The organism is Microtetraspora malaysiensis (assembly GCF_001528665.1).
Lineage (GTDB): Bacteria > Actinomycetota > Actinomycetes > Streptosporangiales > Streptosporangiaceae > Microtetraspora_A > Microtetraspora_A malaysiensis.
Window position 1 is genome coordinate 56,159 of record NZ_BBYJ01000028.1, and the last position, 56,803, is coordinate 112,961.

Annotated in this window: 50 protein-coding genes and 1 pseudogene (2 of these 51 cut by a window edge); 22 read left to right on the plus strand and 29 right to left on the minus strand. The window is 71.2% G+C overall.

Annotated elements, in window-relative coordinates; genetic code table 11:
• A protein-coding gene (locus AWQ71_RS31825) for a thiopeptide-type bacteriocin biosynthesis protein (protein WP_157570694.1) crosses the window boundary here: on the plus strand, positions 1–1,576 show its 3' portion. It extends 32 nt beyond the left edge of the window; 1,576 of the gene's 1,608 nt are visible here — the last part of the coding sequence; the start codon falls outside the window, past its left edge; the stop codon is at positions 1,574–1,576.
• Here the strand turns inward: AWQ71_RS31825 and AWQ71_RS43060 are convergent.
• The 3 genes from AWQ71_RS43060 to AWQ71_RS31840 all read right to left on the minus strand — a co-directional run bounded on the left by AWQ71_RS43060 (position 1,566) and on the right by AWQ71_RS31840 (position 5,791).
• Positions 1,566–2,075 (minus strand): helix-turn-helix domain-containing protein, encoded by a 510-nt coding sequence (locus tag AWQ71_RS43060; RefSeq protein ID WP_067140229.1) that lies wholly within the window; start codon positions 2,073–2,075, stop codon positions 1,566–1,568. The two genes, AWQ71_RS31825 and AWQ71_RS43060, sit on opposite strands and share 11 nt — an antisense overlap.
• Positions 2,076–2,155: 80 nt before the next feature.
• Positions 2,156–5,167 carry an AfsR/SARP family transcriptional regulator gene (locus tag AWQ71_RS31835; RefSeq protein WP_157570695.1) on the minus strand — a complete coding sequence of 1,004 codons (3,012 nt, stop codon included), beginning with the start codon at positions 5,165–5,167 and terminating at the stop codon, positions 2,156–2,158.
• A gap of 114 nt (positions 5,168–5,281) precedes the next feature.
• Positions 5,282–5,791, minus strand: coding sequence for a fibronectin type III domain-containing protein (locus AWQ71_RS31840; RefSeq protein ID WP_067140236.1), 510 nt, complete (start codon positions 5,789–5,791; stop codon positions 5,282–5,284).
• Positions 5,792–5,836: 45 nt separating this feature from the next.
• On the opposite strand from AWQ71_RS31840, the gene AWQ71_RS31845 reads away from it, so the two are divergent.
• A complete protein-coding gene (locus AWQ71_RS31845) occupies positions 5,837–6,457 on the plus strand; it encodes a signal protein (protein ID WP_245658674.1) in 621 nt (206 codons plus the stop codon).
• Between the two features lie 620 nt (positions 6,458–7,077).
• Here the strand turns inward: AWQ71_RS31845 and AWQ71_RS31850 are convergent.
• A complete protein-coding gene (locus AWQ71_RS31850) occupies positions 7,078–8,301 on the minus strand; it encodes a saccharopine dehydrogenase family protein (protein ID WP_067140242.1) in 1,224 nt (407 codons plus the stop codon).
• A gap of 129 nt (positions 8,302–8,430) precedes the next feature.
• Between AWQ71_RS31850 and AWQ71_RS31855 the strand changes: the two genes are divergently transcribed.
• Positions 8,431–9,144, plus strand: a complete 714-nt coding sequence (locus AWQ71_RS31855) for a TetR/AcrR family transcriptional regulator (RefSeq protein ID WP_067140245.1) — start codon at positions 8,431–8,433, stop codon at positions 9,142–9,144.
• A 26-nt stretch (positions 9,145–9,170) separates the two neighbouring features.
• On the opposite strand, the gene AWQ71_RS31860 is transcribed toward AWQ71_RS31855, so the two are convergent.
• From AWQ71_RS31860 to AWQ71_RS31890, 7 genes are read right to left on the minus strand one after another with little or no spacing between them, the layout of a single operon-like run.
• Positions 9,171–9,995 carry a glutamate ABC transporter substrate-binding protein gene (locus AWQ71_RS31860; protein ID WP_067140248.1) on the minus strand — a complete coding sequence of 275 codons (825 nt, stop codon included), beginning with the start codon at positions 9,993–9,995 and terminating at the stop codon, positions 9,171–9,173.
• A gap of 13 nt (positions 9,996–10,008) precedes the next feature.
• Entirely contained in the window at positions 10,009–11,481 is a 1,473-nt protein-coding gene (locus tag AWQ71_RS31865; protein ID WP_245658677.1) for a GlnX family signal transduction membrane protein, read from the minus strand.
• 1 nt (position 11,482) lies between these two features.
• Entirely contained in the window at positions 11,483–12,166 is a 684-nt protein-coding gene (locus tag AWQ71_RS31870) for an FHA domain-containing protein (RefSeq protein ID WP_067140252.1), read from the minus strand.
• 2 nt (positions 12,167–12,168) lie between these two features.
• Entirely contained in the window at positions 12,169–13,458 is a 1,290-nt protein-coding gene (locus AWQ71_RS31875; protein ID WP_245658679.1) for a VWA domain-containing protein, read from the minus strand.
• Complete coding sequence (locus AWQ71_RS31880) at positions 13,455–14,366, minus strand: PP2C family protein-serine/threonine phosphatase (RefSeq protein ID WP_245658680.1); 912 nt, start codon at positions 14,364–14,366, stop codon at positions 13,455–13,457. The genes AWQ71_RS31875 and AWQ71_RS31880 overlap by 4 nt, the downstream gene beginning before the upstream one ends.
• Positions 14,363–16,594 carry a serine/threonine-protein kinase gene (locus AWQ71_RS31885; RefSeq protein WP_067140258.1) on the minus strand — a complete coding sequence of 744 codons (2,232 nt, stop codon included), beginning with the start codon at positions 16,592–16,594 and terminating at the stop codon, positions 14,363–14,365. Before AWQ71_RS31885 ends, AWQ71_RS31880 begins: the two co-directional genes overlap by 4 nt.
• Positions 16,591–17,766, minus strand: a complete 1,176-nt coding sequence (locus AWQ71_RS31890; protein ID WP_084259514.1) for a hypothetical protein — start codon at positions 17,764–17,766, stop codon at positions 16,591–16,593. Before AWQ71_RS31890 ends, AWQ71_RS31885 begins: the two co-directional genes overlap by 4 nt.
• A gap of 357 nt (positions 17,767–18,123) precedes the next feature.
• Here AWQ71_RS31890 and AWQ71_RS31895 point away from each other — a divergent pair, with 357 nt between their 5' ends.
• Positions 18,124–18,627 (plus strand): RNA polymerase sigma factor, encoded by a 504-nt coding sequence (locus tag AWQ71_RS31895; RefSeq protein ID WP_067140264.1) that lies wholly within the window; start codon positions 18,124–18,126, stop codon positions 18,625–18,627.
• The gene (locus AWQ71_RS31900; RefSeq protein ID WP_067140266.1) at positions 18,624–19,268 is read left to right on the plus strand and encodes a permease-like cell division protein FtsX; all 645 of its coding nucleotides are present in this window, start codon (positions 18,624–18,626) and stop codon (positions 19,266–19,268) included. The genes AWQ71_RS31895 and AWQ71_RS31900 overlap by 4 nt, the downstream gene beginning before the upstream one ends.
• A 368-nt stretch (positions 19,269–19,636) precedes the next feature.
• Here AWQ71_RS31900 and AWQ71_RS43450 read toward each other — a convergent pair whose 3' ends face one another.
• Positions 19,637–19,846, minus strand: coding sequence for a transposase (locus AWQ71_RS43450; protein ID WP_084259515.1), 210 nt, complete (start codon positions 19,844–19,846; stop codon positions 19,637–19,639).
• Between the two features lie 72 nt (positions 19,847–19,918).
• Here AWQ71_RS43450 and AWQ71_RS31905 point away from each other — a divergent pair, with 72 nt between their 5' ends.
• The gene (locus AWQ71_RS31905; protein ID WP_067140374.1) at positions 19,919–21,070 is read left to right on the plus strand and encodes an RNA-guided endonuclease InsQ/TnpB family protein; all 1,152 of its coding nucleotides are present in this window, start codon (positions 19,919–19,921) and stop codon (positions 21,068–21,070) included.
• A 68-nt stretch (positions 21,071–21,138) separates the two neighbouring features.
• Here the strand turns inward: AWQ71_RS31905 and AWQ71_RS31910 are convergent, their stop codons facing one another.
• Complete coding sequence (locus AWQ71_RS31910) at positions 21,139–21,984, minus strand: phage baseplate protein (RefSeq protein ID WP_218002046.1); 846 nt, start codon at positions 21,982–21,984, stop codon at positions 21,139–21,141.
• Positions 21,985–22,640: 656 nt separating this feature from the next.
• Between AWQ71_RS31910 and AWQ71_RS31915 the strand changes: the two genes are divergently transcribed.
• The gene (locus AWQ71_RS31915; RefSeq protein ID WP_067140272.1) at positions 22,641–23,726 is read left to right on the plus strand and encodes a serine hydrolase domain-containing protein; all 1,086 of its coding nucleotides are present in this window, start codon (positions 22,641–22,643) and stop codon (positions 23,724–23,726) included.
• 6 nt (positions 23,727–23,732) lie between these two features.
• Here AWQ71_RS31915 and AWQ71_RS31920 read toward each other — a convergent pair whose 3' ends face one another.
• Together AWQ71_RS31920 and AWQ71_RS31925 are read right to left on the minus strand one after the other, a co-directional pair.
• Positions 23,733–24,356: a response regulator transcription factor gene (locus AWQ71_RS31920; RefSeq protein WP_067140275.1), complete on the minus strand. Its 624-nt coding sequence runs from the start codon at positions 24,354–24,356 to the stop codon at positions 23,733–23,735.
• Complete coding sequence (locus AWQ71_RS31925) at positions 24,353–25,456, minus strand: sensor histidine kinase (protein ID WP_067140278.1); 1,104 nt, start codon at positions 25,454–25,456, stop codon at positions 24,353–24,355. The genes AWQ71_RS31920 and AWQ71_RS31925 overlap by 4 nt, the downstream gene beginning before the upstream one ends.
• Before the next feature lie 88 nt (positions 25,457–25,544).
• On the opposite strand from AWQ71_RS31925, the pseudogene AWQ71_RS31930 reads away from it, so the two are divergent.
• Positions 25,545–26,183 (plus strand): annotated as a pseudogene (locus AWQ71_RS31930) (ATP-binding cassette domain-containing protein); the annotation flags it as partial.
• A gap of 62 nt (positions 26,184–26,245) precedes the next feature.
• Positions 26,246–26,989 carry an ABC transporter permease gene (locus AWQ71_RS31935; protein ID WP_067140281.1) on the plus strand — a complete coding sequence of 248 codons (744 nt, stop codon included), beginning with the start codon at positions 26,246–26,248 and terminating at the stop codon, positions 26,987–26,989.
• Positions 26,990–27,149: 160 nt separating this feature from the next.
• Here AWQ71_RS31935 and AWQ71_RS31940 read toward each other — a convergent pair whose 3' ends face one another.
• Positions 27,150–27,545: a hypothetical protein gene (locus AWQ71_RS31940; protein WP_067140285.1), complete on the minus strand. Its 396-nt coding sequence runs from the start codon at positions 27,543–27,545 to the stop codon at positions 27,150–27,152.
• Between the two features lie 247 nt (positions 27,546–27,792).
• On the opposite strand from AWQ71_RS31940, the gene AWQ71_RS31945 reads away from it, so the two are divergent.
• A complete protein-coding gene (locus AWQ71_RS31945) occupies positions 27,793–28,629 on the plus strand; it encodes an SAM-dependent methyltransferase (RefSeq protein WP_067140287.1) in 837 nt (278 codons plus the stop codon).
• Positions 28,630–28,815: 186 nt separating this feature from the next.
• On the opposite strand, the gene AWQ71_RS31950 is transcribed toward AWQ71_RS31945, so the two are convergent.
• From AWQ71_RS31950 to AWQ71_RS31960, 3 genes are all read right to left on the minus strand, one after another.
• The gene (locus tag AWQ71_RS31950; RefSeq protein WP_067140290.1) at positions 28,816–30,036 is read right to left on the minus strand and encodes an acyl-CoA dehydrogenase family protein; all 1,221 of its coding nucleotides are present in this window, start codon (positions 30,034–30,036) and stop codon (positions 28,816–28,818) included.
• Positions 30,037–30,144: 108 nt separating this feature from the next.
• Positions 30,145–31,110 (minus strand): glucosyl-3-phosphoglycerate synthase, encoded by a 966-nt coding sequence (locus AWQ71_RS31955; protein WP_067140293.1) that lies wholly within the window; start codon positions 31,108–31,110, stop codon positions 30,145–30,147.
• A gap of 93 nt (positions 31,111–31,203) precedes the next feature.
• Positions 31,204–32,421, minus strand: a complete 1,218-nt coding sequence (locus AWQ71_RS31960; protein WP_067140296.1) for an MFS transporter — start codon at positions 32,419–32,421, stop codon at positions 31,204–31,206.
• 118 nt (positions 32,422–32,539) lie between these two features.
• Here AWQ71_RS31960 and AWQ71_RS31965 point away from each other — a divergent pair, with 118 nt between their 5' ends.
• Positions 32,540–33,115: a TetR/AcrR family transcriptional regulator gene (locus tag AWQ71_RS31965; RefSeq protein ID WP_067140299.1), complete on the plus strand. Its 576-nt coding sequence runs from the start codon at positions 32,540–32,542 to the stop codon at positions 33,113–33,115.
• Between the two features lie 178 nt (positions 33,116–33,293).
• Here AWQ71_RS31965 and AWQ71_RS31970 read toward each other — a convergent pair whose 3' ends face one another.
• Entirely contained in the window at positions 33,294–34,763 is a 1,470-nt protein-coding gene (locus AWQ71_RS31970) for a helix-turn-helix domain-containing protein (RefSeq protein ID WP_067140302.1), read from the minus strand.
• Positions 34,764–35,124: 361 nt separating this feature from the next.
• On the opposite strand from AWQ71_RS31970, the gene aceA reads away from it, so the two are divergent.
• Positions 35,125–36,417 (plus strand): isocitrate lyase, encoded by a 1,293-nt coding sequence (aceA, locus tag AWQ71_RS31975; RefSeq protein WP_067140305.1) that lies wholly within the window; start codon positions 35,125–35,127, stop codon positions 36,415–36,417.
• Between the two features lie 159 nt (positions 36,418–36,576).
• Here the strand turns inward: aceA and AWQ71_RS31980 are convergent, their stop codons facing one another.
• Both AWQ71_RS31980 and AWQ71_RS31985 read right to left on the minus strand, forming a co-directional pair.
• Complete coding sequence (locus AWQ71_RS31980; protein ID WP_067140307.1) at positions 36,577–37,389, minus strand: ABC transporter ATP-binding protein; 813 nt, start codon at positions 37,387–37,389, stop codon at positions 36,577–36,579.
• A gap of 57 nt (positions 37,390–37,446) precedes the next feature.
• Positions 37,447–38,427 carry an alpha/beta hydrolase gene (locus AWQ71_RS31985; protein ID WP_157570697.1) on the minus strand — a complete coding sequence of 327 codons (981 nt, stop codon included), beginning with the start codon at positions 38,425–38,427 and terminating at the stop codon, positions 37,447–37,449.
• A gap of 314 nt (positions 38,428–38,741) precedes the next feature.
• Here AWQ71_RS31985 and AWQ71_RS31990 point away from each other — a divergent pair, with 314 nt between their 5' ends.
• The 3 genes from AWQ71_RS31990 to AWQ71_RS32000 are packed head-to-tail and all read left to right on the plus strand — an operon-like array spanning position 38,742 to position 41,164.
• Positions 38,742–39,569: an ABC transporter permease gene (locus tag AWQ71_RS31990; RefSeq protein ID WP_067140310.1), complete on the plus strand. Its 828-nt coding sequence runs from the start codon at positions 38,742–38,744 to the stop codon at positions 39,567–39,569.
• Positions 39,570–39,575: 6 nt separating this feature from the next.
• Complete coding sequence (locus AWQ71_RS31995) at positions 39,576–40,361, plus strand: ABC transporter permease (protein WP_067140380.1); 786 nt, start codon at positions 39,576–39,578, stop codon at positions 40,359–40,361.
• Between the two features lie 5 nt (positions 40,362–40,366).
• The gene (locus AWQ71_RS32000) at positions 40,367–41,164 is read left to right on the plus strand and encodes an ABC transporter ATP-binding protein (protein WP_067140313.1); all 798 of its coding nucleotides are present in this window, start codon (positions 40,367–40,369) and stop codon (positions 41,162–41,164) included.
• Here AWQ71_RS32000 and AWQ71_RS32005 read toward each other — a convergent pair.
• The 4 genes from AWQ71_RS32005 to AWQ71_RS32020 all read right to left on the minus strand — a co-directional run bounded on the left by AWQ71_RS32005 (position 41,097) and on the right by AWQ71_RS32020 (position 44,767).
• Positions 41,097–41,567 (minus strand): hypothetical protein, encoded by a 471-nt coding sequence (locus tag AWQ71_RS32005; RefSeq protein ID WP_067140318.1) that lies wholly within the window; start codon positions 41,565–41,567, stop codon positions 41,097–41,099. The two genes, AWQ71_RS32000 and AWQ71_RS32005, sit on opposite strands and share 68 nt — an antisense overlap.
• A gap of 111 nt (positions 41,568–41,678) precedes the next feature.
• On the minus strand, positions 41,679–42,545 hold the full coding sequence (locus AWQ71_RS32010; protein ID WP_067140321.1) for an ABC transporter permease: 867 nt from the start codon (positions 42,543–42,545) through the stop codon (positions 41,679–41,681).
• Entirely contained in the window at positions 42,532–43,578 is a 1,047-nt protein-coding gene (locus AWQ71_RS32015; RefSeq protein ID WP_245658681.1) for an ABC transporter ATP-binding protein, read from the minus strand. The genes AWQ71_RS32010 and AWQ71_RS32015 overlap by 14 nt, the downstream gene beginning before the upstream one ends.
• A 22-nt stretch (positions 43,579–43,600) precedes the next feature.
• The gene (locus tag AWQ71_RS32020; RefSeq protein ID WP_067140324.1) at positions 43,601–44,767 is read right to left on the minus strand and encodes a LolA family protein; all 1,167 of its coding nucleotides are present in this window, start codon (positions 44,765–44,767) and stop codon (positions 43,601–43,603) included.
• A 173-nt stretch (positions 44,768–44,940) separates the two neighbouring features.
• On the opposite strand from AWQ71_RS32020, the gene AWQ71_RS32025 reads away from it, so the two are divergent.
• From AWQ71_RS32025 to AWQ71_RS32040, 4 genes are all read left to right on the plus strand, one after another.
• A complete protein-coding gene (locus tag AWQ71_RS32025) occupies positions 44,941–45,615 on the plus strand; it encodes a response regulator transcription factor (protein ID WP_067140327.1) in 675 nt (224 codons plus the stop codon).
• A complete protein-coding gene (locus tag AWQ71_RS32030; RefSeq protein ID WP_084259516.1) occupies positions 45,605–47,080 on the plus strand; it encodes a sensor histidine kinase in 1,476 nt (491 codons plus the stop codon). Before AWQ71_RS32025 ends, AWQ71_RS32030 begins: the two co-directional genes overlap by 11 nt.
• A 127-nt stretch (positions 47,081–47,207) precedes the next feature.
• Positions 47,208–47,816: a copper chaperone PCu(A)C domain-containing protein gene (locus AWQ71_RS32035; protein WP_157570698.1), complete on the plus strand. Its 609-nt coding sequence runs from the start codon at positions 47,208–47,210 to the stop codon at positions 47,814–47,816.
• Between the two features lie 111 nt (positions 47,817–47,927).
• A complete protein-coding gene (locus AWQ71_RS32040; protein WP_067140331.1) occupies positions 47,928–49,445 on the plus strand; it encodes a pyridoxal phosphate-dependent decarboxylase family protein in 1,518 nt (505 codons plus the stop codon).
• A gap of 24 nt (positions 49,446–49,469) precedes the next feature.
• On the opposite strand, the gene folP is transcribed toward AWQ71_RS32040, so the two are convergent.
• Both folP and AWQ71_RS32050 read right to left on the minus strand, forming a co-directional pair.
• Positions 49,470–50,303, minus strand: coding sequence for a dihydropteroate synthase (gene folP / locus AWQ71_RS32045; protein ID WP_067140334.1), 834 nt, complete (start codon positions 50,301–50,303; stop codon positions 49,470–49,472).
• A gap of 132 nt (positions 50,304–50,435) precedes the next feature.
• Positions 50,436–51,305, minus strand: coding sequence for a LysR family transcriptional regulator (locus tag AWQ71_RS32050; protein WP_067140337.1), 870 nt, complete (start codon positions 51,303–51,305; stop codon positions 50,436–50,438).
• Between the two features lie 513 nt (positions 51,306–51,818).
• On the opposite strand from AWQ71_RS32050, the gene AWQ71_RS32055 reads away from it, so the two are divergent.
• A complete protein-coding gene (locus tag AWQ71_RS32055) occupies positions 51,819–53,015 on the plus strand; it encodes a neutral zinc metallopeptidase (protein ID WP_245658683.1) in 1,197 nt (398 codons plus the stop codon).
• 219 nt (positions 53,016–53,234) lie between these two features.
• On the opposite strand, the gene AWQ71_RS44725 is transcribed toward AWQ71_RS32055, so the two are convergent.
• Positions 53,235–53,387 (minus strand): LysR family transcriptional regulator, encoded by a 153-nt coding sequence (locus tag AWQ71_RS44725; protein WP_084259517.1) that lies wholly within the window; start codon positions 53,385–53,387, stop codon positions 53,235–53,237.
• Between the two features lie 362 nt (positions 53,388–53,749).
• Here AWQ71_RS44725 and AWQ71_RS32060 point away from each other — a divergent pair, with 362 nt between their 5' ends.
• Both AWQ71_RS32060 and AWQ71_RS32065 read left to right on the plus strand, forming a co-directional pair.
• On the plus strand, positions 53,750–54,976 hold the full coding sequence (locus AWQ71_RS32060) for a neutral zinc metallopeptidase (RefSeq protein WP_245658685.1): 1,227 nt from the start codon (positions 53,750–53,752) through the stop codon (positions 54,974–54,976).
• Positions 54,977–55,905: 929 nt separating this feature from the next.
• On the plus strand, positions 55,906–56,803 hold the 5' portion of the coding sequence (locus AWQ71_RS32065) for an LCP family protein (RefSeq protein WP_245658687.1). 581 nt of this gene lie beyond the right edge of the window; 898 of the gene's 1,479 nt are visible here — the first part of the coding sequence; it begins with the start codon at positions 55,906–55,908; its stop codon lies beyond the right edge, outside the window.

Genomic DNA, 56,803 nt, shown 5'->3' on the forward strand with positions numbered 1-56,803 from the left:
CCTGCACTGCTTCCTGCACTGGGACACGGAGCAGAACGACGCCTTCCTCACCGACGCGGCCGGCCCGCTGCTGGCCGGCCTGCGCGCCGACGGCCTGCTGGAGGACTGGTTCTTCATCAGGTACGGGGAGGGCGGCCCGCACGTGCGCATCCGCGCCCGCGCCGTCCGTGACCCCGAGGCGCTGCAGCTCTCGCTCGCCTCGCTCATCGGCGGCACCGACCTCCCGGGCGCCGAGGGCTGGACTCCGCACGGGACGGTGTCCGGGATCGCCTACGAGCCCGAGATCGAGAGGTACGGCGGCGCCGAGGCGATCTCCGTGGCCGAGGAGGTCTTCTGCCGCTCCAGCGAGATCGTCCTGGAGGCGCTGTCGGGCTCCTCGGCCTCGCGGATGAACACCGCGCTCCCGCTCATGTACGCGACCGCGCTCGGCCTGGGCCTGGACGAGCGGGCCGGCGCGGCGTGGCTGAGAAAGCACGCCGCGGCCTGGCGTCTGGCCGCCGACACGCCCAAGCTGCCCCCGGCCGTCCCGCTGGCCCGCAGCGAGGCCATGCTCGCCCGGCAGCGGGACAAGGTGCTGGGCGTGCTGACCGCCACACGCGCCACGGTCCGGGACGGCGAAGGGCTCGCCGCCCGCTGGGCCGCGACCGTCGCCCACGCGGACGCCGAGCTGGCGGAGCAGGGCATCGCCTCCGGGCGGCGGCTGGCCGTGTGGGCTTCACAACTGCACATGCTGTGCAACCGGCTGGGCGTGCAGCCGGACGAGGAACGGGCGCTGTGCTGGGTGCTCGCCGGCGCGCTGGCCCCCGAGGCCGGGCTGGACCAGCGCTACCTGGAGAGCTCGAAGTACCCGCCAGGGCAGCTGCCCGAACTCGGCGACGGCGAGGGCGGCGACCGGACCGCCGACCACCCGGGCTGGCTCGCCACGACGGTGCCGCTGCCCGCGGGCCCCGCCCTGGAGATGCCGCTCGGCCAGGCGATACGCGAGCGCCGTTCCTGCCGCGACTACACCGGCCCGGTCGCCGCCACCACGCTGGGCACCCTCCTGCGCGAGTCGTTCGGCGGCCGGGACCGGCCGGAAACCGGGGGCTGGGCCACGCGGAACTTCCCCAGCGCGGGCAGCAAGTACTCGGTGCGGCTCCGGCTCATCGCCTGGTCCGTCGACGGCCTCGCCCCGGGCACGTACGGCGTGGGCAGGCACGGAGACCGGCTCTACCGCTACGCCGACGCGCCCGATCCGGCGGAGGCCACCGCCACGTCCATGTGGTTCGCCACCACCCGGCCGCCGGCGCATCAGCTGCTGGTCGACCTGGCCCAGGTCCCCGCCATGCTGGCGCTCACGGTGCACACCGAGGACCTCAGGGCGAAGTACGGGCTCCGCGCCCTGCGGTTCGCCCTGCTGGAAGCCGGGCACGTCGCCCAGAACCTGGCCCTGGCCGCGACCGGACTCGGGCTGGGCACGACCCTCGTCGGCGGCTTCTACGACGATCTGGTGCACGAGCTGTTCGCCGTGGACGGGGTCAACGAGATCGCGCTCTACCTGCTCCCGCTCGGGGTGCCGGCCGATGTCAGCCGATGAGCCCGTCCTCCCTGGCCCGGCTGGCGAGATCCAGCTTGGTGTAGGCGTTCCGGCCGCAGTCGGCGTACTTCTGCTTGACCCTCTCCAGGTACTTCTTGGCCGTCGCGGGCCGGATGCCGGCCCGCCGGGCGGCGGCGGTGAGGGTCAGCCCGGAGGCGTAGCCGAGCAGGACCGCCCGTTCCTGGCCGGACAGGCGCGGCCCGGCCGCCGTCGCCGTGCGGATGGAGACGGCGAGCCGGTCCTCCGGGGGGCCGCCGGCCTCCAGGGGGACGGCCACCCGTCCCTCCGCCCGGAGCAGGCGGACGGTCTCGGCGCCGCAGGGCGGCCCGCTCACCTCGGTGTGGACGACGACGACATGGGCCGGGACGCTCTCGGCGCTGCGCAGCTCCTCCAGGGAACGGGCGCGGGCCAGCAGGCGCAGGCCGGGATCGGCCGCCAGCGAGGTCATGGCCGCGACGAGCGTGCCGGGATCGTCGATGACTAAAGACACTGAGATCATACGGAGCTCCATACGTGCCCTGACAAATTCGTGTCACACGATAGGAGCCCGGATTGGACAGGGACTGGACGGCGAATGGATCAGCGTTCCCCCGCCACGCCGTCACCGAGTGCGGCCAGCTCAGCCGCCTCACTGAGGTTGCCCATCCGCCGGAAGAGGTTCTCCGCCTCGCGCCACGCCACCAGGGCGTCGCCGGGCTTCCCGAGCAGCGCGTGCGTGTGCCCGAGCGCCTTCAGCACCATCGCCTGGAGGTGCAGCACGCCGTGGCGGCGGAAGACCTCCAGCGCGCCCAGCAGCCCCTCCCGCGCCTGCTCTGCCCGGCCCGCCACGAGGTCCTGGGTGGCCAGGCCCCGCTGCACCAGGGCGAGCGCGAAGTCGCCGCCCATGTCCGTGGCGAGCACCTCGGCCTGATCGAGGTAGCCGGCGGCGTCGGGCCTGGCGAGGAGCAGCCCGGTCTCGGCGAGCACGAGCAGCGCCAGCAGCTCCTTCACCCGCACGCCGAGCTGCCGCGCGAGCCTCAGCATCTCCAGCAGCAGGTGCCGGGACTCCCCGGACCTGCCCTGGTAGAACCTGACCATCCCGAGCGAGCGCAGCGCCATCAGGCGCACCCGGCTGAGGCGGCGGCCCTCGGTGCGTTCCAGGACGCGTTCCAGGTGGTGCGAGGCGAGCTCCAGCTTGCCCTGCTCGCGGTAGACGAAGCCGAGCGCGGCATGGACGAAGTCCAGCTCGGCGTCGTGCCCCAGGGTCACGGCCAGCGCCTCGGCCCGCTGCAGTTGCTCCAGCCCCTCCTCGCCCAGCCCCCCGGCGACGAGCGCGGTGCCGAGCATCACCCGGGCGTCGATCTCCCCCTGCCGGTCACCGACCGTCCTGAACAGCTCCAGGGACAGCTCGGCGTGCTCGCGCATGACCCGCGGACGCACCACGGGCAGGCACGCCAGGTAGGCGAGGCTGCGGGCCAGCACCGCCCGCCCTCTCGGCTCCGACTCGCACGCGGACAGCGCCACCGTGTGCACGGCGCGCCACTCGGTGAGAAGATCACGCATCTCGTAGAACCCGACGCACGCCTCCGCGAGGTTCCAGCAGAGGTCGGCGTGGCCGTGGTCGGCGCTCTGCGCGATCGCCGCCGCCAGGTTGGCGCGTTCGCTCTGGAACCAGAGCACGGGGTCGGCGAGCATGGCCTCCGCCCTGCCGCCCGGCAGGCGGCGGCGCGGCGCCTCGCCCTGCAGCGGGAGCAGCGTCCGGTAGGCGAGCAGCCGGTCGGCGTCCTCGGCCAGCGCGAGCCAGGTGCTGAAGGCGCGCCGGCGCGCGGCCCTGCGGACCTCGGCGCCGTCCTCGGCCTCGGTGCGCTCCCTGGCGTAGAGCCGGATCAGGTCGTGCAGGCGGTAGCGCGGCTCGCCCACGTCGTCCTCACCGGCCACGGTCACCAGATGCGCGTCGACGAGCAGGTCGAGGATCTTCGCCGTCTCCCCTTGTGGCGCGTCGAGCAGGGTCGCGAGCAACCACTCAGCGAAGTCGGGGACGTCCAGCAGCCCGAGGAATCGGAACCCGCGCCGCGCGGCGGGCGGCAGCGCCGCGTAGCTGAGCTGGAACGTCGCGCGTACCGCCAGGTCCCCGGCGGTGAGCTGGTCGAGCCGCCGCCGCTCGTCGCCCAGCTCCCGGTGAAAGCGGCCCAGGCTCAGCCGGGGCTGCGCGGCGATCCGCGCGCCGGTCACCCGGACCGCGAGGGGGATGTGGCCGCACGCCTCCACGATCGCCCGGGCGGTCGCCTGGTCGGTCCGGACCTTGGCCTCGCCGATCAGGTGGATGAGCAGGTCGAGCGCCTCCTGCGGGTGGAAGACGTCGAGATCGACGTGGTGGCCCCCGCTCAGCCCGCGCAGCCTGGACCTGCTGGTGGCCATCGTCGCGCAGGTGGGCGCGCCGGGCAGCAGCGGGCGCACCTGCGCCTCGTCGACGGCGTTGTCCAGCACCACGAGCACCCGGCGGCCCGCCAGCCTGCTCCGGTAGAGCGTCGCCCGGGCGTCCAGCTCCGCCGGGATCACCGAGCCGTCCACGCCCAGCGCGAGCAGCATCCGGTTCAGCACGTCGCCGGGGTCCACCGCGTTGCCGTCGGTCCCGTGCAGGTCCACGTACAGCTGGCCGTCAGGGTGGCTCTCCCGCAGGCGGTGGCCCGCGTGCACGGCCAGCGTGGTCTTCCCGACGCCGCCCATCCCGGTGATGACGACCAGGGGCATCGCGGTGCGTTCCCCCGTGCCCAGCATGCGGGTCAGCGCCGACACCTGCTCCAGCCGGCCGCTGAAGTCGCTGATGTCGGGCGGCAACTGGGCCGGCGCGGGCAGCCGGGATGGGCCCGGCTCGGGCCGCCGGTCCGGCTCGTCGTCCAGCGCCATGGCGTGGACGGCGCTCAGCTCGGGGCCGGGACGTACGCCCAGCTCCTGCTCCAGCCGCAGGCTGATCTCCCGGTAGCGCAGCAGGGCGTCGGTGCGCCGGCCGGCTTCGAGGCAGAGCTTGATGAGGATGCTGTGCACGTACTCGTCCAGCGGGAGCATCCGGGCGATGTCCTCGGCGTAGGGCAGGAGGTCCGCCGCCCTGCCCTCCCGCAGGACCGTGCCGACGAAGCGGCCGAGCGCGCCGGCCAGCTCCCCCGCCAGGCTGGTCAGCCGTGGATGTCCGGCGAGGGGCGGCAGCTCGGCCAGGGGTTCGCCGCGCCAGAGCGCCAGAGCCTCCGCGACCTGGTCGTAGCCGGTCACGTCCGCGGCGCGCTCGCGGAAGCGCTCCACGTCCACCTCGACCAGGCCCGGGTCCAGGGCGTAGCCGTCGCGGACCCGCGGCAGGAGCAGGCTGGGCGCGCGGCTGGCGCGATCAGGCTCCAGCGTGCGGCGTAATCGCTTCACGTACGTCTGGATGACGTTGACGGCGCTCGCCGGGACCTCCTCGCCCCACAGGGTGGCGGCCAGCTCCTGGATCTTCACCTGCCTGCCCTCCGCGAGCACGAGGGCGGCGAGCACGCAACGCTGCTGCGTGGAGCCCAGATCCAGGGGAACCCCTGCTCTCCAGGCGACAAGTGGTCCGAGGATCGCCATCCGTAGAGTCACGCGAGGCAAGTTTGGTGGCCCCGCGCCGAAGATTCAATTCCTGTGCGCACATCCGTCCGACGGTCAAGTCCCTCGGTCAGGCCGTGGTGCAGGGCTTGCCGCTGAGCGTGAAGCTCACCGGCGCGGGCGCCGGGCCGTCGCCGCCCGGTAGGACACCGAGCACACCGGGTCGGGCATCGGCAGCCCCTCCCTGGCCAGCGCCGACAGCGGGTCCGACGGCGAGCTCATGTTCCCGGTCTCGTCCCTCGCGACCACCACGTACGTGTAGCGCTGCCCGATGACCAGGCCGGACTCGGCGAAGTTCGGGAACGTGGAGGCGGCCACCGTACCGGCTTTGACGTAGCCGGTGGCGGTCTCGCGGTACACGTCGTACGCGGTCACCGCCACGTTGTCGGTCGACGGCTGCCAGCAGAACGTGACGCCGCGGTAGTCCTGCAAGCAGGCGTCACGCAGGCCGGCCGGCCTGGTCGGCGGCAGGATGTCACCGGGCGGCGGGGTCGGCGTCGAGGTCGGCGACGCGCCCGTCACCGCGGTCACCGTGATCAGCCCCGAGGGCGGGCTGACGTTGCCGGCGGCGTCCCTGGCGACGACGTCCTCCCTCGGCATGCGCGAAGCGACGATCACTTGATCGATGTGAGGGTGGATGGTGATCGAGTCTATGATCCCCGGATGCCTCGAAGATCCGCATTATTGCTTCCGCTGGCCCTCGGTCTCCTCGCAGGCTGTGGGGTGGTGGCTCAAAAGAGCAGCGCAGACGGCATCGCGTCTTCGGAATCGCCCGGCTCGGCGGCAGAGTCGATCCAGGGACGCTGGTGGACGTGGGCAGCCTCCGAAAGCGAGAGCACGAACCCTGTGGCGGACACGACGGGGGAGTTCTGCGATCGGAACCAGCCAGAAGACGTGTGGTTCCTGGCCGGAACCTTCGGCGGCACTGTACAGCGGACATGCAGGCTTCCCGCAGGGCGGGCGGTGGTATTTCCGCTGGTGAACCTGGTCGCCTCCGAGGCTCAATGCGAGGAGTTCATGATCGCCGCGAAAGGCAGGGCCGTCCTCGACGGCAAGCCGGTCACGTCGGAGCGGATGGAAGACGACGACGTCGCGGTGACCGGCGTGGCGGGCAACCCGCTGACCGGGGAGGACGGTACAGACACGTTCTACGCGTGTGGCCTCTGGGCGCGCCTTCAACCGCTGCAGCCCGGTCGTCACGAGCTCACCATTCGCGGTTCCTCCGGCGGCTTCCGGGTAGGCGTCGACTACACGCTCATCGTCGGGACCGCGCAGCAAGCATAGGTACGTCCTGAGAGGGCGATCTGCGAGCTATTGCCCACTCATGCCCCCAGAGCTCCGACATTCTCTCGTTTTGTCCGGTTTGATCACGCGATGCCGAGGGTGGCGAGGCATCGTCCGGGGTCTTGAGCGTGGCGGCGGTTGGCCGCGGCATGCGGAAACAGCAGCCCGGGCCCCGGAGCGGCCCTACCAGAGAGGACAGCGGTCCTCGCCGTGCCCGCGCAGGGATCAAGCGTCCGTCAGCCTGTGAGCCCGCCGCCCATGCGGGCAGCGGCAGATCATGACCGATGCTGAAAGTTACCGCCCGGGGATGATCGTCCCCGAGAACGTGGACGAATGCGACTCCGGGTGCGGGCACCAGCATGGTCTGATGAGAGAGTCTCCGCGTCGAGGTCACGGCCTACTTCCGGCTCCGGGCCACGTCATGATGAGGCCGCAACCAACTGGCCGTACAGGGCCTTCTCCGACAGGGCGCCGCCGTTAAGCGCGGGCTTGCGGTTGAAGCGGAACACAGGCGAGGTGACGTCGAACCTCGACAGCGACATTCGTCCGCAGAGGCGGCGGGCAGGACTTCGTCAGATCGTCATGGCGGTCCGGGAGGCGGGGCGCCCCGTCGCTCACGGTCACTGTTCGCGCATGCCCCACGGGGTGCCGTACGCGGTCAGCAGGTCGAGGAAGGGCCGGGGCGGAAGGGCTTCCGGACCCAGGACGCCGACGCCGGACCAGAGGCCCGCGGCTATCAGCTCAAGGGCCACCACCGGGTTGACGGCGGTCTGCCACACCACGGCCTGGGAGCCGTACTCCCGCATGGACCACTCGTTGTCGACCACGTGGTAGAGGTAGACCTCGCGCGGGCTGCCGTTCCTGGTGCCCTTGACCCAGGTGCCCGCGCACGTCTTGCCGCGCATGCGCTCCCCGAGGGTCGCGGGGTCGGGCAGGCACGCCGCGACCACGTCGCGCGGGGAGACCATGACGGGAGTGCCGTCCGCGCCGAGGACCTGGACCGGCTCGGTGCGGTCGAGGCCGAGCAGATGCAGGGTTCGCAGCGTCTGGATGAACTCCGCGCCCAGTCCGTACTTGAAGGTCACCCGCTCGGCGTCGACCCAGCGGGGAACGAGCAGCACCTCCTCGTGCTCGACGTTGACGCACTCGACCGGGCCGATGCCGTCGGGAAAGTCGAACACCTCCGGCTCACTGAAGGGCGGGGTGGTGAACCAGCCTCGGCCGGCCTCGTAGACGATCGGCGGGTTGAGGCACTCTTCGATGGTGGTCCAGATGTTGAACGAGGGCGCGAAGTCGTACCCCTCCACGGTGAGGTCGGCGCCGTCGCGGATACCGATCTCCTCGATGTGATCGAAGAGCTCGTCGGCTGCGTAACGGGCGAAGACATCCGACAGCCCCGGCTCCACACCGATGCCGACCAGCGCGAGCTTGCCCGCCTTCTCCCACTCGGCGGCCAGTTCGAACTGAGCGTCGCCGAGCTTGACCCCGCACACCTCATGGGGACGCTCCGGGTGCGGCCGGGACAGCGACATCGCCATGTCCAGGTAGTGCGCGCCGACGCGCAGCGCCGCCCGGAACAGCGGCATCACGAAGCGCGGGTCGGTGGCGTTGAGCAGGACGTCGCAGCGGTGCTCCTCCAGCAGTGCCGCCACGGCCGCCTCGTCGCTCGCGTCGACCCGCCCGGCGCTGAAGCGGGTACCCGCCTCCCCGAGCGCGGCGACGGCCGCCTCGGCGCGCGACAGGTCGTAGTCGACGACGACCATGTGGTCGAAGAACGATCGGCGGGCCGCGATCCGGGTGATCGCCGTGCCCACACCACCGGCACCGACAAGCAGAACACGCATGACAGAACATCCCCTTTCCGAGGCACACGCCTTGGTGTGCCCGATCCAACGTCACCACCCCTTCATACGTCAATGGTGTTGGCATAAGCTCGGGGGCGAAGGAACAGGCAACAGGAGGAGGGGAACACCGTGCCCAAGCCGGTGGTCTCGGAGTCGGCGCGGCGACGCCGCCGCCCGACGAAGAGCGGGATGGTTCTCTCGGAGGAGCTGATCGTGCGGACCGCGCTGCGTATGCTGCGCGAGCATGGCTCCGCGGGTCTGACCGTGCGACGGCTCGGCATCGCCCTGGGAGCCGACCCCAGCACGCTCTACCGCTACTTCACCGGCATGGACGACCTGACCCTGGCCATCGGCGACATGCTCATCGGCCGGGCGATGGCCGACTGGCACGGCACCGGCGACTGGCGCGCCGATCTTCGCGAGCTGGGCCTGCGCATCCACGCCGCCTACCTCGAACACCCACAGGCCGCGGTGCTGACCGCCAACCGCATATCCGGCAAGTCTCACGAAGTCGCGGCTGACGAGGCGATCCTCGGGCTGCTGCGGGGCGCGGGGTTCCCGGACCGAGACGTCGTCCGCATCTACCACGCCTTCATCGACATGACTCTGGCCTTCGCCGCGCTGGATGCCGCGTCCCTGGCGCTGCCCGAGGAAGCACGCGCGGCGGACGAGGAGATCTGGCAGGCGACCTACGCACGCCTGCCGGCGGCCACTCATCCCAACATCGCGGCGGTCGCCCCCCTGCTGGTCGCCGGCATGAACGACAGCGCCTACCCCGCCGCACTGGAGATGCTGCTCGGCAGCGCCGAGTCACACCTCACTGCCGGTCCGGGCGCGGCCTGACCGGCGTGCCACGGGCCACGCGGACGTCAGCCGCAGCCTTCGAACTGGGGGACGGTGAAAGTGAGCGCCAGGCCGGACTTCCCGAACCACTCCTGCAGCAGCTTCTTGGCGGTTCCGTCCAGGTACATCTCGGTGATGGCCTTGTTGACCGCCTCGCAGCCGTCCAGGTCCCCGGCCTTGATGCCCACGCCGTACCGCTCGTCGGTGAACGGCGCGTTGACGATCTTCATGTCCGAGGTGGCGAAGCCGGCCAGGATGAGGTCGTCGGTGGACACCGCGTCCACCTTCCCCGCCTTCAGATCGGACATGCACTCGCTGTAGGAGGCGGCCTCGACCAGCTCCACGGCGATCTTCCGTTCTTCCTTCACCCGGCGCCAGGAGTTCGACCCGGTCACCTGGCACAGCTTGCGCCGCTTCAGGTCCCGCACGTTGGCGACCGCGCTCTCCCCGGCCCGTACGAGAGTGTCCTGGTGGGCGACGTAGTACGGCCCGCCGAAGGCCACCTTCGTCTTGCGTTCCGGAGTGATCGAATAGGTGGCTACGACCAGATCGACCGAGCCGTTCATGAGCGCCTTCTCCCGCTCGGACGAGGGCACCGCGACGAACCTGGCGTTCTTGCCCAGCTTGCGGGCGATGTAGCCGGCCACATCGACGTCGAAGCCGGCGAACTCGCCCTCCGCCTTCTTCATCCCCAACCCGGGCTGGTCCGGCTTCACTCCGATGACCAGGACATCCTTGTCGAGGATCGACGAGCCGGCGCCGCAGGCCGTCGCCGACAGCAGCACCACGGCCCCGAGCAGCACCGAGGCGGCGATGCGCCGCAAACGACCCCTCCTGGTCAGCGCGACCATTGACATCATCCCTTCACCGGTACTCGGCGAGCCGGGGCCGGACTCCGACCAGGATCAGCAGGGCGGCGGCGAGCGCCGCCCCTGACAGCAGAAGGTTCCAGCCACCGAGGGCGCGGTCGCCCTCCGCCACGGCGTCGTCGAACGCCAGGCGGTGCAGCTTCGTCAACTCGACCAGGGCGCCGTCGTAGGCCCTGAATGAGGCGCCCGTGGCCTGCCGTACGGCGTCCGCGCTCCTGCCCGTTGTGGCGAACTGCCGCATCTGCCGGTCATCGTGCTGGAACTTCTGGTAAAGCGTGAGCACCCTGGCCAGGGCCTCACGCTGGCCGGGGAGGGTGATCCGACCGGCCTCCGAGCCGTAGAAGCCGAGGAAGTCCGCCTTACCGGGGAAGGCGGCGACGCTGTTGTCCACCGCGGCGTAGTACTTGTCCAGGTTCCCGCCGGGGACGTAGAGCACCGACTGTGACTTGTCGAGGTACACCTGCTCGTAGGTGTCCGCCCGCTGCGGGTCGAGCAGATACCTGCTCTCATCACCGTGCAGGCTGTTCCCGATCGCGCGTGCCCGAGACAGCACGAGAACCGAGTCGAAGCCATCCTCCTTGGCCGTCCGCATATCGTCGGACACCCGCTGCAGGACGAGCACTCCCGCGATGGTCAGCACACCGACGACGACGGTGGCCGCCAGCAGCGCCGGGTTGATCGCACGGCGGAACCTGCGGGCCAGGAAGGCCTGCAGCGCGACGAGGACGGCCAGCGCGAACGCCCCACCGAGCGCCACCCAGAACCGGCCCGCCAGCACGGCGGCCGACTCGTCCGCGTAAGCGTGCCTGACGACGGTCCCGCTGTCGAGCGTGAGGTTGTACGCCTTGGGCAGCAGGTCCAACCGCATCAGGTCGGTGGCCTGGCGATAGACGTCGAGAGCCGCCTGCGAGGGGGGCCCTGCGGCATGCCGGGACTGCTCGTCCAGGAGCAGGGCGCGCGACGCGAGCCGCTCGTAGCGGCCGAGCCCGTCGAGTACGGCGCGCACGGTCATCTGCCCCGTCGGGTCGTCGCCGGCCAGGTCGGCGGCCTGCAGCACGGCGCTGTCGGCCTGCGCGCGGCGCTGGTCGTAGCGGTCCAGCGCGGCCTGGCGGCCGGGCCCGCCCTCTTCGCCGGCCAGCAGCACGGTGGCTACCTGGGCGTCCATGTCGCTCAGCGCGAAGTACAGGTCGGCGGTGGCCACCACCTGCGGGCCCGCTGTGTGCCCGATCGCCCGCAGTCCGTCCCCGGCGTGCCCCAGAGCCACGCCCATCAGCGCGAACAGCAGGCCGACGGCGAGGACGGCGGCGCCGGCCCCGGCACGGATCCGCCCGGGAACCGTTCGCAGCCACAGGGCGCGCGGCGGCGAAGAGGCGGGCGTGCGCGCGGTCACAGGCGCGGGCGGAGGGACGGACGCGGAGGTGGGGCCGGTGGTGGTTGGGCCGGTGGTGGTGGGGGTGACAACGGCCATCTCAGCCCTTCCGCACCGTGATGCTGGTCCATGCGCCGACGTGGACGCGATCCCCGTCGCCGAGCGGGATCAGCGCGTTGTGCTCCACCGTCTTGCCGTTGAGCAGGGTTCCGTTGGCGGATCCCAGGTCGACGAGCTGCCACGTCCCGTCGGGCTGTGCGAGCAGCACCGCGTGCAGGTGGGAGACGCCGGGGTCCTCGGGCGGTCCGGCCAGGTCGATCTCGGGGGTCAGCGCCCGCGACTTGCTGCGCCGCCCGATCCTGACCTCGAGCCCGGCCAGAGGTACCCGCCGCTCCGGGCAGTACGGCGGGAACGCGACGCGGGCCGCGTCGGGGCCGCCCTGCGCGATCATCGCCTCGTAGTGGTCGCGGTCCGCCGCGATCACCGCGACCCAGCCGGAGGCCGGGGTGTCCGGCGTGGAGGGCTGCGTGGATGGCGGCGTGGACGGCGGCGTCACCTGGTTCCCGCCGCCGAGCACGAAGTCGTAGCCGCAGCTCTCGCAGAATCGGCCGCCACGTGGTGCCCCGCAGTCGGGACAGTCGTCCAGCTGGTGGGCGTCGGGCGGGACGGCCGGAGCCGAAGCGACCGGGGCAGCCGGGGCGGCCGGGGCGGCCGCCAGCAGCGCACCGCAGACGTCGCAGTACTCCTCGTCCGCAGAATCGTGCCCTACCGGGCAGATCGCCATGCTCAGGCCTCCGGGTCCTTGCTCATCCGGACGGTGCGGACCGACCGGGTGTCGAGCGCTATCTCGTCCGCCTTGTCGACGTCCCGCCGGAGGCGGGCGGTTCCCGTGCCAGGGTCGAACTCGATCACCTTGTCGAGCAGCTTGGCGGTCTCCTCGTTGCCGGCCTTCTCGGCGATGCCGCGTGCCTTGCCGAGCCGGGCGGTCGCGGTGTCCAGGTCACCGTCGTTGCGGGCCTGCAGGCCCTCCTGGATGAGCGAGGCGAGCTCCTGCTGGCCGGTGTAGTGGGCCACCCGGGGGTTGATGCGGGTCGACTGGACGGGGTCGTCGCTCCACTGCGCCAGGATGTTCCCCTTGGCCAGCACCTCTCCGGTCCCGGGCAGAACCAGCCGCACCAGGCCGGCGCGCATCTCCTGGCCGACGTTCCCGGCCGGCACCCGCACGTTGATGTGGTATTCGCGGGATTCGCCGCCCCAGGCTCCGGTGGGGTAGTCGCCGGTCAGCGCGTCCACCTCGGTGCGGCGGCCGGTCAGGTCCTCCAACGTCGGCGAGACCTGCTTGACGAAGTTCAGCTTCGCCGCGCGCGGCGTCCACAGACGCAGCGCCACGTCCGCGACCGTCTTGCCCATCGCCGCCTGGGTCATCGCCCGGAAGTCGGCCTCCAGGTCCTCGGGCCGGCGGATGTCCATCACGCTGCCGAGCAGGGTGGAGGCGATCTCGCGAAGCTCGGCGACCACCCAGTCGACGCCCACGCCGCGGCAGTCGCAGACGAACTTCCCCGCACAGTACGCCAGGTTCGCGGCGAACTCCGGCGGCTTCTCGTGCTCGTTCTTTCCGTCGGTCAGCAGGATGGCATGCTTGATCGCGCCGGGGTACGCCTGCTGGAAATCGCTGAACAGATCGGCGGCGCGACGCAGCCACCGGCCCATCGCCGTCCCCCCTTCGGCCACCAGCCGGGTGACGGCCTCCCTCGCGGCGCTTCTGCTCTCCGGGGTCGCCGGCACCAGCATCGCCCGGTCGGGGAAGATGATCTGGGCTTCGTGGTTGCCGGCGACGACCGCGAAGTGCACCCCGTCGCGGAGGGTGTCGATGGCGGCCCGCGCGGCCTTCCTCGCCTCGGCGATCTTGTCGTACGACATCGAGCCGGAGGTGTCGACGATGATGATCTCGGCGGCCTCGACCGTGGGGGCGCGCTCGATCGGGCCGCTCGCCTCGACCGTGACGATCGCGTGCACCTCCCCGCTTCCCGTGGGAAGGTATTTGTTCTGGTCTACGCGCATGGTGAAGTCGGTCACTGCTGCTCCTTCGGGAAGACCACGGTGGCCTCGGTCTGATCCCCGGGTCCGAAAGGGATCACCAAGACGGTGATGTTGTCGTGTCCTCCGGCCTCCAGCGCGAGCTGCACGAGCCGCTGCGCCGCCGCGCGGGGGGTGGCGTTCAGGGCGACGGCCGCGAGCGCCGCCGGCTCGGGGTGGTAATTCCACAGGCCGTCGCTGCACAGCAGGACCACGCCCGGCCCGTCCGGGGTGAACGTGCGGATGTGCGGCACGACCTCGCCCGCGTCCGCGCCCAGCCAGGCGGTCAGCATGTGCGTTCCCGGGGTGGCGTCGTCACCGGTCAGCGCCTCGGATCCGGGTCCGAGCCAGTAGGCCCGGCTGTCGCCCACCCAGCCGACCGTGACCTGCCGCCTGCCAACCACCGCCGACACGTAGGTGCAGGCGGGCGCGTCCCCACCCTTCTCGGCCAAGGCGGCGACGGCTTCGGCGGCGAGCCGTACCGCCTCCCGGGTCGCGGTCTCGGCGTCGGCCCCCTCCCCCAGGTGCTTGGCGAGGACGGCCGCGGCGGTGGCGACGGCGGTCTGGGACGCCTCCTCCGGGCGCGGCGAGGTGGACACCCCGTCACAGACCACTCCCACGGCCACCGTGTCGGCTGCCGTGCCGGCCGCCGTCAGCGCCATGGCGTCCTCGTTGCGGTTGTGCCGCAGGCCACGGTCGCTCACCCCGGCCGCGACCTCCAGCTCGATCTCGACGTGGTCGCGGTCGGAGGGCTGGAGCATGCCGCAGTTCTCGCAGTAGCCGTCGGCCCCGACCGCCGGAGCGCCGCACGTGGTGCAGCCGGCGACTCCCAGCGCGTGGCCGCACTGCTCGCAGAACGCCTCACCCGCCAGGACGAGCGTCCCGCAGGCGGGACAGCTGCCGCTCACCACAGCGTCCTCGGACGTACGGTGTTGGCCAGATCGACGAAGGCGTGCCGCTCCTCCACGGATCGCGCCGATCTGGCCAGCGCCCGGTAGACGCGCTCCAGCTCGGCGCGCACATCCCGCTCGTGCAGCGGAGTGCCCAGCAGCGTCGCCTGCCCGGATGAGGCGGCCTGACCGGTGGTGACCCGGCCGAGGGCGCTCCGCAGCACCTCCGAGAGCAGCCCGTCGCGGTCCCGGGCGTCGAGCTTCAGGCTCCGCAGCCGCTCGCCCGCGGCGACGAGTTCGCCTTCGGCAGGGTCATGTCCTCGTACGGCCGTCGCCACCGCGGCCGCCTGCGCGGCGGTGCGGTGGATGGAGGTCGCGGGCACCTCGTCCAGGCCGGCGGTCGCCCCGGCACGGTCGCCCTCCGCCAGCCGGAGCCTGGCCAGGCCGAAGCCGGCGCTCACGTATGAGCGGTCCGTCTGCCAGATGGCCGCGTAATGGCGAGCCGCCTCCTGGCCCGCTCCGCCGGCTTCGAGGGCGAACGCGAGTGCCAGCCTGGGCGCGGCCTCGCCGGGGAGCCACGAATAGAGCCCGTCGAAGATGCGCGCCGCTTCCTCCGGGTCCCCCGAGGCCAGTTGCCCGACCCCCCGATACCACCAGATCCGCCAGTCTCCCGGCAGTTGCCCGGTGGCGTCCGCGAGCAGCTGGTCGGGGACCGGACGGCCGAGTTCACTGAGCACCCTGATCAGCGCGAGCGTGGTCTCCGGAGTGGACGGGGCGGATTCGAGCAGCGTCACCAGCTCGGCGGGGTTTCCCGAAGTGAGGCCCGCGAGCAGGCCGGCGCCGGGGTCGAGCGGGTCCACCAGGGGGACGGGCAGCGCGGACACGACGGCGAGGCGGTCGAGTGGGCCAAAGACCTTGCCGGTGGCCGCCGGGGCGAGCTCGGTTCCGACGGCCCGGCGCTCCGGGCCGAACAGTCCGGACTGCGCGGCGTGGGGGACGCCCAGCTCGGCGGCGCGCACCTCCCTGAGCACGCCGACGAGCTGGTCGGACATCTCCGCCGTGCTCTGGAACCGCCGGGCCGGCTCGGAGTCGGTCGCCCGTTCCAGGAACCGGCGGTAGGACTCGTACCTCTGGTCGATCGCCGGCAGCGGAGAGGCGGACCCGTCCCTGACGGGACTGAACGGGAAGCCCAGCACGGCGAGCGTGCGCCCCACCGTGTAGAGGTCGGAACAGATCGACGGCCCGTCGAAGGCGATCTCCGGCGCCTGGTACCCGACCGTCCCGTAGATCGCGCTGTCCGCGTCGTCGATCCGCCGCACGGCGCCGAGATCGATGAGCTTAAGCTGCTCCTCCACCTGGATGACGTTGCCCGGCTTCAGATCGCAGTAGAGCAGGCCCTGGTCGTGCAGGTAGCCGAAGGCCTTGAGGATCTCCAGCCCGTAGGCGATGACCTGGGCGACCGGAAGCGCCTGGCGGTTGGCACTCTCCCGTAGCCGCGCGTGCAGCATCTCCTGGAGCGACACACCGCCGACGTACTCCATCACGATGTAGCCCACCATCGTCCCGGTGCCGGGGTCGGGGTGGGTGACGAAGTTGAAGATCTTGACGATGTTCGGATGGTCCATCGCGGTGAGGAAATGCCGCTCGGCCTCCGCCGCCGCCAGCGCCTCCACGTCCCCGGTGTCGAGCAGCCCCTTCAGGACCACCCACCGGCCCTCCAGGTGCCGGTCGGCCGCCAGGTAGATCCAGCCGAGACCACCGTGCGCCAGACAGCCCTTGACCTCGTACTGCCCGCCGACGAGTTCGCCCTCGGCGAGCTTGGGCGTGAACGAGAACCGCCAACCGCAGTGCGGGCAGTACCCCTCCGGCCGCCCTGGCTGGTCACCTCTGCGGCGGCCTACCGGCTTGCCGCAGTCGGGATTGCCGCAGAAGCGCCGGTCCTCCGGCACCTGGGGGTGGGCCAGTACCACCCCGGCCGGGTCCCGGTACGGCACGGCCGGCACCTCGACCAGGCCCATCCCGAGCTGGCCTCTGCTCGACCGGCCGCTCGGCCGGCTCGTGCCGGTACGTGCCGTACCCGACATTTCCAGCGGGATGGACGGTCTGGTCAGGGACGCCGAGGGCGGCGCCGGCGCCGGGTCCGGCTGTGAGGCCGGCTCCGGCTCCGGCTGCGGGGCCAGACCGCAGGCGTCGCAGTAACCGTCCTCCACCGTGCCGCCGCACCCCGGCTGGGCGCATCTGATCATCCCGCCACTCCGATCCGGCTGATCGCCCGCTGGTAGGCGGCGATCGCGACGGTAGCCTGCCGTAGATCACACGGTGCCGTCCAGAGCAGGCCGCGGGCCTCCCCGTACATCTCACTGAGTGCGGCGTCCTCGGCATGCCCGAGCCGGACCACCTTGGCGTGGTAGGCCTCCAGCCGGCCACGCAGCTCGTCACGACGGCCGATGAGGCCCGCCATCGATTCGGTCGCGGTCCGCGCTCGCGCCAGCGCCTCGTCCACGGCCCGTTCCAACCCGGTCAGCCGCTCGACCAGCTCCAGCCAGCGACCGCCGGCCGTATCCAGCGCGGCCAGCCGGTCCCGCAGCGCGGCGGCCTCGTCCGGCAGCGCCGGCAGCGCGGGTGAGGCGATCTTGACGAGCACCGTGTCCCGGATCGAGCGAGCCTCGTTCTCGGCCTCGGCGACCTGCGCGATGCGCTCGCCGAGGCGGCGGGCCCGGTCGCCGTACTCCGCCCGGATCCGCGCGGCCTGCTCCAGCAGCCCGCGACGGGCGGCGAGGTCGGCGAGTAATCCGTTGAGCTCGCCACCGATCTTGCCGTCGGGGGCGGCAGCGCCGAGCGGGTCGGCGGTGACCACCGCGCGAATCCGGTCGATCCCGGCGCCGATGCGCTCCAGATCCGGATCGGCGCCGTCGAGGTCGCGCAGCTGGTCCTGAGCCGAGCGGCGGGCGACATCGGCCTCGTCGAGCCGCGGGAGCAGCGCACTCCAGGCGTCGTCCGCGGCCGCGACCGTCTCGGCGACGTCGCGGTAGGCGGCGTCCATCCGCGCCACCACCGTGTCCAGCGTGATCCACTCGCCTGCGGCCCGCAGCAGCGACCGCTTCTCGACGGGCACGTTCTCCGGCTTCAGCTCCACCGACGGGCCGGCGAGCAGCCCGGTCAGCGCGGCCAGGTCGGGCTTGCCGGCCCTGAGCTCCTGTGCGCGATCGAGCACCCCCCGGTAGGCGTCGAACAGCCACCACAAGGTCACCGCTCGGGCCTGTGCCTCGTCCCAGCGGCGCCCGGTCTCCCCGGTCAGCCGCGCACCCTTGAGCAGCCGGTAACCCGGGTGGGAGTCGAGGTCCAGCAGGTCGTCCGAGATCCGATCACGTTCCTCGGCACGGCGACGCAGCGCGAAGTCGACTGCTTCGATGCTCATCGGCGGGCCACCGGCCCCTGGCATGGCCAACGTGCATGCGCTCCCAGCGTGGGATGGACAAGATTGTTCCCACCCCTAATCTTTACACAATTTTGAGATTCGCGCGCTATACCCGTTCCCTCCGCCGGTCGGCGCCCGGACTCCGTCAGCGCGACGCCGACCGCGCCACCTGCACCGCGCCCGCCGCAACACGACCAACGGCACCACGACCAGATCCACGTTGGGCTCCGCGATGAGGACCCCTCCCCGGGGTCCGTCGCACCCTGATGCGATAACGCCGTCCGAGAAGAACGTGAGCCCTACGGGAGGATTTTCTCCCCGGCGGTAATCGAAGGGATGTAGAGGTCATTACCAAGTGTGGACGATTCCGAAGCGCAACTCACCGCGCTCTATAAGGGGCACTACCGCAGCGTGCTCAGTTACGTGCTGCTGCGAGCCGAGCAGCAGACCGCCGAGGACATCACCAGCGAGACCTTCCTGATCGCCTGGCGACGACTCGACCGCGTGCCTGAGCCGCCGCTGCCCTGGCTGCTCGGTGTGGCCCGCAATCTGCTGCGGACGCAACGCCGGTCCCGGCTGCGCGGACAGAGCCTGGTTGAGCGGCTCGCCGAGCTGGCCCCGGCCGGCGATGTTGCCGAACAGGTTGCCGAGCGACAGGCGGCACTGAACGCGCTCGCGGACCTGTCCGAGCGCGACGCCGAGGCCGTGCTCCTGGCCAGCTGGTACGGCCTCAACCCAGCCGAGGCCGCGAAGGTCGCGGGCTGCTCGGCTCGCACGTTCAATGTCCGCCTGCACCGTGCCCGCCGCCGCCTGGCCGACGCACTCGGCCGCACCCGCCTCACCTTCCAGGAGCAGTCATGAACGACCTCGACGACCTGATCATGTCCCTGCGCCCCGACACCGACGACGCCTACCAGCGCCGCCGCGAGTCCGACCTCGCCCGCACCCTCGCCACTCCTCGCCGTCGCTCCTTCTCCCTGCGGCTGCGGTTGGCGGCGGTGGCCGTTCCTGTCGTGCTCGTCGGCGTCGTGGCCGCGGTCGCACTGGCACCCGCCCCGTCAGAGGATCGCGTCGTTATGGCGGCGAGCCTGCAACAGGTTCTTTCGGCGGGCGCCGAAGAGCCAGTGATCTCGGTCTTCCTGTGCTTCGAAGATGACGCATGGCCCGCGTGTGGCGGCAGCACGGGGGATCCCGGAGGTGGCGGCTCGGCGATCACCGAGCAGGAGAAGGAGAACGTCAACAAGACGCTGACCACGATGCCGGGGGTGGAGAACGTCACGTTCGAGGACAAGGCCGCCCTTTATGACCGTTTCCGCAAGAGCTTTGTTAAGTCTGGCGGGAAGCCAGAAGTGCTTGAGCAGCTCACGGTTGAGGACATGCACGAGTCGTTCCGGGTCACGATGAAGCCCGGTGCGGACTGGCGCCCAGTGATCGAAACGGCGAAGGGGATGCCTGGGGTCGCCAGCGTCTTCGACCAAAGATGCTGCGTGACGACCCGTTAGAAGACCGCTGAAGACGTTGGACTTCTGGCTCCACCCCATCCGGGGCGGAGCCAGCCTGCGCGAGCGGCGCGGCCGCCCAGGCGACCGCCGGCCACGCCGACACCGACCTGATGCGCAACGCGGCGTCTTCGGCCTGGTGCTCAAGGACCGCACGGGTCAGGTGAGTGGCGACGCGGATCCGGCCCGGCCCGTACGGTCCTGCTCCGTCCGCCCGCCGGTCCGCGTTCCGTACGGCACGGGGTGACCCGCGCCATACGGGTGGAAGAGGATGGCGCAAGCCCGAACGGGCTTACGGTTCAGCGGTATATAGCGAGGAACCCCGGGCGTTCACGCCCGGGAGGAATCGCTTCCCTCTCCTCGCCCGGACGCTAGTCGGCCGGGTGGTCCGGAGGTGAGATCCCTCCGGGCCACCCGGCACGCTGGTCCGGGCGTTTCTGGTTCTCGATGTACTCCTTGATGATCGACAGTGAACCGTCGCCGCAGGACGCCGCGAAGTGCGACGGTGACCAGGAATGGCCGCCTCCGGCACTTGGTAGGGAAGACCGAATGCGCGTGGAGGCCGTAGACCTGTAGACCACACTGCGACGTCCGCGGATATCCGGATTCGGTTTCCATCACGGCGACATGAACCAACCGATAATGTGTTCGACGTGAAGCTGGTGGTGCAGGTGAGGCTCCTGCCAACGGCCGAGCAGGCGGCGGCGCTGGAGGCGACCCTGCGCGCCTGCAACGACACGGCGAACTTCGCCTCGGTGACGGCGTTCACGACCGGGGACCGGCGTGAGTACGCGTTGCGCAAGCACACCTATCGCGAGGTGAAAGCGCGCGGGCTGGGGGCGCAAGCCGCCCAGCATGTGATCAAGAAGGTCGCCGACGCCTACACCACACTGAAAGCAGGCATCCGGGCCGGGAACCTGGGACCGAAAGGCTCTGCGCGCCGCGCGCGGGCCGAGAGTAAACCGGTCACCTTCCGCGCCGATGCCGCGCAGCCGTTCGACGACCGATGCCTGTCGTGGGACCACACCGCCCGCACGGTGTCGATCTGGACCACGACCGGCCGGGTGAAGAATGTCGCGTTCGTCGGCTCGCTCGACCAGCTCAAGATGCTCGCGGTGTGCCGGAAGGGCGAATCCGACCTGGTCTGCCGGGACGGCATGTGGTTTCTGTACGCGACCTGCGAGATCCCTGATGTTCCGGTCACTGAACCGGACGGGTTCATAGGGGTGGATCTGGGCATTGCCAACATCGCCACCACCAGCGACGGCACCCGCCACTGCGGCAAGGGCCTGAACGCGGTCCGCCACCGCAACCGGGAATTGCGCCGCAGGTTGCAGGCCAAGGCCACCAAATCCGCCAAACGGCTGCTGAAGAAGCGCCGCCGCACGGAGGCACGGTTCGCCGCCGACACCAACCACACCATCGCCAAGCAGATCGTGACCGAGGCAGAACGCACCGGACGCGGCATCGCCCTGGAAGACCTGGGCGGGATCCGCGACCGGGTACGGCTCCGCAAGCCCCAGCGGGTCACGCTGCACTCGTGGAGTTTCCACCAGCTCGGGTCGTTCATCGCCTACAAGGCGGCCCGGCACGGGGTCGCCGTGATCCATGTGGATCCGGCCTACACCTCCCAGACCTGCTCGGCCTGCGGGCACGTGGACAAGGCCAACCGGCCGAGCCAGGCAACCTTCTCCTGTACGTCGTGCGGCTTCGCTGAGCACGCCGACGTCAACGCAGCCCGCAACATCGCCTCGCGCGGTGTCGCGGGCTGGGCAGTGAGTCACGCTGCCAACGACGCGGCCTGACCCGTACCCGCCAGGTACGGCGAGGAGCTGCAAGCTCGGCCCTTTCAGGGCCGAGAAGCTGACGCGACTTACCAGGTGAGGTCGCTCTTGTAGAAGACGGTCGCCCGGAACTGGTCAGGACTGCCACTGATCTTGCTGGAGAAGCCGAACGCGAGGCGCGGGCCGCCCGACGATCGCCAAATCGCCATTCCCTGAGGTTCGCGACCCGACAGCGACTCGCCCGCTCTCGTCCGGTACACCTCCTCGACCGAGGCCCCGGCCTTGTTCATGTCGAGACGGACCAGGTAGGACGGCTTGGCCGGGTCCGAGGGCTTCGCGGGCGGACCACCGTAGGAGAGGTACGCGTACTGGCCGTACGAGGTCACGCCCTGGAAGTGATCGGAGTCGGAGAGACCGAGTTGGGCGTTGGTCGGGAGGGCGCGCTTGGCGAGGATGGGAGTGGTGTCGCTGATGCCCTTGTCGATGACGGCGGGGAGGTCGAACAGCGCGAGGCGCCACGGGCTCGTCTTCCCCATGTACCGGACGAGCAGCCGGTTCGTGTAGGGATCGATCGACGGTCTCGGACAGTCCCGGAAATCGGAGAGCCGGATCGGGAATTTCCGGACCCCAGCGTCCTTGGCGTAGTCGAGCAGGCCCCCGTCGCTGTACTTGATGCGGCAGATCGTGTGGCTGTTCGGGGCCGTACCGGGGGACAAGCTCCTCCAGTCGCCCGCGAGCCACACGTACGGAGATCCGGACGTGTCCGGCTGGATGGCCATCGACGAACCGTGGTCGAACCCCTGGAGTGCCATGGCGCCCAGCACCTTGCCGCTCAGGTCGGTCCTGGTCATCCAGAGGTCGCCGTTCGTGCTCCCGACCTTGGTCTGCACGAAGTAGATGTGCCCGTGGACGTGGTCGAAGGCGAAGGACTGCATCGCCCAGTAAGGCTGGTGAAGTGTGGCCCGCACAACGGGATCGCCGCCGGCCCCCTCGAATACGAAACGCTGCGATGTCGGGACGGCCGCGGACGCCGATTCAGCCGCGAACAAGGAAAGGCCGCCGCTGGCGGCGGCGGCTGCTATCCCTGTACCGGTTCGGAGGAGCGTGCGACGACTTACGGCAGACGTTCCGCCGATTTGGGTATTTCTGTGCAAGTGCATCACCCTGCTGGCCGTTGGCTGATTTGGTTGATCACGATCAACCTAGCAACGACAAGATCAACTGCGGGCGAAATATGGGCACTTCACGCGCCAGAAGCCATATTTCCTGCGACATAGGGGCGTTGCCGGAGACTGGTGAGACCGTGTTGGGCGGGGCCCAAAACTGCGCGACGCAGGGCGCCGCAACGCCGCCCGCTTCCCGCTCAGCGCCACAGCCACCGCGTTGAACGCACTCAGCGCACAGATCACCCGACCTGCCTTGTCACTACGCTGACCAGCAGACGCCCATCGACCGTGAGGACACCGATGGCCCTACATGACGAGATCACACAGCTCATCGAGGGCGGAGTTCGCGATCGGGTATATCCCGGCGCGGTGTGGGGTTTCGGCGATGCCGAGGGCATCCTTGCCGCTAGTAGTGGTGGGCAGGCATGAGCACTGGTCTTGAAGAGCAGATCGAGCAACTCCTGCGCCAGGGGGTGGAGGAGCAGACCTTCCCTGGTGCCGTGTGGGCCGTCGGCGGATCGGGCGATGCTGTGCTCTACGGGACTGTCGGGGTGCTCGATCCCGAACGGCCAGCTGAGCCGATGCGTTTGGCGACCATCTTCGATATGGCCAGCTTGACGAAGATCATGGCGGTGTGGGCGGCGGCCGGGGTCCTCTGGGAGCAAGGGCAGCTGGATCTGGACGAGCCGTTGGGATCGGTGATGCCCGACGTCGCCGGATATCCGTTGGCGCCAGTGACGGTCCACCAGCTGCTCACTCACACTGCGGGCGTCCCTCTACGAGCCAATCTCCGGGCCCTGTATGGCACCCAACGAGAGGACATCCATCGGGGAGTGCTGCGCGAGACATTGCACCGCCAGCCGGGTACCGCCGTGGAATATACCGACCGGGCAGCTCTGATCATGGGGTTGGTCGTCGAACACCTCAATGGCGCCGCCTTGAACGAGATCTGTGCAGAGACAGTGTGGGGGCCGCTCGGAATGAACCAATCCAGGTTCGGTCCGCTCCCCGCCACCCTGATCGGCCAGGCGGCTCCCACTGAACGCGACCTGGAGTCGGGCGAACGGCTCAGGGGCGTTGCCCACGACTACTCGGCTCGGCTGCTGGGTGGGGTCTGCGGCATAGCCGGTGTTTTCTCCACCTTGGGAGATGTCGAGACGTTTCTGCAGCATCTGATCGCAGATGGCGGTGCAGCCGAGACTAGCTTTGGGAGCAGATGGGTGGAGAAGTCTCTCCAGATCCACACCGGAGGTCTGGAGCCAGCTCGCGGCTTGTTCTGGCACCCGGCTCCTGGCGTCGACCCGAGCGAGGGCCTCTTTGCCCACTACGGCTTCACCGGAACCGCGATGTGGGTGAATCGCGAACAGGGTCGCTGGGCAGCGTTGCTGACCAACAAGCTGTACTACAGCCGAGAGCGGGAGGCGATCGCGCGGATCCGCGACGCGTTCTGCGCCCTGGCCTTTAGGGACTGCCTCAGAGTCGATCAACGGCGTGTCGTAGATCGACTCTGAAAGGCTCTAGACGAGGTTCGCCTCGTAGGCGGCGATGACCAGATGAACCCTGGTACGGGCGTCGAGCTTCAGCAGCAGGCTGCTGACGTGCGTCTTGACCGTGCTCAGTGTGACGTACAGGGTCTGCGCGATCTCCGCGTTGGACAGGCCGCGCGCCACCAGGATCAGCACCTCCCGCTCGCGTTCGGTGATGTCCAGGCGACGGGCTGGTGGGCTCACGTAACGCTCGATCAGCCGCCGCGTGGCGCTGGGTCCGAGTAGGGAGTCGCCGGACGCGATGGCCTGCACGCTCCTGATCAGCTCGGTCGGCGGGGTGTCCTTGAGCAGGAAGCCCGCTGCGCCGGCCTGGAGCGCTCCGTAGACGTACTCGTCCAGGTCGAAGGTGGTCAAGATGAGCACGCGGGCCTGCGGATTCGCGGCGCAGATGCGGCGCGTGGCCTCGATGCCATCCATCTCGGGCATCCGTACGTCCATCAGCACCAGGTCGGGCGGTTCGCTCGCGGCGACGGTCACTGCCTGCGCGCCCGTCGCGGCCTCGCCGTACACCTGGAATCCCGGCACGCTGTCGATCAGCCGGCGGAAGCTCGCCCTGATGAGTGGCTGGTCGTCGGCCACCAGCACCTTGATCACAGCGGCAACCTCGCCATCACCCGGAAACCACGCACCGGGCGGACGCCCGCCTCGAACTCGCCGCCGAAGATGCGCACGCGCTCGCGCAGCCCTGTCAGCCCGTGTCCGTAGGGCCGTTCCCGCGCGTTGCTCCCGTCGTCGGTGATCTCCACGACCAGCCTCTCTTCCTGCCGTTTGATCAGCACCGTGGCCCGCTGGGCCCCGGCGTGCTTGAGCACGTTGGTCAGCGCTTCCTGCACGATCCGGTAGACCGTGAGCTCCATCTCCCCGCGGACCTCGCCGTCGAGCCGCAACTCCACCTCCAGGCCCGCGGCCCTGATCCTGGCTAGGAGATCGTCGAGGTCGCTGAGCCCGGGAGCGGGGACCAGGTCTGCCGAGCTGTCCTCGCGCAGCACGCCGAGCAGGCGCCTGGTCTCGCGCAGCGCCGACCTGCTGGTCTCTTCGATCGAGCCGAGCGCGCGGCTCATCTCCTCGGCGCCGCCGACGTGTCGTTCGATGCCGGCTTGCACGGCGATCGTGCTGAGGCTGTGACCGATGACGTCATGCAGCTCTCGGGCGATGCGTAGGCGTTCCTTCGCCGCCTCGGCACGGGCCCGCTCTTCGGCCTTGGCGGCCAGCTGCTCGGTGTAGAGCCTGCGCTGCCGTACCGCGGTGCCGGTGGTCCAGGCCGCCACCACGATCGCCAGCACCAGCCCGAGCTGGTCGAGGATCTGGCCCCGCAACGGGAACTCCACCACCCCCTGCATCGTGACCGCCACCGCCACGAGCAGCGCGGGCACCGCCTTGCTCCGGGTAGCCAGCGTGTACAGCACGAGCGGCATGCCGAACGGATCCGCCTGCGGGATGAGGAACTCCCGCATCCCCAGCCCGCCGATCAGCACGACCACGAACACCGCCCGCGGCCACAGGCGCCTGACCGCGAGGGGCAGGCTGGTGGCCAGGGCCACCGTGAAGTCGAGCATGTCGGGCGGCGCGGGATTACGCGAGTGGATGAGCCCGAGGAAGCCGGCTGCCAGCAGCAGCGCCACCACAGTGTCGAGGGACACCCAGGCCCAGTCCGGTATCCGGCTCAGCAGGGGAAGCCGGGGCTGATCACGCACATCTTCGACCCTAGCCACCGGGCTCGGCGGCGCGTATCGGTCTCAGGACCGATGCGCGGTCCGGCCAACGACGCGGATCGTGATGGACATGATCGAAGTCATCGGATTGACCAGACGCTTCGGGCAGAGCGCCGCCGTCGACGACCTGTCCTTCACCGTCACCCCCGGAAAGATCACCGGATTCCTCGGGCCGAACGGCGCGGGAAAGACCACGACCATGCGGATCGTCCTCGGACTCGACCGGCCGACCTCCGGACGGGCCACCGTGAACGGCGTGCCCTACCGGGCATTGGATAGACCCCTCACCCATGTCGGCGCGTTGCTCGACGCGAGCGCCGTGCAGGGCGGACGTTGTGCCGAGCAGCACTTGCAGTGGCTGGCCAGATCCAACGGGATCTCCCGCACGCGCATCGGCGGGCTGCTGGAGCTGGTCGGGCTCGGCGAAGCGGGGCGCAAGCGGGTCGGCGGCTTCTCCCTCGGCATGAAGCAGCGGCTGGGGCTGGCTGCCGCCCTGCTCGGCGATCCCGAGGTACTGCTGCTCGACGAGCCGCTCAACGGGCTCGACCCCGAAGGCATCCGGTGGATGCGCGGGCTGCTGAAGTCGCTGGCAGCCGAGGGGCGGACCGTGCTGGTCTCCAGCCATCTCATGCACGAGATGGCGGTCACCGCCGATCACCTGATCGTCATCGGGCGGGGCCGGCTGCTGGCCGACACGGAGATCACGCAGTTCGTGCGGCCCGGGATGTCGCTGGAGGACACGTTCATGAAGGTCATCGAAGGGAGCGCGTCGTGAATGCCGTCGCCGCCGAGTGGATCAAGTTGCGCACGTTGCGTTCGACCTGGTGGGCCCTGGGCGTGGGGGTGCTGACGGCGCTCGCGCTCACCGCGCTCGGCGCATCCACCGTGATCTCACGCTGGGAACCGGGACAGACGGGCGAGCAGGCCGCGATGGGGATCGTCGTGGCCGTCTATGTCGGAGTCGTGCTGGCTCAGCTGCCGCTCGGCATGCTCGGCACCATGTCGATCAGCGGTGAGTACACCTCCGGCATGATCCACACGACCTTCGTTGCCACGCCGTCGCGCTCACGGGTGCTGCTCGCCAAGGCGTGCGTGCTGGGTGGGATCGCCATCGCCGCCTCACTGCTCATCGCGATCCCCGGATACCTGTACGGGCACGTGGTGGCCTCAGGGTTCGATCCCACGCTGCCGCCTGCCGGAGCATGGGCGGTGATCGGCGGCGGCACGCTCATGATCGCGATGACCACGATGCTCGGGCTTTCACTCGGCGCGATCTTCCGCAACGGCGTCGTGGCCATCTCCGTGCTCGTGGTGCTGATGGTGCTGGTTCCCTTCGCCGGGCGGATGTTGCCGGGTGGTGAGGTGGTCAACCGCATCCTGCCGGGCTATCCGGCGCTCCAGCTCACCGAGCAGATGCCGGACATCATGCCGGACGAGGCCGCCTTCGCTGTCCTGGGTGCCTGGTCTGTTATACCGCTGCTGATCGCGGTCCTCGCCAACAAGCGGGTGTCCTAGCTGAGGAGCCCGCCACCGAGCGTGCGGGCGCCTCCCTCAGCAAGCTGGGTGCCTACCGAGTGCCGGAAGCGGTGGGCCGACACTTGCGGCCGGCCGCGGGCGTCGAGCAGGCCGGTCAGGGCGAGCACACGCAGGGGGTGGACAGGAGCCCGGCCACACGTCAGGAACCGTCGAGGCTCGACAGCCCGTTGACCGCGATCTCGATCCCCCGCCGTCCGGCGGCCAGGACGTCCTCGTTCGAGCCGCCCTGCTGCTGGGCGACCAGCCCCGCCACAGCCAGTGCGCCCATGACGCTGCCGACCTCCGCGCCTGCCGTCACGGGATCCAGCTCGGGGTAGACCTCGCACAGGGCCTCGACCAGCAGAGGCTGCCCCTCGAGCATGAGCGTCAGCCCGCGTGCCCGCAGCGCGGGCTCGGTGAACATCAGTCGCGTCCGCAGCGGCGACAGCGCGGAGTCCAACTCATCGTCCTCTGCCAGGCTCCGCACCAGGGCCTCGAACATCCGGCTCAGCAGATCCTCGGTGTTGCTGCCGAAGTCTGCGCCGATCCACGTCAAGCACGTCAACGACCTGGCGCGGCGAGCCCATCCGCTACGTCGGCGACGACAGCCCGCGCCGTCCGATCACGCCGTGGCCCGTCTTCATCGACGGGCCGCACCACAAGTGCCACAAGCCTGACCGCGGCCGGGCGGTACGCACCGCGATGTGCTGCCGCCCCCCGACGGATACCAGATCCACGAGCACACTCACGGGTGCGACCGGCTGAGGCTAAGATCAGAAAAAACAGCTTCCCTGGAGTCCGGCATGGCCAACGACAAGCCCTTCCTTCCGTGGTCGGAGACCCCAGAGCCGACCCCGTTGAAAATCGACACCTCGGTGCCGCATCCCGCTCGCGTGTACGACTACTGGCTCGGTGGCAAGGACAACTTCGAAGCCGACCGCAAGGTCGCCGAAGCCACCCACGCCGCCTCTCCTGGAGTGGTCCAGGGCGCGAAGGACAACCGCGCCTTCCTGGGACGTGCCGTGCGCTTCCTCGCAGAACAGGGAATCCGCCAGTTCCTGGACATCGGCACCGGCATCCCCACGCAGGGCAACACACACGAGGTCGCGCAGGGAGTGGCCCCAGAGGCCAAGATCGTCTACGTCGACAACGACCCCATCGTGATGGTCCACGCCCGTGCGCTTCTGCGCGGCACACCCGAAGGCAAGACCACGTACGTCGAGGCCGACCTCCGCGACCCGGAGAGCATCCTGACGCATCCAGACGTTCTGGCGACTCTCGACTTCGATGAGCCGATCGCCATCGTGATCGTGGGCACGCTGATGTTCATCAAGGACGACGAGGACCCCTTCAGTATCGTCAAGCGGTACACCGACGCCGTGCCGGCCGGGAGCTACCTGGCCATCTCCCACGTCACCGCCGACTTCGAACCCGAAGCCGTGGGCGCCAGCGCGAAGGCGTACAACACCGGCCCCACGTTCTTCACCCCGCGCACCGGCGCCGAGATCGCCCGGTTCTTCGACGGCTTCGAACTCGTGGAACCCGGCATGGTCGCGGTCTTCGACTGGCACCCGGACGACGATCCCTTCCGCGACACCCGTCTGGCGGGCGCGTACGGAGCCGTCGGCAGGAAGCTCTGACGGAATTTCACCCCTAGCCAGGACTCGCGCAGGAATCGCTCGAACGCCTCGCGGGCCAGCGCCGAGATGGTTTTGCCCTCGACGGCGGCGCTGGCCCGGCATTTGATCGCTGTAGGCATGCCGATCAGAGGAGGCGTGGCGCGAAAGCGCTCTGCGGCCACGCCACCCCTCTGACCTGCGAAGTTCTTACCTCACCGGCAGGCCGGTGACAGAGCGGCCGATGATGAGGCGCTGGATCTCGCTCGTGCCTTCGAAGATCGTGTAAATCTTGGCGTCGCGGTGGAAGCGCTCCACCGGGTGCTCGCGGGTGTAGCCGGCGCCGCCGAGGATCTGGATGGCCTGCTCGCTCACCCAGACCGCGGTCTCGCTGGCGACGAGCTTGCTCATCGAGCCCTCGGCCTGATCCATCGGGCGGCCGTGCCGGGCCATCCAGGCGGCGCGCCACGTCATCAGCCGCGCGACGTCCACCCGGGTCGCCATGTCGGCCAGCATGAACGCGACCGCCTGGTTCTCCCCGATCTTGCGGCCGAACTGCTCGCGCTCGCGCGCGTAGTCCCTGGCGTACTCGTACGCGGCGCGGGCGGTGCCGACGGCCATCGCGGCCACCAGCGGGCGGGTGGACTCGAACGTCCGCATCGCGCCCTGCTCGCCGGCGCGGGCGCCCGAGCGTACGCGGGCGAGACGGGCGTCGAGCTTCTCCTTGCCGCCGAGCAGGCAGGAGCCGGGGATCCGCACGTTGTCGAGGACGACCTCCGCGGTGTGCGAGGCGCGGATGCCGTGCTTGCGGAACTTCTGGCCCTGGGACAGGCCGGGCGTTCCGGGCGGGATGATGAAGGACGCCTGGCCGCGCGTCCCCAGTTCGGGGTCCACGGAGGCGACGACGATGTGCACGCCGGCGATGCCGCCGTTGGTCGCCCAGGTCTTCACGCCGTTGAGGATCCAGTCGCCGTTGTCGTACACGGCGCGGGTGCGGATCGCCCCGACGTCGCTGCCGGCGTCCGGCTCGGAGGCGCAGAACGCGGCGACCTTGACGTCGTCGGGGGTGCCGAACATCTGCGGCAGCCACTCCCCCGCCTGCTCGGGCGTGCCGCCGGTGGCGAGGGCGGCGGCGGCCAGGCCGGTCCCGACGATGGACAGGCCGATGCCCGCGTCACCCCAGAAGAGCTCCTCGAAGGCCACGTGCAGCCCGAGGCCGGACTCCTCGAACCACTGCTGGGCGAAGAAGTCCAGGGAGTACAGCCCGATCTTGGCGGCCTCCTGGATGATCGGCCAGGGTGTCTCCTCGCGCTCGTCCCACTCCGCGCCCGCCGGGCGGACAACGTCGCGGGCGAACTGGCGCACCCAGTCCCGCACTTCTCGCAGATCGTCGTTCAGTTCGGGGCAGAAGCCCGTCGCGCCGTCGCTCATCGCACTTCTCCGTCAGGGTTCGGGCCATGGGGGTCGCCGGGACGAAACACCGGACGGCGCGCAAACTTACCGGTCGGTAGCATTTTTCCGCAACCGGCCGGGAGCGCGTCAACGTCCGCGCGCGGCGTAGTGCGGAACGGTCACCATCGGCGGGCGCTCAGCGACGGAGACGTCCCGCACGATCGGCTCGTGGCCGGGCGCGCCTCCGGAAACGCCGCGCCGGAACTGGGTGAGCTGAGGAGAGGGCGCGTGCAGCGACACGATGCGGTTCTGGCGCTCAAGCCGCGACCACGCGGTGTACATGATCTGCCCGGCCATGCCGCCCAGCGCCTCGGTGGACTGGTGGGAGTGGACCCGCCGCCCGAGGTCCACCTGTGCCAGCGCGTCCAGCCCGGCCAGGTCGAGCAGGTCGATCAGCAGGCCGAGCTCCACGCCGTACCCGGTGACGAAGGGCACCCGCTCCAGGGCGCTGCGCCGCCCGGCGTACTCGCCCGCGAGCGGCTGGACGAACCCGGCCAGCAGCGGCCAGTGCAGGTTGAGGAGCGGGCGGGCCACCAGCTCGGTCACCCGGCCGCCGCCGCCCTGCAGCTCCGACAGGGGCCGGTCGTAGCACCCCTTGACGTACACGATCGAGGGGTCGGCCAGCAGCGGGCCGAGCAGCCCGGTCACGAACGACGTGCGGAACTCGCGCAGGTCGGCGTCGACGAAGACGACGAGGTCGCCGGTGGTCACGGCGAGCGACTTCCACAGCGCCTCGCCCTTGCCGTCGAGCGGGTGCAGGTCGCACAGGATCTCGTCCTGGGCGAAGACCTTCGCCCCCGCCTGCAGCGCCTGGGCCGCGGTCTCGTCGGTGGACCGCGAGTCGATGACGACGAGCTCGTCGACCAGCGGCACCGCCTCGACGAGGTCATGGCGGATCGCCGAGACGATCTCGCCGACGGTCTCGGCCTCGTTCCTGGCCGGCAGCACGACGCTGATCCTCGTGGCGCCCTTGGCCTCCATCAGGGCCCCTACGGGCCAGTCGGCCGAGGATGACGTACGGCCGCGCAGCCAGGTTTCCACCTCAGGCAGCACGCACAATCCTCATTTCTCCGCCGCAGTCCACAGTTATTACCTTATGGTGTCCGATCGCGCTCGGCAGTCGGGGCGCGCGCCGCCCGGACGGCGTCACCGCGAACGTACGGCGGCGGCGAGCAGGATGAGGGCGGCCCCGGCGACGAGGGCCACGGCGACGACGGCCACCAGCACCGTGAAGCCGTGCGCCGCGAGCGCGGAGGCGGCCTGCGGCCCGAGGCTCGCACCGACGAACAGGACGAACGTGAAGAGGGAGACCGCGGTGCCGCGCGCCCGCCCGGCGAGGCCGCCGACCGTCTCGATCACGCTCGGCGCGGCCACGCCGATAGCGAAGGCGAAGACGGCCAACAGCACTGCCAGCCCGACGAGGCCGGGATCGGTCACCGCGACGACGGCGGCGCTCACGGCGGCCAGCACCAGGGCCAGCCCGGCCCGCCGGGCGGGGGCGATCGCGGCCAGCCGCGGCGTGACGAAGGGGATGACCACGAACGCGGGCAGCGCCGTGGAGCGCAGCGCCAGCAGGGCGGCCGGGTTCCCGGCGATCTCGGCGGGTCCGTCGAGCTGGAGCGCGGTGTAGACGGCGACGAACGCGCCGAGGATCACCAGCGTGGCGGTGTAGACGAGCACGAGCCGGGGGTCGCGGAGCAGGGCGGGGACGGCGGCGTAGGGGTTGGCGACCGCGCCGCCGGGCTCGTCCGGGAGCATCACCCGGGCGAGCACCAGCGCCATGACGGCGAAGGCGGCGCCGCCGGCGAGGAACACCGCCCGCCATCCGGCGAGGTCGGCGAGGGCCTTGGCGGCGAGCTGCCCGATGACCGCCGAGGCCAGGAACGCGGAGGTCACGGAGGTCATGGTGACACCGCGGCGGCGGGGTTCGACGCGCTCGGCGACGTAGGCGAACGCGACGGGCGCGAAGGCGGCCGTGGCGACGCCTTCGGCGAAGCGCAGCGCGACGGCCGCGCCCACCCCGGTGCTCAGGGCCACCGCCGCCGTCGCGAGCGCGGTCGCCGCCATGCCGGACGTGATCACGCGGCGCCTGCCGTACCGGTCGGAGAGCGGGCCGAAGACCAGGAAGCCGCCGGCGTAGCCGAACCCGAACGCGCTGACGAGCCAGGTGAGGGTGACCGGCGAGGTGCCCCATTCGCTCGACATGGCGCCGATGAGGGGGATGACGCCGTAGAGGTGGCCGGTGGCGAGCAGGCCGGTCAGCACGAACGCGAGCAGGGTGGGCCCGAAGGGCGCCCAGGCCGGGGCGGGTGCGGCGGAGCGCCGGCCAGCGGGGCGGGAGGACGGGGAAAGAACTGTCGTCATGCCGGAGGACGGTAGCCAACCAACTAGTTGGATGTCAACCAACTAGTTGGTCGCGCTCGGCCTGATTGCGGCCTATCCTGGAGCCCGGCACGTCAGCACCATCGGAAGGGGCCCTCGGATGTCACCCAAGGATTCGACCGCCGCGACCAGGGCGGCCCTCCTCGAGGCGGCCCGCGTCGAGTTCGCCGCGAAGGGCGTGGCCGGGGCGCGCGTCGACACCATCGCCGAGCGCGCCGGGGTGAACAAGGAGCGCATCTACGGGCACTTCGGCAGCAAGGAGAAGCTGTTCGACGCCGTCGTCGTCACCGCGCTCGACCAGGTCACCGAGGCCGTGTCGATGCCCGGGAAGGACGCGGCCGACTACGTGGGCCGGCTGTACGACTACTACCGCGAGCATCCGGACCTGGTCCGGCTGCTGATGTGGGAGGCGCTGCACTACGGAGGCGAGAAGCTCCTGCCCGGGCAGGAGCGGCGGGTGGACAAGTGCGGCCGCAAGACCGTGTCCCTGGCCGAGGGCCTGGGCCGCGAGCCGTCGCCGCAGGTCGCGCGCACCATGCTCATGCTCATCGGCATGGCCATGTGGCCCACGGCGATGCCCCAGTTGAACCGGATCTTCCTCGGTGCGGACGGAGCCGCCGACCACGACGCGATGCGCGACAGCGTCCTTGAGTTCGTCCGGGCCGCCCTGGACTGAGGGCCGCACCGGACTGAGGGACCGCGCCGGGGCCGGCGGACCCACCCCGGGCTTCCCGGCCCCTGAGCCGGCGGACCCACCCCGGGCTTCCCGGCCCCTGAGCCGGCGGACCCGGCCGGGGCACCGGATCGGCGCGGCGGCCCCGGCCGGGCGGCCTACGAGCGGCGGGCTCCAGCGGTCAGGAGGCGGCGTGCCGCTCCAGGAACGCGTACACGTCGGCCTCGTCCACGCCGGGGAACGACCCCGGAGGCAGCGCGGCGAGCACGTGTGAGTTCGCCCGCGCCGAGGGCCACGCGTAGCCCTCCCAGCGCTGGGCCAGCTCGGCGGGCGGGCGGCGGCAGCACTCGCCGTTCGGGCAGTTGGATCTGGTCCGGTTCGTGGTCTCCCGGCCCCGGAACCAGCGCGACTCGCGGAACGGCACGCCGAGCGTGATCGCGTAGTCCTTGCCCTGGGACGGGTCCACGTGGGCGACGCAGAAGTACGTCCCGGTCGGCGAGTCGGAGTACTGGTAGTACACCGAGAACCGGTCCGGCGACAGGAACACCTGGCGGCCCGACCACTGCACGCACATCCGCTGGCCCTCGATCGCGCCCTGCTCGTCCGCGGGGAAGACGATGCCGTCGTTCTCGTACGCCTTGTAGATGGTCCCGCCGGCGTCGTTGCGGACGAAGTGGCAGACCAGGTCGAGGTGGCGGGTGGCGAGGTTGGTGAACCGGTGCGCCGCCATCTCGTACGACACGGCGAAGACGTCGCGCAGGTCCTCCACCGACAGCGCCCGGTCCTGCTTGGCCTCCCGCAGGTACGGCGCGGCCGCCGCCTCGGGCACGAGCACGGCGGCGGCGAAGTAGTTGGCCTCCACCCGCAGGCGGAGGAAGTCGGCGAAGTCGCGCGGCTTGTGGTGCTGGAGCGCGAAGTGGCCGAGGGTCTGCAGGAGCACGGTGCGCGGGGTGTGCATGCCGAGCTGCTCGCGCTTGAGGTAGATGCGCCGGTTGCGCAGGTCGGTCACGGACCGGGCCGAGCGCGGGAGGTCCTGCGCGGTGTGCACGGTGAACCCGAAGTACGACACGAGCGCCTGCACGGTGCTCTCCGACAGCGCGCCGGCGCGGTAGCCCACGGCGGCCAGCGCCGCGGCCGCGGCCTTCTCGATCTCCTCGAAGTAGTTGCCCAGCTCGCGCTGCTTGCGGCGCAGTTCGGCGTTGGCCGCGCGCGCCTCCTCCGGCGTCGCCGTCCCCTTGGCCTGGCGGGCCTTGAGTTCCTCGTACAGGCCGAGGATGTGCTCCAGGACGTCGTTGGTGACGCGGGCGGAGACCTTCAGCCTGCTCAGCCCGAGGCTCGCGTACAGCGGGTCCCGCTGGGCCTCCTCCAGCGCGATCTCGAGCTGCGCCCTGCGGTTGGGGGCCTGGCGGCGCAGCAGCTCCTCCACGGGGACGCTCAGCGCGGCGGCCAGGGACTTCAGCAGCGACAGCTTCGGCTCCCGCTTGCCGTTCTCCAGCAGTGAGAGCTGGCTCGGGGCGCGGCTGACGCGTTCGCCCAGCTCCGAGAGGGTGAGGCCGCGCTGCTTGCGCAGATGCCTGAGCCGCTGCCCGAAGGCCAGGAGATCGAGCTCCTGTGTCAAAGACAGCGGTTCTTCACCGAGCATGGATGGCATACCCGGATCATATGCGAAATTTCGCCGTTTCTTCCAGGTTGGGGGCGTGGCTGGGGGCGTCCGCGACACCCCGCATGGCCTCCTGCCTGCGGCGGCCTCCGGGCCCGGCGCCGACGGCTCCGCGGCGGTTGCGAGCGCCCGCCATTGGTCTAGTCCATAGAGAAAAGTCCGCGTTTCTTCTCTGCTAAATACTCACGAGTCTTGACTTATCTAGAAATTTCATCGCTTTTCATGTCGATCTCGGGTTGCTGGATCTCCCCATCGCGCCGGAAACTCGAACCAAGCACCCAGGTGACGACAAAGCGCCTCAAACAGGGCAGATGCCCTGTAGCGAGCGGCAGCAACAAGGGAGTGACGGACAATGTCGGACCGGTTCACGGAGGCCGCGCGGCGGCTCCAGGACGACTGGGACACCAACCCCCGCTGGAAGGACGTCGAGCGCACGTACACCGCGGAAGACGTCGTGCGGCTGCGCGGCTCCGTCCAGGAGGAGCACACGCTGGCCCGGCTCGGCGCGGAGCGGCTGTGGCATCTGCTGCGGACCGAGGACTACGTGAACTCGCTGGGCGCGCTCACCGGGAACCAGGCGGTTCAGCAGGTCAAGGCCGGCCTGAAGGCCATCTACCTGTCCGGCTGGCAGGTCGCCGCCGACGCCAACCTGGGCGGGCAGACCTACCCGGATCAAAGCCTCTACCCCGCCAACTCGGTGCCCGCCGTCGTGCGGCGCATCAACAACGCGCTGCTGCGCGCCGACCAGATCACCTGGGCCGAGGGCGACGAGAACGCGCCCCACTGGCTGGCGCCGATCGTGGCCGACGCCGAGGCCGGCTTCGGCGGCGTGCTCAACGCGTTCGAGCTGATGAAGGGCATGATCGCGGCCGGCGCGGCGGGCGTGCACTGGGAGGACCAGCTCGCCTCCGAGAAGAAGTGCGGCCACCTGGGCGGCAAGGTGCTCATCCCGACCGCCCAGCACATCAAGACCCTCAACGCGGCCCGGCTCGCCGCCGACGTCGCCGGAGTCCCCTCGCTGATCATCGCGCGGACCGACGCCCAGGCCGCGACCCTGCTCACCAGCGACGTCGACCCCCGCGACCAGGCGTTCTGCACCGGCGACCGCACCGCGGAGGGCTTCTACCGGGTGCGCAACGGCGTGGACGCCTGCGTCGCCCGCGGCCTGGCGTACGCGCCGCACTCCGACCTGCTGTGGATGGAGACCTCCACGCCCGACCTCGACGTGGCCCGCACGTTCGCGGAGGCGATCAAGGCGCGGTACCCCGACCAGATGCTCGCCTACAACTGCTCGCCGTCGTTCAACTGGAGGCAGCACCTCGACGACTCCACGATCGCCAAGTTCCAGCGGGAGCTGGGGCACATGGGGTACAAGTTCCAGTTCATCACGCTGGCCGGCTTCCACTCGCTCAACTACTCGATGTTCGACCTCGCCCGCGGCTACGCCGAGGAGGGCATGCCGGCCTACGTCGAGCTGCAGGAGCGGGAGTTCGCGGCCGAGTCCCGCGGCTACACCGCCACCCGCCACCAGCGCGAGGTCGGCACCGGATACTTCGACCTGGTCAGCACGGCCATCGCGCCGGACTCCTCGACGACGGCCCTGAAGGGCTCGACCGAGGAGGAGCAGTTCACGCAGGCTCACTGACCGGCGGGACCGGGTGACGTCCTCTCCCCCTTCGGGACGCGCCCCGGCCAGGTCGAGGCCGAAGGCCCCGCCGGCACGCCGCAGGTCACCCTCCGGGACCTGACGGCGGCCGGCGGGGCCTTCCCGCTCCCGGGGACGGCCGTCCCGGGGAGGTCGGGATCAGAGCCGCACGGCGCGGGCGTACCAGCGTCCGTCCACCGGGTGGATGAGCAGCCGCCGGCCGAAGCAGTCCGAGAGGTTCGCGCCGGTCAGCACCTCGCCGACCGGACCGCCGACGACGACGCGGGTGTCGCGCATCAGCAGGGCGTGCGTGGTGCTCGCCGGCACCTCCTCCAGGTGATGGGTCACCAGGACGGTGGTCAGGTCGGAGCGGGCCGCCGCCAGGTTCTCCAGGGCCTCGATCAGATCCTCGCGGGCCGGCAGGTCGAGCCCGGAGAACGGCTCGTCCAGCAGCAGGATCGCCGGGTCGGCCATCAGCGCCCTGGCCACCCGCACCCGCGCCTTCTCGCCCTGGGAACAGACGCCGAACGGCCGGTCCCCCAGGTCCTTGCAGCCGAGGTCGGCCAGCAGGCGGTGCGCCCGCTCCCGCTCGGCGTCGCCGTACTTGTCCCAGAGGGGAGCGCTCGTGCCGGTGTGACCGGTGAGCACCACCGTGAGGGCGGTGGCGCCCTCCTCCTCCAGCAGCGCCTCGTCGACCAGCCGCTGGCTCGCCGCGACCAGGCCGATGTGCCGCCGCAGCTCCCGCAGGTCCACCCGGCCGAGCCGCCGGCCCAGCACCTCGGCCGTCCCCGACGTCGGGTGCCGTACGGCCGCGGCGACCGAGAGCATTGTGGTCTTCCCGGCGCCGTTGGGGCCGAGCACGACCCAGTGCTGGCCGTACTCCACACGCCAGTCGATGTCGGCCACGAGGGTGCGGCCGGCCGCGCGGACGGTGATGCCGTTCAGTTCGAGGGCTGCTCCATCGGTACTCATGGGGTCAAGGATGCAACAGCGGCCGCCGCGCTCGCGGCGATCGTCCGAGGGATGGACTCAGGCGGCGGCGGTGTCGGAGCCGCCGGCCCGCTCCTCGACCGCGCGCAGGAAACGGGCCACGTGGCGGAAGAAGATCCGTGCTTCGGGCACCACGTCGGCCAGGATCGGGAACACGTGCGGCATCCGGCGCCACTCCTCGTACGTCACCGGAACGCCGTTCTCCCGGGCGCTCAGCGTGACCCTCCGGGCCTCGTTGCGCAGGATCTCGGTCGAGCCGGTCACGATCATGAGCGGCGGGATGCCCGTGTAGTCGCCGAACACCGGGGAGACCAGCGGGTCGCGGCAGTCGAGGCCGGCCGTCCACTGGCGGGCGAGCCAGTCCACCCGGCCCGCCGGGAGCATCGGGTCCAGCCACCGGTTGTCCCTGCGGCAGCCGTCGCTCAGGTCGGTCCACGGGGACAGGCAGATCGCGGCGGCGGGCAGCGGCAGCCCGCGGTCCCGCAGCGCCAGCAGTGTGGCCAGGGTGAGGTGCCCGCCGGCCGAGTCACCGGCCAGCAGCACGTCCTTGGCCCCGAACCCCCGGTCGAGCAGGCACTCGTACGCGCTCAGGGCGTCGCCGAGGGACTCGGAGAGGGAATGGACCGGCCCCTGCCGGTAGTCCAGCGCGATCACCGGCCGCCGCGCGGCGGCCGACAGTCGCCAGGTGATCGGCCGGTGGGTGGCCGGGGAGCATATGAAATATGCGCCGCCATGGAAGTAGAGCACCACTTTGCTCTCGTCCAGCCCGGCGCCGCCCCGCACCCACTCGCCCGAGCAGCCGTTGAAGCGGGCGCGGACGGTGGACGCCTCCGGCGGCAGCCGTCCCGGCACCCACTGTCCGAGGCCGATCAGTCTGCTGGCCAGGGCCATTCCGGCCGTGTGCCGCAGGAGGACGGCGGAGAGCGGGCGCGCGGTGCCGCGGAGGATGCCGTTGAAGGCGGCGGCCTGCCAGCTCACGGGATAACCGGGATGGATGTCGACATCGATCTCCGACTTCACGCTGACCTCCACTCCCGCCTCGTGAGAGCGCCGTCTCCTGAAAGCCTCTCTCCTCAGAGCATCGCCGTGGACCGCCGCTCTTGCCGCTGGATACCGGATAGGCCGGAAACACTTCACTATATGTCGCTATATGCGGAAACCCCTCTGCCCAGAAAATCCCCGGTCAGACCTGCGCGTCCATTCCCGATCGGCGTCCGATCGGATGGGGCAGGAGAGGCTTTCGGGGCGGCCGAGGCGCGCGGGACGACCGCCGGTTCAGGCCGCCCATAAATCCATTGCGTCCGTCCGGCTCGGGCGGCTAGGTTCCGTCGTTCGTGCCGCCATTTCATCGGAGGTTCCTCACTCAACCACCCCTCTTATCCCTTTATGCCCAACTTGTCCGGTATGGCTTCCGCAAGCACGCAACATATTGGGGAGCGGCCGCGGCGGGCGCGTTCACCAACACCGTCTTCGGCGTCCTGCGGGCGTACGTGCTGATCGCCCTGTGGCGGGCCCGCCCCGGCCTCGGCGGGTACGACATCACCGACGCGGTGACCTTCTGCTTCCTGACCCAGGCGTACATCGGGCCGATGCAGGTCTTCGGCGGCGGGCTGGAGGTCGCCCAGCGCATCCGGACCGGCGACATCGCCCTCGACCTGGTGCGCCCGGCCCCGCTCCTCCTCTGGAGTCTGGCGCAGGACCTCGGCCGGGCCGGCTATCTCTTCCTCGCGCGCAGCCTCCCGCCGACCGTCGCCGGGGCGCTGCTGCTCGGGATCGTCCTCCCCGGAGACGCCGCGGTGTGGGCGGCGTTCGCCGCGAGCTTCGCACTGGGCATCGTGATCAGCTTCGGCTGGCGCTACATCGTCGCGATGGCGACCTGCTGGCTCCGCGACGACCGGGGCCTCACGGTCGTGTCCCTGGTCCTGACCACCTTCTTCAGCGGCCTGACGCTGCCGCTGGTGATCTTCCCCGAGCCGCTCGGGACCATCGCCGGCGCCCTCCCCTGGGCCGCGATGGTCCAGGTGCCCGCCGACGTCTACCTCGGCAAGGCCGACGTCCCCGGCGCGCTCGCGTTCCAGGCGATGTGGGCCGCCGTCCTGCTGTCCCTGGGCGCCCTCCTCACCCGGGCGGCCCGGCGGAAGGTGGTCATCGATGGCGGGTGAGTGCTGATGCGCGTCTATCTCCTGCTCATCTGGACGTGGACCAGGGCCGCGGCGCGCTACCCCACCTCGTTCGCGCTGATGACCGTCGCCGGGACGGTCACCGCCGGGCTGGAGGTCGCCGCCATCTGGATCGTGTTCAGCAACACGACGACGCTCGGCGGCTTCGACGTCTCCGAGGTCATGTTCCTGTACGGCACGGCGGGCCTGCCGTTCTCCGTCGCCGACCTCCTCTTCAGCAACACCGACCGGATCAGCCAGCACATCAAGGCCGGCACGTTCGACGCCATGCTGGTCCGGCCTGTCGGCACGTTCGTCCAGATCGCCGCCGACCGGTTCACGCCGCACCGCGCCGGACGCGTGCTCCAGGCCGCGATCGTCCTCGGAGTCGCCCTCGCCCGGCTGGACGTGCCCGCGTCGCGGGCCTGGATGATCCCCGTCATGGTCGCCTGCGGCATCGTGATCTTCACCTCGATCTGGGCCCTCGGCGGCGCGCTCCAGTTCCTGCTCACCGACGCGCCCGAGGTCACCAACGCCTTCACGTACGGCGGGGGCACGCTCACCCAGTACCCGCTCACCGTCTACGGCGCCGACCTGGTGCGGGGCGTCACCTACGTCCTGCCACTGGCGTTCGTCAACTGGCAGCCGGGCCTGTACGTCCTGGGCCGCGCGGACCCCATGGGCCTGCCGTACGCGCTGCGTTTCCTCTCTCCGGCCGCGGCGGCGGCGCTGGCGGTCGTCGCCGCGTTCGCCTGGCGTGCCGGAGTCCGCCGCTACCGATCGACAGGGAGCTAGACCACATGATCGACGCAGACCGCATCGGCCGGTCGTTCCGGATCCGGGGCGCCACCGTGCACGCCGTGCGCGACCTGTCCTTCCACGTGGCGGCCGGCGAGTTCGTCGGCTGCCTCGGCCCGAACGGCGCGGGCAAGTCCACCACCATCAAGATGCTCACCGGCATCCTCGCGCCCACCTCCGGCCGGGTCGCCGTGGCCGGCCTGGACCCGACCCGGCGCCGAACGGCGGTCGCGCGCGAGATCGGTGTGGTGTTCGGACAGCGGACCACCCTGTGGTGGGACCTCCCGCTGCGGGACAGCTTCGAACTGGTCCGGCTCCTTTACAAAGTAGATCGCGCACGGTTCCGGGAGCGGCTCGGCGAGCTGACCGAGCGGCTCCGGCTGGGAGAGTTCCTCGCGACCCCGGTCCGCCAGCTCAGCCTCGGGCAGCGCATGCGCGGCGACATCGCCGCCGCGCTGCTGCACGACCCGTCACTGCTGGTGCTCGACGAGCCCACGATCGGGCTCGACGTCGTCAGCAAGGCCGAGGTTCGCGCGTTCCTGCGCGACCTGAACACCGAGCGCGGGACCACCGTCCTGCTGACCACCCACGACGTCGGCGACGTCGAACGGCTGTGCCGCAGGGTGATCCTGATCGACCACGGGCGGCTGGCCTTCGACGGCACGGTGGACGAGCTGCGCGCCACGGTGCCGGGCGAGACGTCGATCGAGGACGTCGTCGCCCACCTCTACCTCAATAGCTCTGCTCTGCGAACTCGTCCTCCTCGTCCCGGAGAGGACTCGCCCACCGCGACGGCATGAGCACCGGCAGGAACAGGGCGACGCCCAGCGCGCCGTACACGCCGGTGGAGAGGAGGGCGACCATGCCCTGGCCCGCCTGGGCGACCTCCGCCTGGAGGGAGGTCGCGGTCGGGGCCAGGTCGAGCGCCCGCGGGACGTCCAGGGCGTAGACGACCGTCCAGGCGAGCAGCACGATCGACGGGACGAAGGCGGCGAGCGGCGAGGTCCGGCACACGAGCACCAGCCCGAGCAGCAGGCCCACGGCGGCGACCACGCCCAGAGCGATCAGCATCCGGCCGTCCCCCGAGGGGCTCACCTTGAGAATCTGCGCGCCGCGGACCAGTTCCGGCGCGGCCCAACCGGCGCCGAAGAGGAGGGCGGCCGTGAGAAGCGCACCGATGAGCAACCCGAAGAAATGTCGCATAACAACCACCTCGTCTGGGAGCGCCCTGTGAGGGGGGTGCGGGCGCCCCGCGATTGGGCGTACACATTAGCGACAAATCCGATCTAAAGGCACACTTCTCGACGAGAGCCATCAGGACGTGACATCGCGGGAGGTGAAGCGGGCCCAGGCGAACGCGCCGGACACCGCGGCGTATCCCGCGAAGACCAGCAGGCCCGTACCCATGCGCCCGGTGTCCATCGGCGCCCGCAGCACGCCGTCGAACGCGCTCCACCACGAGGTCAGCAGGAACGGCCGGAGCGCCGACAACTGCGGGAACACCGCGAGCACCTGCGAGACGACCACCAGCACCACGCTCGCGGCGATCGCGCCGATCGGGTTCTCGGTCAGCGTCGAGAACATCAGCGCCAGCGCGCCGAGCGCCGCCATCCCCGCCGCCGCGTACAGCACCGCCAGCCCCACGCGCAGCAGGCCCTCGGCGAACGGCACGGTCGTGCCCGACAGCAGCGTGACCGGGCCGGTCGGGAACAGCGCCAGCCCGGCGACCAGCGCGGACACCACGACCAGCGCGCACGCGGCCAGGCAGAAGACCAGGACGTTCGCGTACTTGAGCGCGAGCAGCCGGCCGCGGCCCGCCGGGGCGGTGAGCAGGTACCTGAGCGTGCCCTGGCTCGCCTCGCCCGCCACCGCGTCCCCCGCCACCACCGAGACGGCCAGCGGCAGGATCAGCGGCAGCATGGCGGACAACGAGGTGAAGGCGAGGACGAGCCCGTTGCCCGCGACCCGCGCGATGATCGGTCCGGCGTCGCCGTCCGTGCTCGCGATCCGCACCGCCACCCCGATCAGCACCGGCACGACGGCGAGCACCGCGAGCAGGGCCAGGTGCCGCGGCCTGCGGAAGGTCAGCGCCGTCTCGGACGCGAGCAGCCGCGCCGCCGCGCGTGCCGGCCCGGCCGCCCGGAGCGGCGCGGCGTGGGCGAGCGTCTCATGACTCGACATCGAAACCCTCCCCCGTGAGGCGGACGTAGACGTCTTCCAAACTGGGCCGCACCACGGCGAAGCCGCGGACGGCGACGCCGTCCTCGACGAGCGCGGCGCAGATCCGCTCGGGCGGCGTGTCGCCCAGCTCGGCGGTGGCCATACCGCCCGCGTGGCTCACGGCCGTCAGGCCGAACCCGGCGAGCACGGCCGCCGCCGCGCCCGCCTCCGGCGTCTCCACCCGGACCGAGACGGCCACGCCCGCGTGCAGCTCGGCGATCGGCCCCTGGGCGACCAGCCGCCCGGTGCGCATGACCCCGACGTGGGTGCACATCTGCTCCACCTCCGACAGCAGGTGAGAGGAGACGAACACCGTCGTGCCGTCCGCGGCCACCTCCTTGATCAGTGCGCGTACCTCCCTCGTGCCCTGGGGGTCCAGGCCGTTGGTCGGCTCGTCGAGGACGAGCAGCTCCCTGGGGCCGAGCAGGGTGGCCGCGATCGCCAGCCGGTGGCGCATCCCCAGGGAGTAGGCCCGGTAGCGCTTGCCCGCCGCGTTCCCGAGCCCCACCCGGTCGAGCGCCTCGCCGATGCGGCGGGCCGCCGTCCGCGGGTCGGAGCGGGGGTCGGCCGCGTCGAGGCGGCGCAGGTTGGCCTCGCCCGACAGGTACGGGTAGAAGGCCGGGCCCTCGACGAGGGCGCCGACCCTCGGCAGCGCCCTGGAGACGCCGTCCGGCATGGGCTCGCCGAGCACGGAACAGCGGCCGGACGTCGGCGTGACCAGTCCGAGCAGCATTCGGATGGTGGTCGTCTTCCCCGAACCGTTCGGCCCGAGGAAGCCGAAGACCGATCCGCGCGGCACGGCCAGGTGCAGGTCGTCCACGGCCACGTGGCCGCCGCGGAACCGCTTGGTCAGCCCGGCCGTGGCGATCGCGTGCCCGGTGTCGCCCGCGGCGGCCCGCTCCGCCCGGGCGCCGGGCCCGTACACGGTCCCGTGGTCGTCGGGGTGGGGCGGGGCCGCCTCGCCGGACGGCCCCGCCTTCGTCGCCCTGTTCACGGGGCCGCCCGCCGTGCCCCGCTCACTTCGCCGCCGCCGCGGCGTACAGGACCTCGGGGGTGACGGCGCCCGCGAACATCCGGCCGTCGTCGGTGAGCAGCGCCGTGACGAGCTTCGTCCGGATCAGTCGCCCGCTCCCCCACTCCCCGCTGACCGGGGTGGCCACCTTCACCATGCCGTTCGCGAGGGAGGCGACGCCGTCCCCGTCCCGCGCGCCCTTCGCCCGGTCCGCCGCCCCGGCCAGGTCACCCTCGAAGCCCTTCGGAAGGGACACGACGACCACCCGGTCCCAGCCGTCCCCGACGACGCGCGGCGCGGCGCCGTCATGCCCGTCCACGCCGTCCATGCCGTCCTTGCCGTCCTTGCCGTGCGGTCCGCGCGCGATCGACGGCGCTGTCGTCTCCTCGACCTTCGCCCCGGGCGGGGGTGTGAAGGCGAAGTTCTCCGCCGCGGGCGGGGTGAACGTCACCGAGTCGAAGCCGACCTCGAACGCCGGCTCCGCCGTCCCCTTCGCGTAGAGCTGGACGCGCAGCGGGACGAGGGTCTCGCCGTCGATCGCCAGCCGCACCTCCTTGACCAGCGATCCGGCTTCCTTGGGCGTGAGCACCACCTGGTACGCGGCGCGGCCGGCGACGGTCGCGTCCTCGCTGATGGCGATCTCGGTGTCCGTGCCCGCCGCCCGCAGCGCCTCCTCGGCCGCCTGCGCCGGGGTGACCGTCTTCGCGTACGGCACGGCGTCCGGCCGCCCGGCTCCGTCCGGCGCGCCCTTGACCCGGGTGGCCGTGTTGGCGGCGCTGTCCCACCACCACACCTGGTCGCCGTTCACGACGAGGTCGCTCTCGTTCATCTCATCGGGCACCATCAGGCGGAGCCGGTCGGGCCCGCCGTACCAGACCTTGGCCTGGTGGGAGCCGGACAGCAGGCCCAGCGGCGAGGTCGCACCGCCGGCGGCCGGCAGCGCGGGCAGTCCGAGGGACGCGGTCTCGACGATGGTGCCCGACATCTGCGGCAGCCGTCCCGACTGCCACTTCTCGGCGGCGTCCGCGAGCAGCTCGGCGGCGGTGCGACGGGGAAGGGACGGCTCCCCCTGGACCGCCGCGATCACCGGCCCGGCCGCCACGACGCCGGCGACCACCGCCACGGCGGCGACGGGCACGCCCCACCTCACGGCGCGTGTTCCACTACGCATGTCATGCCTCCACTGTGCTGAATCACCCGGTTTCCCGCGCGAAACGGAACAACTGTCATCGGATCCGGTCGATCCGACGTTCCGTAGCCTGCGCGCCCGAACCTGAGCCGACGCTGAGACGACCTGAGAGGGCTCTCAGCCGGATCTCAGGAGAAACCCGCCAAGATGGGGCAATGCGGGTGCTGGTTGTCGAAGACGAACGAAGGATGGCGGCGGCCCTGAAGCGGGGCCTGCAGGCGGAGGGGTTCGCGGTCGATCTCGCCCACGACGGCGAGGACGGCCTGCACTGCGCCCGTACGGGCGAGTACGACGTCGTGGTGCTCGACATCATGCTGCCCAAGCTGTCCGGCTACAACGTGTGCAAGCGGCTGCGCGCCGAGGAGAACTGGGTGCCGATCCTGATGCTGTCGGCCAAGGACGGCGAGTACGACATGGCCGACGGGCTCGACCTCGGCGCCGACGACTACCTCGCGAAGCCGTTCTCGTACGTCGTGCTGGTGGCCCGGCTGCGGGCGCTGCTGCGGCGCGGCGGCACCCGGCGGCCCGCCGTGCTGCGGGCCGCAGATCTGTCCCTCGATCCCGCGCGCCGCCTGGTCGCGCGCGGCGAGACGCCCATCGAGCTGACGCCCCGCGAGTTCTCGCTGCTGGAGTTCCTGATGCGACGGCACGACGAGGTGGTCTCGAAGTCCGAGATCCTCGAACACGTGTGGGACACCTACGACACCGACCCCAACGTTGTCGAGGTGTACGTCGGCTACCTCCGCCGCAAGATCGACACGCCGTTCGGGCGGAGCACGCTCCAGACTGTGCGCGGCGCCGGATACCGGCTGGTCGGCGATGGAAACTGAGCCGCCCCGTCGCAGGCCCGGAAGCGGCCCGGCCGGATGGTGGCGGCGCAGGAGCCTGCGGTTCCGGCTGACCGCGACCGCCTCGGCGGTCCTGGCCCTCGCCCTGGCGGCCTCCGCGTACGTGTTCGTCGGCGTCCTCGGCAGAGCGCTGGCCGGCACGATCGACGACGAGGTGTACCAGCGCGCCCGCGAGGTGGTCGCGCTGGCCGACGACGGACGGCTCGGCGACCGGATCGTCACGACGGACAACACGATCGTCCAGGTGCTCGACTCCTCCGGGCGGATCGTCAACGCGACCCCGGGCACCGACCGCCTGGTCCCGCTGCTCGGGGCGGATCGGCGGGAGCGCGCCGTACGCTCGGGCCGTCCCGTGTTCCTGGACGGCAGGCCGTACGGGATCCCCGGCCCGCTGCGGGCGCGGGTGCTCAGCGCCGACGCCGGGCGCACCGTCATCGCGGCGCGGTCGTTCACGGAGGTCCAGGGCAGCCTGACGACCACCGGTCACGTGCTGATCGTCGGGACACCGCTGCTTCTGGTCCTGCTCGCGGCGGCGTCGTGGCTGGTCATCGGCAGGACGCTGCGGCCGATCGCGCTTTTGCGCAGAGGCGCGGCCGAGATCAGCGGGACGGCGCGGGCCAGGCGGCTGCCGGTGCCCGAGTCGCGGGACGAGGTGCATTCCCTCGCCACGACGCTGAACGACATGCTGGCCCGGCTGGAGGCGGCCGACGCCCGGCAGCGCGCGCTCATCTCCGACGCGTCGCATGAGCTGCGCAGCCCGCTGGCCAGCATCCGGCTGCAACTGGAGGTCGCGCTCAGCCACCCGGAGGGGCAGGACTGGCGGGAGACCGCCGAGGGCGTGCTCGAGGACACGATGCGGCTGTCCCGGCTGGCCGAGGACCTGCTGGCGCTGGCCCGCCTCGACGAGGGGCGCACCGCCCGCCGGGAGCCGGTCGACCTCGCCGCGCTGGTCGAGCGGGCGGTCGAACGGCACGGCGTCACCGGCGACATCGCCCCCGGCGTCACCGTGGACGGCGACGCCCTCGACCTCGGCCGGGTGCTGACGAACCTGGTCGCCAACGCGGTGCGGCACGCCACGTCCACGGTGGTCGTCGCGCTGCGCGCGGAGCCGCCCGGCGCCGGAACTCCCCGGTCCGGTTCCGGATCGGCTCCTGGCAGGGGCACGGCCGGCGTCGCGCGAGGGGGCGCCACGGGAGCGGGTGTCGCGGTCCTGACCGTGACCGACGACGGCCCCGGGATCCCGGCGGAGGACCGGGAACGGGTCTTCGACCGGTTCACCCGACTGGACAGCGCGCGCAGCCGGGACGAGGGTGGCGCCGGGCTCGGCCTGGCGATCGTCCGCGACACCGTGCGCGCCCACGGGGGCACCGTTCATCTGGAGGACGCCGCCCCGGGCCTGCGCGCCGTCGTACGGCTGCCCCTCGCGGCTCCCGAGACGTCCCGGTAGGCGTCGCCCCCGGGCCCGTGGCCGGGTAAAGGCTGCGCCTGAGCGGCGGGGCCGCGCGAGTTCCGCCACGGCACGACATATACGTTGTGTGTCCAGGTCATCACAAATCGTGTTGGGGGTGTGGCTCATGGCCTACGTACGGGGACGGCTGCGGTGGGCCGCGACGGCGGCGGTCCTGGTCCTGTCCGGCGCCGGGTGCGGCACCGAGGCGACACCGCCCGAGTACTACCCGACGACCGAGGGCGCCAACACGCAGGTCGGCCAGATCAAGATCAGGAACGTGTCGATCGTCGGCCCGGCGCCGACCGCGGCCGCCGCCGCGGGCTCCTCCACCCCCGTCTACTTCTCGCTGATCAACGCCGGGAGCGCGGAGGACAGCCTGGTCCAGGTGCGCGCCGAGGGTGTGGCCAGGTCGGTCTCGATGTCGCAGTCCGAGGTCCGCGTGCCGCCGCTCGCGCTCGTGTGGGTGGGCACCGGCCCGTACACGGTCACCCTGCAGGGCCTGGAGCGGCCGCTCACCGTGGGCCAGTACGTCACGCTGCAGATGCGGTTCAAGCAGGCCGGAGAGGTGACGGTGCGCAACGTCCCGGTGCAGATGGCCGGCGTCGCCTCCACCCTGCCGAGCCCGACAGGGTTCACCCCTTCCCCTTCCCCTTCCCCTTCCCCTTCCCCTTCTCCCTCGCCCTCGCCCTCGCCGAGCCCCACGCCCCCCGCCTCCCCCTCGCCGAGCCCCTAAACGTCCGGTTGACGCCGGCGCCGCCTGCCCGAAGATCCGCCCGCCGCGTACCTTCTCTAGCATCGGAGCGATCGGAGCCCCCTCCGTCCCTCCGTCCCCCAAGGAGATCCGATGCTTCCCGAGTACGGCCGCCCGGTCCAGGAGCTGCTCACCGAGCTGGCCGAGCTGAAGGCCGGCGACCTGCCCGTCCGCGGCGGCAAGGTGACCGCCTACGTGTACGACACCGGCCGTCCCGAGATCCACGACGCGGCCCACCGGGCTTACGCCGAGATGCTCGAGGTCAACATGCTCGACCCGACGGCGTTCCCCAGCATGGTGGCGCTGGAGAAGCAGGTGGTCGGCGCGGTCGCGGACCTGCTCGGCGGCGACGCGACCACTCCGGGGATCTTCACCAGCGGCGGCACCGAGTCGATCATGCTGGCGGTGAAGGCGGCCCGCGACCACTGGCGCGCGACCACGGCCGCCGGAGGCACGGCCGCCGGGAACAGCGCACCCGGCGACGCCGGGGAAGGCGCCCGGGAAGGCGCTGAACGGGCCCCGCAGCTCGTGCTCCCGGTGACCGCGCATCCGGCGTTCCACAAGGCCGCCCACTATCTCGGGGTCGAGGTCGTGCCCGTGCCGGTGGACCCGGTGACGTTCCGCGTCTCCGTCCCCGCGGTCGAGGCCGCGATCGGCGACCGGACGATCCTCGTCGTGGTCTCCGCGCCGTCCTACCCGCAGGGCGTGATCGACCCCGTGGCGGAGGTCGCCGCGCTCGCCTCGTCGCGGGGCGTCCCCTGCCACGTGGACGCCTGCGTCGGCGGGTGGCTGCTCCCCTGGCTGCGCGAGGCGGGCGCGGAGATCCCGCCGTTCGATCTGCGCGTGCCCGGCGTCACGTCGATCTCCTGCGACCTGCACAAGTTCGGCTACGCGCCCAAGGGCGCCTCCGTCCTCCTCTTCGCGGACGCCGCGCTGCGCCGCCGCGCCTACTTCGCGTCCGCCGCCTGGCCCGGATACACGATCATCAACGCCACCGTGCAGAGCTCGCGCTCGGCCGGCCCGCTCGGCGGGGCGTGGGCCACCCTCCAGTCCCTCGGCCGCGACGGCTACCTGGAGCTGGGCCGTACGACGCTGGAGGCGACGCGCAGGCTGGTCGAGGGCGTGTCGGCGATCCCGGGGCTGCGGGTGCTCGGCCGTCCCGAGTCGTCGCTCGTCGCCATCGCGGCCGACCCGGACGCGCCCGGTGGCGCGATCGACATGTTCGTGCTCGCCGACGAGGCGCGCGGGCGCGGCTGGTTCCTCCAGCCGCAGCTCTCGTACGCCGGGATCCCGGCCAACCTGCACGTCACCGTCACCGGCGTCACCCTGCACGGCGTCGAGGAGATGCTCAAGGTGATCGCGGAGTCGGCGGAGGCCGCCCGCCTGGCCGGGCCGGCCGCGGTGCCGGACGGCCTGCCGGAGCTCATCGCCTCGGTGGACCTGGAGGCGCTCGACGACGCCACCTTCACCGAGCTCGCCGCCTCGGTCGGCATCGCGCTCGACGGCGGCGGCTCGCAGGGGATGGCCGTCGTGAACGCCGTCCTCGACGCGCTGCCCGCCGCGACCCGGGAGGCGGTGCTGGTCAGGTTCCTGTCGGCGATGTACTCCTGACGGCCGGCGGCGGGGGGCGCCGGATCAGCCGCTCAGGCGCTCGACCACGTCCAGGGCGGCGCGGGCCGCGGCGGCGTCGTGGACGCGGAAGACCCGCGCCCCCTGGAGCGCGGAGACGGCCAGGGTGGCGAGGGTGCCCGCGTGGCGCTCCTCGACCGGGAGGCCGCCGAGCGTCTCGCCGACGAAGTCCTTGTTGGACACGGCCACCAGCACCGGCCAGCCGGTGGCCACCATCTCGTCGAGGCGGCGGCTGACCTCCAGCGAGTGCCAGGTGTTCTTGCCGAAGTCGTGCGCCGGGTCGATCAGCACCGCGTCCGGCCGCACACCGGCCGCGACCGCCCGCTCCGCGAGCGCCGTCGTGTAGCCGATCACGTCGGCCACCACGTCGTCGTACGCGATGCGGTGCGGGCGGGTACGCGGCTCGACGCGGCCGGCGTGCGCGCAGACCAGGCCGATGCCGTGCCGGGCGGCGACCCCGGCGAGCGCGGGATCGACGCCGCCCCAGGTGTCGTTGAGCAGGTCGGCTCCGGCCTGGGCGACCACCTCGCCGACCTCGGACCGCCAGGTGTCCACGCTGATGATCACGCCGGGGTGGCGGGCCCGGACCTCGGCGACGAGGTCGGCCACCCGGCGGATCTCCTCCGCCGGATCGACCTCGTCCCCCGGCCCCGCCTTGACGCCGCCGATGTCGACGATGTCGGCTCCCCCGTCGATCGCCCGCGCGACCGCGTCGAGCGCGGCGCCGAGCCCGAAGGTCGCTCCCTTGTCGAAGAAGGAGTCGGGCGTGCGGTTGACCACCGCCATGATCGCGTGGTCACCCGGGCCGAAGGCCCGGCCGCGAAGGCGCAGAGTAGACATCCCGGTCAGCGTACCTCCGCGAGCTGAAGAGACGATCAAAACCGTCGTCCCCTGCGGGCGGCGCCGGGCCGCCGCGGACCTCGGTGGCTCTTGGAGCGCTCCAAAGCCACGCGGCAAAGCGATGCGGCGGAGCTACGCGGCGGAGCCGCCCTCCGCGATGGCGACGAAATCCTGTGCGATCGGCGGAAGCCGCCGCCGGGCGTGCACCACCGCGATGACCTTCTTGAGCGCCGGGCTCAGCGCGCGCACCTCCAGGCCGGCCCGCGCGGCCTGCTCGGCCATCGCCCGGTACCAGAGCAGGTGCGCGCCCGCGTCCTTCACCACGCCCAGCCAGCCGGCCCTGTCGTCGGACTCGACCGCGACAACGGGGCGGACGCCGTACGTCGTGAAGATGTGGTCGAACTCCCTGCGCCGGGGGCTTCCCGGGGTGGGCAGCAGCAGGCGCATGCCGTTCAGCCTGGCGAGCGGCACGGGCTCGGGGAGGCCTGCCCCGGGCGGCGAGATGAGCACGAACTCCTGCCGCTCGACGGGATGGGTGACGAGGTCGGTCGGCACGGGCAGGTCGGTCAGGCCGAGGTCGGCGCGCTGCTCGCGCACGGCGGTGACCACGCTGTCACGCCCGTCGCAGCGCACGATCTGCACGCGGATGCCGGGATGCTCCGCCGCGTAGGCGGGGAGCAGCCGCCCGGCGAGCCCGGGTTCGAGGCTGGGGGTCGCCGCGATGCGCAACTCCGCGCCGGGCGCCTGCTCGCCGGCCGCCAGTGTCTCGATCTCGCGGACGGCGTCGAGCGCCTCGCGGGCGAGCTTGACCACACGCCGCCCCTGCTGCGTCACGACGACGCCGCGCCCCGAGCGCGCGAAGAGGGTCAGGCCCAGCTCGCGTTCCAGATCCCGGATCGCGCGGGACAGTGCGGGTTGCGCGATGTAAAGGGACCGGGCCGCCTCGGTCATGGTGCGGTGCTCCGCAGTCGCGACCACATAACGGAGCTGCTGCAGATTCATGCGAGAAAAGCTAAGGCAGATGGGCCCGGCTATTCCGGAACATCGCAGAGATCACCTCGGCTGATTACCCTCCGCTCCCGCCTACTGCGACATCCGTTACACATGTGAAATGAGTAAGGTTTTGCCCGATATTTCAGGACAAGGGGGCAAAACTTGGCGACGCAATATCCTCCACCGCCGCCGCAGGACGGGAATCCGTACCCGGACCCCACCCCGGGATTCCCCCCGCCACCTCCCGGAGCACAGGGAGCGCCCTACCCGCCACCACCGCCGCAGGCCGCTCCGGCGGGCGCGCAGGGCGCCCACTACCCGCCGCCCACGCCGCCGCAGGGCCCGCCGTACGGTCCGACCGGAATGCCGCCGCAGGGGATGCCGCAGGGAGCGCCCCCCGGAGTGCCCGGCGGGACGCCGTACGGGATGCCTCCCGGTGGCCCGTACGCCGCGCCGCAGGGAGCGCCTCCGGGACCTCCGCACGGGGCGCCACCGGTCGGGCCGGGCGGGATGCCCCCGCAGATGCCGGGACCGATGCCGCACGGGATGCCGTACGGGATGCCGGGGGCTCCGCAGCCCTCGCCCGGACCGGGGTACGGCCCGGGACCGACAGGCTGGTCACCCCAGCCGCAGCCTCCGAGCCCTCCGTACCCGCCCGGTCCCCCGCGGCCGGCCGGGCCGTACGGCCCGCCCCGCTACACGCCGCCCGCCTGGCAGCCGAAGAAGAAGTCGAGCGCGGGCGCGATCGTCGGCGGACTGCTGGGCGTGATGGCGCTCGCCCTCGTCGTGCTCGTCGTGGGCGCCGCGTTGCTCAAGGGCTCGGGGAGGGACGACCCGCCGACCTCGGTCGCGCTGCCCACGAGCACCTACTCCCCCGCACCGTACGACGAGCCGACGTCCCAGCCGACATCGGAGCCCACGTCCCCGCCCACATCGCTTCCGACCTCCCAGCCGACGTCCCAGCCGACCTCCCAGCCGACGCGGGAGCCGACGTCGCGCCCGGTCAACCGGAGCCTGAAGGCCAACAGCGTCTACCTCGCCGGAGCCCTGCCGACGACGAGGTGCCCGGCGGGGAGCGCCAACATCTACAACCACGCCCAGTTCAAGGCGCTGATCCTGAGGACCGGGCAGTGCATGGGAAGGGCGTGGAATCCGACGCTGGCTCGCGTGGGGATCACCTGGCGGGCCCCCGGCTACATGATCGCGCCGGGTAAGGGGCGCGGCGCGTGCGGCGACTACCCGTCCCCCGGGAGCAACGTGCCGTATTACTGCCCGCGCAACAGCACGATCTACGCCTCGACGTCCGCATTGGTGAAAGAGTACGGCTCGTTCGGGAACTGGCACGGCTACATCATCAGCATGATGGCCCACGAGTACGGCCACCACATCCAGAACATCTCCGGCATCTCGGATGAGTGGTGGCAGCGCTACGAGGCCACGTCGTCCAAGAGCACGCAGCTGGCGCTGACTCGTCGGCACGAGTTGCAGGCGACATGCTTCGGCGGCATGTTCATGCGGTCGGTGCAGACGACCTATCCGATCAACGCGAGCCAGCGCAGCTCGCTGCTGTCGGCCTACGGCTACCTGGGCGACCAGCCCGGCTACCCGCGCGACCACGGCAGCACCGCCAACAACTACGGATGGTTCCGGCAGGGATACATGCGCCAGAAGGCCTACCAGTGCAACACCTGGGCCGTCGGCGCGTCCTCGGTCTCCTGAGTCCCGCCGAACAGACCACGCCTCCGCGCGCGGCGAGGCGGCGCCTTCCCGCCTCGCCGCATCCGGGGCTGCCAGAGCAGATACGCGCCCGCGTCCTTCACCACACCCAGCCAGCCGGCCCTGTCATCGGACTCGACCGCGACCGGCGCGGCCTCCCCGAGCCCGTGCCGCTGCTGCCCACCCCGGGAAGCCCCCGGCGCAGGGAGTTCGACCACGTCTTCACGACGTACGGCGTCCGCCCCGGCGCCCCGAACGTGCGAAGAGGGTCAGGCCCAGCTCGCGTTCCAGATCCCGGATCGCGCGGGACAGTGCGGGTTGCGAGAAAAGCTGGGGCAGATAGGCCCGGCTATTCCGGAACACCGCAGAGATCACCTCGGCTGATTACCCTCCGCTCCCACTTACTGCGACATCCGTTACGCATGTGAAATGAGTATGGTTTTGCCCGATATTTCGGAGCAAGGGGGCAAAACTTGGCGACGCAGTACCCTCCACCGCCGTCGCAGGGCGGGAATCCGTACCCGGGACCGGCCCCGGGATTCCCCCCGCCACCTCCCGGGGCACAGGGGCCGCCCTACCCGCCACCACCGCCGCAGGCCGCTCCGGCGGGCGCTCATGGGGCCCCGTACCCACCGCCCGCACCGCCGCAGGGCCCGCCGTACGGTCCGACCGGAATGCCGCCGCAGGGACCTCCGCACGGGGCGCCACCGGTCGGGCCGGGCGGGATGCCCCCGCAGATGCCGGGACCGATGCCGCACGGGATGCCGTACGGGATGCCGGGGGCTCCGCAGCCCTCGCCCGGACCGGGGTACGGCCCGGGACCGACAGGCTGGTCACCCCAGCCGCAGCCTCCGAGCCCTCCGTACCCGCCCGGTCCCCCGCGGCCGGCCGGGCCGTACGGCCCGCCCCGCTACACGCCGCCCGCCTGGCAGCCGAAGAAGAAGTCGAGCGCGGGCGCGATCGTCGGCGGACTGCTGGGCGTGATGGCGCTCGCCCTCGTCGTGCTCGTCGTGGGCGCCGCGTTGCTCAAGGGCTCGCGGAGCGGCTACACCCCGGTCGCACTGCCCTCGTACACCTTCTCCCCTCCGCCGTACGACAAGCCGACATCCGAGCCGACATCCGAGCCGACATCCGAGCCGACATCCGAGCCGACGTCGGAACCCACGTCGCCTCCGACATCGCAGCCGACATCGCAGCCGACATCGCATCCGACGCAAGAGCCGACGCAAGAGCCGACGTCAAAGCCGGTCAACCGAACCGTGAAGGCCAACAGCGTCTACCTCGCCGGAGCCCTGCCGGCGACGAGGTGCGCGGCGGGGAGCGTCAACATCTACAACCACGCCCAGTTCAAGGCGCTGATCCTGAGGACCGGGCAGTGCATGGAACGGGCGTGGAAGCCGATGCTGACCCGCGTGGGGATCACCTGGAGCCCCCCGGACTACATGATCGCAGCGGGCAGGGGGCGCGGCGCGTGCGGCGACTACCCACCCATCGGGAGCTCGCAAGCGTTCTACTGTCCGCAGAACAACACGATCTACGTCTCGACATCCGCGACCGTCAAGGGGTACGGCTCCATGGGGAGCTGGCACGGCTACTACACCAGCTTGATGGCCCACGAGTACGGCCACCACATCCAAACCATCACCGGCATCTCGGAGGACGAGTGGCGGCTCTACAACGCCACGTCCTCCAAGAACACGCAGTTGGCGCTGACTCGTCGGCACGAGCTGCAGGCGACGTGTTTCGCCGGCATGTTCATGCGGTCGGTGCAGGCGACCTATCCGATCGACGCGAGCCAGCGCAACTCACTGATGTCGGTCTGGGGCACCCTTGGCGACCAGCCCGGCTACCCGCGCGACCACGGCAACCTCGCCCACAACTACGCGTGGTTCCGGCAGGGATACATGCGCCAGAAGGCCTTCCAATGCAACACCTTTGTCGTCGGCGCGTCCTCGATCTCCTGAGTCCCGCCTGACACAGATCACGCCTCCGCGCCGCGGCGAGGCGGGCGCCTTCCCGCCTCGCCGCGTCCGGGGGCCGCTTGAGCCGCCGGCGGCCGTGACCGGGGGGCGTCCGCCGTTCCGTCTCCCGGGAGCACGAAGGGGCGATCGCGCGGCCGCGCGGCCGCGCGACCACGGCGGTCACCGCACTCCGCGATGCATCACTCAGCGCCTTCATCGTCCTTTATTTGGCTTCTGTCAGCCTTGTGGGGATATGGGGCTAGAATCCGTCGTCAATTCTTGCAACTTCAGATACCCGGCATTTGCCTACGAGACGGGAGCGGTTCACCATGCGCCGTGGGGACGCCATGGACGAGGCCGGAGACGGTCCAGAGGACCCGTCGCAACCGCGTTCCCGGAGACGTCCGCCCGGGGACGGGCCACGAGAGGCCAAACGGGGTGGCGACACCCCCGAGCGCGCCTCCGGCACTCCCCGTCGTGAAGCCGGGAATCCCGGCCACGGGAACGGGCCCGAGCGGAACCCGGCGGGCTCAGGAGGGAACCGCGCTCCGGGACAGGGCCACGACCGGGCGGGCGGCGGCAGTGGGCCGAACAGCCCGGCGCGCGGGCCGCGACCGCCACAGCAGGGGCCGGACGCCTCCGGGCGCGAGTCTTCCCGCCGTACCGCCGGAGGTCCGCAGACGCCGCCCCCGCCACGCGGCGGGGAACCCCCGCGCTCCGGCGGCCCGGGGCGCGACGGCCGGGCCCCGCAACGGGACGGCCGCGCGGAGCGGCACGACAGCCAGGGACCGCGGATCGAAGGCCAGGGACCCCAGACCGGGGGCCAGGGACCGCGGATCGAGGGCCAGGAGCCCCCGAGGGCGGCCGGCGGCCCGAAGGGAGACCCGCGCGAGCGGCAGGCCAAGGGGCCGGGTCCCCGATACGGGAAGCCCGTGACGACCGCGGCCCTCATCGGCTGGACGGCGCTGTCGGCGATCGTCCCCGGAGCGGCCCACCTGCGGGCGGGCAAACGCCGTACCGGATTCATCGTCTTGGCCCTCTTCGGCGCGCTGCTGATCGCGGCGGTGATCTACGGCCTGCAGTTCCTGGAGAACCTCGGCGCGGCGGCCCGGCAGAGCACGCTCACCACCGTCATGATCGGCGCGGGCGCGGGCGCCCTCGCCTGGTTCGCGCTGATCGCGATGTCGTACATGGCGCTCCGCCCGGAGCGCCTGCCCCGCAAGGGCCAGGTCGTCTCCGGCATCGTCGTCGGCGTGCTGTGTGTCTCGGTGATGTCCCCGTTCGCACTGACCGCGAGCTACATCAAGACCACAAGCGACCTGCTCGACGACGTCTTCGTCCCCCAGCCGGGCGGCCCGAGCCCGTCCCCCATCAGGGCCGAGGACCCGTGGAACGGCCGCAAGAGGGTGAACTTCCTCCTCATCGGCGCGGACGCCGCGGGCAACCGCGAAGGTGTGCGCACCGACTCGATGACGGTGGCCAGCGTCAACCTCGTCACCGGCAACACCGTCCTGTTCAGCCTGCCGCGCAACCTGCAGTACGTGCGGTTCCCGGCGAGCAGCCCGATGCACAAGCAGTTCCCCAACGGGTTCAACGCCGAGGGCCAGGGCCTGCTGAACGCCGTCTGGTACTACGCCGACAACAACCCCCAGCTCATGGGCGGCAAGAACCGGGGCCCCGAGGCACTGAAGGACGCGATCGGCTACACGCTCGGCCTGAACATCGACTACTACGCGATGGTCGACATGTTCGGGTTCGCCCGGCTGATCGACGCCATCGGCGGGCTCCGCATCCGGGTCGAGCAGGACATCAAGTGGGGCGGCCACTTCG

Excerpts from the sequence above, each read along its gene's own strand:
- AWQ71_RS43060 (WP_067140229.1), bottom strand. The coding sequence starts at position 2,075 with ATGATCTCAGTGTCTTTAGTCATCGACGATCCCGGCACGCTCGTCGCG.
- AWQ71_RS31945 (WP_067140287.1), top strand. The coding sequence starts at position 27,793 with ATGGCCAACGACAAGCCCTTCCTTCCGTGGTCGGAGACCCCAGAGCCG.
- AWQ71_RS31970 (WP_067140302.1), bottom strand. The coding sequence starts at position 34,763 with ATGCCATCCATGCTCGGTGAAGAACCGCTGTCTTTGACACAGGAGCTC.
- AWQ71_RS31980 (WP_067140307.1), bottom strand. The coding sequence starts at position 37,389 with ATGAGTACCGATGGAGCAGCCCTCGAACTGAACGGCATCACCGTCCGC.
- AWQ71_RS31965 (WP_067140299.1), top strand. The coding sequence starts at position 32,540 with ATGTCACCCAAGGATTCGACCGCCGCGACCAGGGCGGCCCTCCTCGAG.
- AWQ71_RS31890 (WP_084259514.1), bottom strand. The coding sequence starts at position 17,766 with ATGAGCATCGAAGCAGTCGACTTCGCGCTGCGTCGCCGTGCCGAGGAA.
- AWQ71_RS32060 (WP_245658685.1), top strand. The coding sequence starts at position 53,750 with ATGCCGGGACCGATGCCGCACGGGATGCCGTACGGGATGCCGGGGGCT.
- AWQ71_RS31950 (WP_067140290.1), bottom strand. The coding sequence starts at position 30,036 with ATGAGCGACGGCGCGACGGGCTTCTGCCCCGAACTGAACGACGATCTG.
- AWQ71_RS32010 (WP_067140321.1), bottom strand. The coding sequence starts at position 42,545 with ATGTCGAGTCATGAGACGCTCGCCCACGCCGCGCCGCTCCGGGCGGCC.
- AWQ71_RS31910 (WP_218002046.1), bottom strand. The coding sequence starts at position 21,984 with ATGCAGTCCTTCGCCTTCGACCACGTCCACGGGCACATCTACTTCGTG.
- AWQ71_RS31870 (WP_067140252.1), bottom strand. The coding sequence starts at position 12,166 with ATGGCGATCTGCCCGGTAGGGCACGATTCTGCGGACGAGGAGTACTGC.
- AWQ71_RS31845 (WP_245658674.1), top strand. The coding sequence starts at position 5,837 with ATGCCTCGAAGATCCGCATTATTGCTTCCGCTGGCCCTCGGTCTCCTC.
- AWQ71_RS31995 (WP_067140380.1), top strand. The coding sequence starts at position 39,576 with ATGCGCGTCTATCTCCTGCTCATCTGGACGTGGACCAGGGCCGCGGCG.
- AWQ71_RS32005 (WP_067140318.1), bottom strand. The coding sequence starts at position 41,567 with ATGCGACATTTCTTCGGGTTGCTCATCGGTGCGCTTCTCACGGCCGCC.
- AWQ71_RS32035 (WP_157570698.1), top strand. The coding sequence starts at position 47,208 with ATGGCCTACGTACGGGGACGGCTGCGGTGGGCCGCGACGGCGGCGGTC.
- AWQ71_RS32000 (WP_067140313.1), top strand. The coding sequence starts at position 40,367 with ATGATCGACGCAGACCGCATCGGCCGGTCGTTCCGGATCCGGGGCGCC.
- AWQ71_RS32040 (WP_067140331.1), top strand. The coding sequence starts at position 47,928 with ATGCTTCCCGAGTACGGCCGCCCGGTCCAGGAGCTGCTCACCGAGCTG.
- AWQ71_RS31900 (WP_067140266.1), top strand. The coding sequence starts at position 18,624 with ATGAACGACCTCGACGACCTGATCATGTCCCTGCGCCCCGACACCGAC.
- AWQ71_RS31885 (WP_067140258.1), bottom strand. The coding sequence starts at position 16,594 with ATGATCAGATGCGCCCAGCCGGGGTGCGGCGGCACGGTGGAGGACGGT.
- AWQ71_RS31860 (WP_067140248.1), bottom strand. The coding sequence starts at position 9,995 with ATGGTCGCGCTGACCAGGAGGGGTCGTTTGCGGCGCATCGCCGCCTCG.
- AWQ71_RS32055 (WP_245658683.1), top strand. The coding sequence starts at position 51,819 with ATGCCGGGACCGATGCCGCACGGGATGCCGTACGGGATGCCGGGGGCT.
- AWQ71_RS31960 (WP_067140296.1), bottom strand. The coding sequence starts at position 32,421 with ATGACGACAGTTCTTTCCCCGTCCTCCCGCCCCGCTGGCCGGCGCTCC.
- AWQ71_RS32025 (WP_067140327.1), top strand. The coding sequence starts at position 44,941 with ATGCGGGTGCTGGTTGTCGAAGACGAACGAAGGATGGCGGCGGCCCTG.
- AWQ71_RS32020 (WP_067140324.1), bottom strand. The coding sequence starts at position 44,767 with ATGCGTAGTGGAACACGCGCCGTGAGGTGGGGCGTGCCCGTCGCCGCC.
- AWQ71_RS32050 (WP_067140337.1), bottom strand. The coding sequence starts at position 51,305 with ATGAATCTGCAGCAGCTCCGTTATGTGGTCGCGACTGCGGAGCACCGC.
- AWQ71_RS31865 (WP_245658677.1), bottom strand. The coding sequence starts at position 11,481 with ATGGCCGTTGTCACCCCCACCACCACCGGCCCAACCACCACCGGCCCC.
- AWQ71_RS31850 (WP_067140242.1), bottom strand. The coding sequence starts at position 8,301 with ATGCGTGTTCTGCTTGTCGGTGCCGGTGGTGTGGGCACGGCGATCACC.
- AWQ71_RS31915 (WP_067140272.1), top strand. The coding sequence starts at position 22,641 with ATGAGCACTGGTCTTGAAGAGCAGATCGAGCAACTCCTGCGCCAGGGG.
- aceA (WP_067140305.1), top strand. The coding sequence starts at position 35,125 with ATGTCGGACCGGTTCACGGAGGCCGCGCGGCGGCTCCAGGACGACTGG.
- AWQ71_RS32030 (WP_084259516.1), top strand. The coding sequence starts at position 45,605 with ATGGAAACTGAGCCGCCCCGTCGCAGGCCCGGAAGCGGCCCGGCCGGA.
- folP (WP_067140334.1), bottom strand. The coding sequence starts at position 50,303 with ATGTCTACTCTGCGCCTTCGCGGCCGGGCCTTCGGCCCGGGTGACCAC.